Annotated in this window: 59 protein-coding genes (2 of these 59 cut by a window edge); 54 read left to right on the plus strand and 5 right to left on the minus strand. The window is 37.2% G+C overall.

What is annotated here, in order from left to right; translation table 11 throughout:
• From U8519_RS10075 to U8519_RS10125, 11 genes are all read left to right on the plus strand, one after another.
• A protein-coding gene (locus tag U8519_RS10075) for a BspA family leucine-rich repeat surface protein (RefSeq protein WP_334330182.1) crosses the window boundary here: on the plus strand, window positions 1-116 show its end. 2,353 nt of this gene lie to the left of the window's left edge; the window shows 116 of its 2,469 coding nt (coding positions 2,354-2,469); the start codon falls outside the window, past its left edge; it ends in the stop codon at window positions 114-116.
• Window positions 117-199: 83 nt separating this feature from the next.
• Complete coding sequence (locus tag U8519_RS10080; protein WP_334330316.1) at window positions 200-883, plus strand: adaptor protein MecA; 684 nt, start codon at window positions 200-202, stop codon at window positions 881-883.
• A gap of 481 nt (window positions 884-1,364) precedes the next feature.
• Window positions 1,365-2,216 carry a MetQ/NlpA family ABC transporter substrate-binding protein gene (locus U8519_RS10085; protein WP_334330183.1) on the plus strand — a complete coding sequence of 284 codons (852 nt, stop codon included), beginning with the start codon at window positions 1,365-1,367 and terminating at the stop codon, window positions 2,214-2,216.
• Window positions 2,217-2,238: 22 nt separating this feature from the next.
• Complete coding sequence (locus U8519_RS10090) at window positions 2,239-2,712, plus strand: S-ribosylhomocysteine lyase (protein WP_334330184.1); 474 nt, start codon at window positions 2,239-2,241, stop codon at window positions 2,710-2,712.
• Window positions 2,713-2,738: 26 nt separating this feature from the next.
• Window positions 2,739-3,515, plus strand: a complete 777-nt coding sequence (locus U8519_RS10095) for an SDR family NAD(P)-dependent oxidoreductase (protein ID WP_334330185.1) — start codon at window positions 2,739-2,741, stop codon at window positions 3,513-3,515.
• A gap of 286 nt (window positions 3,516-3,801) precedes the next feature.
• On the plus strand, window positions 3,802-6,114 hold the full coding sequence (locus tag U8519_RS10100; protein ID WP_334330186.1) for a hypothetical protein: 2,313 nt from the start codon (window positions 3,802-3,804) through the stop codon (window positions 6,112-6,114).
• Window positions 6,114-6,932 (plus strand): NEAT domain-containing protein, encoded by an 819-nt coding sequence (locus U8519_RS10105; RefSeq protein ID WP_334330187.1) that lies wholly within the window; start codon window positions 6,114-6,116, stop codon window positions 6,930-6,932. The genes U8519_RS10100 and U8519_RS10105 overlap by 1 nt, the downstream gene beginning before the upstream one ends.
• Window positions 6,910-7,797: an ABC transporter substrate-binding protein gene (locus U8519_RS10110; protein ID WP_334330188.1), complete on the plus strand. Its 888-nt coding sequence runs from the start codon at window positions 6,910-6,912 to the stop codon at window positions 7,795-7,797. Before U8519_RS10105 ends, U8519_RS10110 begins: the two co-directional genes overlap by 23 nt.
• Window positions 7,769-8,746, plus strand: a complete 978-nt coding sequence (locus tag U8519_RS10115; protein ID WP_334330189.1) for an iron ABC transporter permease — start codon at window positions 7,769-7,771, stop codon at window positions 8,744-8,746. Before U8519_RS10110 ends, U8519_RS10115 begins: the two co-directional genes overlap by 29 nt.
• Entirely contained in the window at window positions 8,727-9,446 is a 720-nt protein-coding gene (locus U8519_RS10120) for an ABC transporter ATP-binding protein (protein ID WP_334330190.1), read from the plus strand. Before U8519_RS10115 ends, U8519_RS10120 begins: the two co-directional genes overlap by 20 nt.
• 560 nt (window positions 9,447-10,006) lie before the next feature.
• Window positions 10,007-10,873, plus strand: coding sequence for a competence protein CoiA family protein (locus U8519_RS10125; protein ID WP_334330191.1), 867 nt, complete (start codon window positions 10,007-10,009; stop codon window positions 10,871-10,873).
• Between the two features lies 1 nt (window position 10,874).
• Here U8519_RS10125 and U8519_RS10130 read toward each other — a convergent pair whose 3' ends face one another.
• Window positions 10,875-11,525 carry a DsbA family protein gene (locus U8519_RS10130; RefSeq protein ID WP_334330192.1) on the minus strand — a complete coding sequence of 217 codons (651 nt, stop codon included), beginning with the start codon at window positions 11,523-11,525 and terminating at the stop codon, window positions 10,875-10,877.
• A gap of 158 nt (window positions 11,526-11,683) precedes the next feature.
• On the opposite strand from U8519_RS10130, the gene U8519_RS10135 reads away from it, so the two are divergent.
• The 4 genes from U8519_RS10135 to mgtE are packed head-to-tail and all read left to right on the plus strand — an operon-like array spanning window position 11,684 to window position 15,429.
• Window positions 11,684-12,340 (plus strand): GTP pyrophosphokinase, encoded by a 657-nt coding sequence (locus tag U8519_RS10135; RefSeq protein WP_334330193.1) that lies wholly within the window; start codon window positions 11,684-11,686, stop codon window positions 12,338-12,340.
• Between the two features lie 2 nt (window positions 12,341-12,342).
• Window positions 12,343-13,155, plus strand: coding sequence for an NAD kinase (locus U8519_RS10140; RefSeq protein WP_334330194.1), 813 nt, complete (start codon window positions 12,343-12,345; stop codon window positions 13,153-13,155).
• Window positions 13,142-14,050: an RluA family pseudouridine synthase gene (locus U8519_RS10145; RefSeq protein WP_334330195.1), complete on the plus strand. Its 909-nt coding sequence runs from the start codon at window positions 13,142-13,144 to the stop codon at window positions 14,048-14,050. The genes U8519_RS10140 and U8519_RS10145 overlap by 14 nt, the downstream gene beginning before the upstream one ends.
• A 5-nt stretch (window positions 14,051-14,055) precedes the next feature.
• Window positions 14,056-15,429 (plus strand): magnesium transporter, encoded by a 1,374-nt coding sequence (mgtE, locus tag U8519_RS10150; protein WP_334330196.1) that lies wholly within the window; start codon window positions 14,056-14,058, stop codon window positions 15,427-15,429.
• Window positions 15,430-15,476: 47 nt separating this feature from the next.
• Here mgtE and U8519_RS10155 read toward each other — a convergent pair whose 3' ends face one another.
• The 3 genes from U8519_RS10155 to U8519_RS10165 all read right to left on the minus strand — a co-directional run bounded on the left by U8519_RS10155 (window position 15,477) and on the right by U8519_RS10165 (window position 18,084).
• Window positions 15,477-16,115, minus strand: a complete 639-nt coding sequence (locus U8519_RS10155) for a copper homeostasis protein CutC (RefSeq protein ID WP_334330317.1) — start codon at window positions 16,113-16,115, stop codon at window positions 15,477-15,479.
• An 80-nt stretch (window positions 16,116-16,195) separates the two neighbouring features.
• Window positions 16,196-17,038 (minus strand): undecaprenyl-diphosphate phosphatase, encoded by an 843-nt coding sequence (locus U8519_RS10160; RefSeq protein ID WP_334330197.1) that lies wholly within the window; start codon window positions 17,036-17,038, stop codon window positions 16,196-16,198.
• Window positions 17,039-17,064: 26 nt separating this feature from the next.
• Window positions 17,065-18,084, minus strand: coding sequence for a lactonase family protein (locus U8519_RS10165; RefSeq protein ID WP_334330198.1), 1,020 nt, complete (start codon window positions 18,082-18,084; stop codon window positions 17,065-17,067).
• 75 nt (window positions 18,085-18,159) lie between these two features.
• Between U8519_RS10165 and U8519_RS10170 the strand changes: the two genes are divergently transcribed.
• From U8519_RS10170 to U8519_RS10235, 14 genes are all read left to right on the plus strand, one after another.
• Window positions 18,160-19,368, plus strand: a complete 1,209-nt coding sequence (locus U8519_RS10170; protein WP_334330199.1) for an AI-2E family transporter — start codon at window positions 18,160-18,162, stop codon at window positions 19,366-19,368.
• A 192-nt stretch (window positions 19,369-19,560) separates the two neighbouring features.
• On the plus strand, window positions 19,561-20,070 hold the full coding sequence (gene trmL / locus U8519_RS10175) for a tRNA (uridine(34)/cytosine(34)/5-carboxymethylaminomethyluridine(34)-2'-O)-methyltransferase TrmL (RefSeq protein WP_334330200.1): 510 nt from the start codon (window positions 19,561-19,563) through the stop codon (window positions 20,068-20,070).
• Window positions 20,071-20,097: 27 nt separating this feature from the next.
• Window positions 20,098-20,547, plus strand: coding sequence for a DUF1149 family protein (locus U8519_RS10180; RefSeq protein WP_334330201.1), 450 nt, complete (start codon window positions 20,098-20,100; stop codon window positions 20,545-20,547).
• A gap of 205 nt (window positions 20,548-20,752) precedes the next feature.
• Window positions 20,753-21,016, plus strand: coding sequence for a hypothetical protein (locus tag U8519_RS10185; protein ID WP_334330202.1), 264 nt, complete (start codon window positions 20,753-20,755; stop codon window positions 21,014-21,016).
• A 21-nt stretch (window positions 21,017-21,037) separates the two neighbouring features.
• Window positions 21,038-23,473, plus strand: coding sequence for a DNA translocase FtsK (locus tag U8519_RS10190; protein WP_334330203.1), 2,436 nt, complete (start codon window positions 21,038-21,040; stop codon window positions 23,471-23,473).
• Complete coding sequence (gene yfmF, locus U8519_RS10195; RefSeq protein WP_334330204.1) at window positions 23,470-24,747, plus strand: EF-P 5-aminopentanol modification-associated protein YfmF; 1,278 nt, start codon at window positions 23,470-23,472, stop codon at window positions 24,745-24,747. The genes U8519_RS10190 and yfmF overlap by 4 nt, the downstream gene beginning before the upstream one ends.
• Window positions 24,748-24,756: 9 nt before the next feature.
• Window positions 24,757-25,983: an EF-P 5-aminopentanol modification-associated protein YfmH gene (yfmH, locus tag U8519_RS10200; protein WP_334330205.1), complete on the plus strand. Its 1,227-nt coding sequence runs from the start codon at window positions 24,757-24,759 to the stop codon at window positions 25,981-25,983.
• A 10-nt stretch (window positions 25,984-25,993) separates the two neighbouring features.
• A complete protein-coding gene (gene ymfI / locus U8519_RS10205; protein ID WP_334330206.1) occupies window positions 25,994-26,713 on the plus strand; it encodes an elongation factor P 5-aminopentanone reductase in 720 nt (239 codons plus the stop codon).
• A gap of 65 nt (window positions 26,714-26,778) precedes the next feature.
• Entirely contained in the window at window positions 26,779-27,627 is an 849-nt protein-coding gene (locus U8519_RS10210) for a helix-turn-helix domain-containing protein (RefSeq protein ID WP_334330207.1), read from the plus strand.
• 117 nt (window positions 27,628-27,744) lie between these two features.
• Window positions 27,745-28,329: a CDP-diacylglycerol--glycerol-3-phosphate 3-phosphatidyltransferase gene (pgsA, locus tag U8519_RS10215; RefSeq protein WP_334330208.1), complete on the plus strand. Its 585-nt coding sequence runs from the start codon at window positions 27,745-27,747 to the stop codon at window positions 28,327-28,329.
• A gap of 23 nt (window positions 28,330-28,352) precedes the next feature.
• Window positions 28,353-28,907: a CinA family protein gene (locus U8519_RS10220; RefSeq protein WP_334330209.1), complete on the plus strand. Its 555-nt coding sequence runs from the start codon at window positions 28,353-28,355 to the stop codon at window positions 28,905-28,907.
• 97 nt (window positions 28,908-29,004) lie between these two features.
• Window positions 29,005-30,141 carry a recombinase RecA gene (gene recA / locus U8519_RS10225; protein WP_334330210.1) on the plus strand — a complete coding sequence of 379 codons (1,137 nt, stop codon included), beginning with the start codon at window positions 29,005-29,007 and terminating at the stop codon, window positions 30,139-30,141.
• Window positions 30,142-30,268: 127 nt separating this feature from the next.
• Entirely contained in the window at window positions 30,269-31,834 is a 1,566-nt protein-coding gene (gene rny / locus U8519_RS10230; RefSeq protein ID WP_334330211.1) for a ribonuclease Y, read from the plus strand.
• Between the two features lie 116 nt (window positions 31,835-31,950).
• Window positions 31,951-33,033, plus strand: coding sequence for a glycosyltransferase family 4 protein (locus U8519_RS10235; protein ID WP_334330212.1), 1,083 nt, complete (start codon window positions 31,951-31,953; stop codon window positions 33,031-33,033).
• A gap of 26 nt (window positions 33,034-33,059) precedes the next feature.
• Here U8519_RS10235 and U8519_RS10240 read toward each other — a convergent pair whose 3' ends face one another.
• Entirely contained in the window at window positions 33,060-33,689 is a 630-nt protein-coding gene (locus tag U8519_RS10240; protein WP_334330213.1) for a YigZ family protein, read from the minus strand.
• Between the two features lie 107 nt (window positions 33,690-33,796).
• Here U8519_RS10240 and U8519_RS10245 point away from each other — a divergent pair, with 107 nt between their 5' ends.
• From U8519_RS10245 to U8519_RS10365, 25 genes are all read left to right on the plus strand, one after another.
• Window positions 33,797-35,023, plus strand: a complete 1,227-nt coding sequence (locus tag U8519_RS10245) for a helicase-related protein (RefSeq protein ID WP_334330214.1) — start codon at window positions 33,797-33,799, stop codon at window positions 35,021-35,023.
• The gene (locus U8519_RS10250) at window positions 35,020-35,700 is read left to right on the plus strand and encodes a ComF family protein (RefSeq protein ID WP_334330215.1); all 681 of its coding nucleotides are present in this window, start codon (window positions 35,020-35,022) and stop codon (window positions 35,698-35,700) included. Before U8519_RS10245 ends, U8519_RS10250 begins: the two co-directional genes overlap by 4 nt.
• A gap of 93 nt (window positions 35,701-35,793) precedes the next feature.
• On the plus strand, window positions 35,794-36,342 hold the full coding sequence (hpf, locus tag U8519_RS10255; protein WP_334330216.1) for a ribosome hibernation-promoting factor, HPF/YfiA family: 549 nt from the start codon (window positions 35,794-35,796) through the stop codon (window positions 36,340-36,342).
• A gap of 202 nt (window positions 36,343-36,544) precedes the next feature.
• On the plus strand, window positions 36,545-38,905 hold the full coding sequence (gene secA, locus U8519_RS10260) for a preprotein translocase subunit SecA (protein ID WP_334330217.1): 2,361 nt from the start codon (window positions 36,545-36,547) through the stop codon (window positions 38,903-38,905).
• 43 nt (window positions 38,906-38,948) lie between these two features.
• Window positions 38,949-40,065 (plus strand): peptide chain release factor 2 gene (gene prfB / locus U8519_RS10265; protein WP_334330218.1). Its coding sequence is split into 2 segments (ribosomal slippage): window positions 38,949-39,020 and window positions 39,022-40,065, totalling 1,116 coding nucleotides; the frame shifts between segments, so codons are not numbered across the junction.
• 1 nt (window position 40,066) lies between these two features.
• Window positions 40,067-40,729 (plus strand): response regulator transcription factor, encoded by a 663-nt coding sequence (locus tag U8519_RS10270; RefSeq protein ID WP_334330219.1) that lies wholly within the window; start codon window positions 40,067-40,069, stop codon window positions 40,727-40,729.
• 2 nt (window positions 40,730-40,731) lie between these two features.
• Window positions 40,732-42,381: a two-component system histidine kinase PnpS gene (pnpS, locus tag U8519_RS10275; RefSeq protein WP_334330220.1), complete on the plus strand. Its 1,650-nt coding sequence runs from the start codon at window positions 40,732-40,734 to the stop codon at window positions 42,379-42,381.
• A gap of 136 nt (window positions 42,382-42,517) precedes the next feature.
• Entirely contained in the window at window positions 42,518-43,435 is a 918-nt protein-coding gene (locus U8519_RS10280) for a peptidoglycan recognition protein family protein (protein ID WP_334330221.1), read from the plus strand.
• Between the two features lie 133 nt (window positions 43,436-43,568).
• Window positions 43,569-44,579, plus strand: a complete 1,011-nt coding sequence (locus tag U8519_RS10285) for a glucosaminidase domain-containing protein (protein ID WP_334330222.1) — start codon at window positions 43,569-43,571, stop codon at window positions 44,577-44,579.
• Window positions 44,580-44,815: 236 nt separating this feature from the next.
• A complete protein-coding gene (locus U8519_RS10290) occupies window positions 44,816-45,790 on the plus strand; it encodes a glycoside hydrolase family 73 protein (protein ID WP_334330223.1) in 975 nt (324 codons plus the stop codon).
• A 145-nt stretch (window positions 45,791-45,935) separates the two neighbouring features.
• On the plus strand, window positions 45,936-46,811 hold the full coding sequence (locus U8519_RS10295; protein WP_334330224.1) for a phosphate ABC transporter substrate-binding protein PstS family protein: 876 nt from the start codon (window positions 45,936-45,938) through the stop codon (window positions 46,809-46,811).
• Between the two features lies 1 nt (window position 46,812).
• Window positions 46,813-47,733, plus strand: coding sequence for a phosphate ABC transporter permease subunit PstC (gene pstC / locus U8519_RS10300; protein WP_334330225.1), 921 nt, complete (start codon window positions 46,813-46,815; stop codon window positions 47,731-47,733).
• A complete protein-coding gene (gene pstA / locus U8519_RS10305; RefSeq protein WP_334330226.1) occupies window positions 47,733-48,620 on the plus strand; it encodes a phosphate ABC transporter permease PstA in 888 nt (295 codons plus the stop codon). The genes pstC and pstA overlap by 1 nt, the downstream gene beginning before the upstream one ends.
• A 4-nt stretch (window positions 48,621-48,624) precedes the next feature.
• Window positions 48,625-49,431 carry a phosphate ABC transporter ATP-binding protein PstB gene (gene pstB / locus U8519_RS10310; protein WP_334330227.1) on the plus strand — a complete coding sequence of 269 codons (807 nt, stop codon included), beginning with the start codon at window positions 48,625-48,627 and terminating at the stop codon, window positions 49,429-49,431.
• A gap of 12 nt (window positions 49,432-49,443) precedes the next feature.
• Window positions 49,444-50,202: a phosphate ABC transporter ATP-binding protein PstB gene (pstB, locus tag U8519_RS10315; RefSeq protein WP_125565506.1), complete on the plus strand. Its 759-nt coding sequence runs from the start codon at window positions 49,444-49,446 to the stop codon at window positions 50,200-50,202.
• A gap of 11 nt (window positions 50,203-50,213) precedes the next feature.
• Window positions 50,214-50,891, plus strand: a complete 678-nt coding sequence (gene phoU, locus U8519_RS10320; RefSeq protein WP_334330228.1) for a phosphate signaling complex protein PhoU — start codon at window positions 50,214-50,216, stop codon at window positions 50,889-50,891.
• A gap of 100 nt (window positions 50,892-50,991) precedes the next feature.
• Complete coding sequence (locus U8519_RS10325; RefSeq protein ID WP_442892150.1) at window positions 50,992-51,249, plus strand: PspC domain-containing protein; 258 nt, start codon at window positions 50,992-50,994, stop codon at window positions 51,247-51,249.
• The gene (locus tag U8519_RS10330) at window positions 51,246-51,611 is read left to right on the plus strand and encodes a phage holin family protein (RefSeq protein ID WP_334330230.1); all 366 of its coding nucleotides are present in this window, start codon (window positions 51,246-51,248) and stop codon (window positions 51,609-51,611) included. Before U8519_RS10325 ends, U8519_RS10330 begins: the two co-directional genes overlap by 4 nt.
• Window positions 51,612-51,733: 122 nt before the next feature.
• Window positions 51,734-52,684 (plus strand): HPr(Ser) kinase/phosphatase, encoded by a 951-nt coding sequence (gene hprK, locus U8519_RS10335; RefSeq protein WP_334330231.1) that lies wholly within the window; start codon window positions 51,734-51,736, stop codon window positions 52,682-52,684.
• Window positions 52,681-53,496, plus strand: a complete 816-nt coding sequence (gene lgt, locus U8519_RS10340) for a prolipoprotein diacylglyceryl transferase (RefSeq protein ID WP_334330232.1) — start codon at window positions 52,681-52,683, stop codon at window positions 53,494-53,496. Before hprK ends, lgt begins: the two co-directional genes overlap by 4 nt.
• 64 nt (window positions 53,497-53,560) lie before the next feature.
• Window positions 53,561-54,529 (plus strand): thioredoxin-disulfide reductase, encoded by a 969-nt coding sequence (gene trxB / locus U8519_RS10345; protein WP_334330318.1) that lies wholly within the window; start codon window positions 53,561-53,563, stop codon window positions 54,527-54,529.
• A 143-nt stretch (window positions 54,530-54,672) separates the two neighbouring features.
• Window positions 54,673-54,924: a helix-turn-helix domain-containing protein gene (locus U8519_RS10350; RefSeq protein ID WP_334330233.1), complete on the plus strand. Its 252-nt coding sequence runs from the start codon at window positions 54,673-54,675 to the stop codon at window positions 54,922-54,924.
• Between the two features lie 111 nt (window positions 54,925-55,035).
• On the plus strand, window positions 55,036-56,754 hold the full coding sequence (locus U8519_RS10355; protein ID WP_334330234.1) for a phospho-sugar mutase: 1,719 nt from the start codon (window positions 55,036-55,038) through the stop codon (window positions 56,752-56,754).
• A gap of 87 nt (window positions 56,755-56,841) precedes the next feature.
• Window positions 56,842-57,345, plus strand: coding sequence for a GNAT family N-acetyltransferase (locus tag U8519_RS10360; RefSeq protein WP_334330235.1), 504 nt, complete (start codon window positions 56,842-56,844; stop codon window positions 57,343-57,345).
• Between the two features lie 108 nt (window positions 57,346-57,453).
• Window positions 57,454-57,671, plus strand: partial view of an MSCRAMM family protein gene (locus U8519_RS10365; protein WP_334330236.1) — the beginning only. Its footprint extends 2,221 nt past the window's final position; 218 of the gene's 2,439 nt are visible here — the first part of the coding sequence; the start codon lies at window positions 57,454-57,456; its stop codon lies off the right edge, out of view.

Consider the following 57,671-nt stretch of genomic DNA (forward strand, 5'->3'; position numbering starts at 1 on the left):
ATAATTTCATTAAGTGGGATAGTAAGCACGGATTATTATTAGATGTCAACGATACTCAAGCCCCGTCAGGCAAGTACACCACAACGCTGGACTGCACAATGGTCAATAGCGTATAATTTTGTCTAAAATTGAAAGGTTTCTTTACTTTACAAAGATTTTGAGACTGTTAAAATGTAGATACAGAATTGAGGTGACTATGATGGAAATGGATCGACTTAATGAGAACACAATCAGAGTCATTCTTAGTACGCAGGATTTGCAAGATCGTGGAGTAACTGTGCTTGATCTCTTGGGAAACAAGAAACAGATCGAATCATTTTTCTACAGTATTTTGGATGAAGTTGACAAGGACCACGTTTTCTCTAACAATGAACCGGTAACTTTTCAGATTATGCCAAATAAACAGGGTTTGGAGTTACTTATTAGCAAGAGTGACGATGTTGATGGCGCTGGTTCATTGCCATTAAATACGTTACAAAATTCAAATGATGATAGTACTGATAATAATCAATTTGAATATGATAATGCTAAATTGGGTAATGCTGAGTACGATGAGGATACTGCACCATACTTGAATGATCCTGATACACCTACGAAGGCAATTATTGTTGAATTTAAGAATTTCGAAGACTACATTCAACTTGCTGATTTATTGCACTTGGAGAGTGGTATTTCTAATTTATGGGAATATCAAGGTAAGTACTACTTGCAATTAGTCCTGTTTACTGATGAAATGTATGATATGTCTTACAATGATGTTATGGCAATGTTGAGTGAGTATAGTTATAAGACTAAGGTCACAGCTGCCGTATTGTCAGAGTATGGTAAAAAAGTAATGAGCAATACAGCATTAGAAATGACTAGACATTATTTTAAGAATTAAGAGTCGCGATGGCGGCTCTTTTTTTGTATTAATTTAAAATTTTATTTGACAATATAAAAATAAAAGTGTAAATTAATCACCAATCAAATGATTAAAGATTATTTAATCTTATTAGACGTTGAAGAGAAGAGTAAGTTGATTAGTAGTTTGCATAGTGACCGCTAGATAGTGAAAAGGCGGAACGAAAGTTTAACCGAAGATGAGCTTGGAGTCTTACCTAGGTGAAAGCCAAAGGTACGCAAGGATGCGATATCATCCCGGACATGTTAGTGTCGTTGAGGTATTTTGTGTAACTAAAATACGAATTAGGGTGGTACCACGGTAATCGTCCCTACATTGCAGAGTAATTCTGTGTATGTAGGGACGATTTTTTTATTGCATGAGATTTTGAGGAGGCGGATATATGAGAAATTTATTAATTTATAAACCACCCATGTGGTACTCAAGCTAAAGAGTTTTTTAATTTGAGGGGGAAAAGGAAATGAAAAAGCAGTGGCACAAAGTTTTTGGAACTATCATATTAGCACTATCGATTTTTATACTAGCAGGTTGTGGCAACCAATCTTCGGCATCTGCCAATAAGACAATCACCGTTGGTTCGCAAGGTTCTGATTTAGAGATTTGGCAACACATTGCTAAGAGTTCGCAAGCCAAGGATGCAGGACTTGATATCAAAGTAAAAGAGATCACCGATGGAACACAATTGAACAAAGCAACGACTGAGGGTCAAGTTGATGTCAATGCATTCCAGTCATGGTCATACTTCTTGGCTTACAATAAGCAAAATCCAAATGGCAAGTTAGCAGCCTTAGGAACAACTTATCTTGAACCACTGGGAATTTATTCTAAAAAATTCAAAAAAGTCAGTGATATCCCTGATGGAACAACCATAGCAATTGCCAACAATCCGGCCAATACTTCCAGAGATTTGTTGCTACTACAAAAGGCAGGTTTGATCACACTTGATAAAGGCTTCGATGCTCTGAGCAACACGAAGGATATCAAGAGCAATCCTAAGAATCTGAAATTCAAAGAGATCGATGACACCACTGGACCTCGTGTTCTAAATGATGTCGATGTGGTTCTTATTTCTAACACAGTTGCTTTGGATGGTGGATTACATGTTTTGACCGATTCTATCTACCACGAAAGTGTCGATCAAAGCACGAAGGACAATGTCAATATTTTGGCAACTGCCGCAAAGAATAAGAATAATAAACAATACAAGAAATTAGTTAAGTTGTATCACAACAAAGCAATCCAAAAATATATTACAAAGAAATATTACGGAACCAAAATTGAGGTCAATAAGCCTCTATCATATTTGAAATAAAATTTTAAGGAGATATTACATTATGGCAAAAGTTGAAAGTTTTACATTGGATCACACAAAGGTTAAGGCACCATACGTTAGATTGATTACTGAAGAACACGGAACAAAGGGCGACACGATTTCAAATTATGACCTCCGTCTAGTTCAACCAAATGAGAATGCTATTCCAACTGCCGGATTACATACCATCGAACATTTACTAGCAGGATTGTTGAGAGATAGATTAGACGGTGTTATTGATTGTTCACCATTTGGTTGTCGTACGGGCTTCCATCTGATCACTTGGGGTGAACATTCAACAACTGAAGTGGCACAAGCTTTGAAAGGTGCTTTGGACGACATTGCTAATAAGATCGAATGGAAGGACGTTCAAGGAACAGACAAGTACAGCTGTGGTAACTATCGTGATCACTCATTATTCTCAGCCAAGGAATGGTCAAAGAAGATTCTTGAAGAAGGAATCAGTGACGATCCATTTAACAGAAACGTTATTTAATTTGAAGTTGTAAAGGAGTCGAGTTCATGAGTTTATTTGAAGAATTAGAGGATAAAGTAGTACTCGTTACCGGCGGGCATCAAGGCATCGGGCAAGCAGTCGCTGAAACTTTTTTGAATGAAAAATCAATTGTCATCTGTGCTGATCTAGCCTTTGACAATAAAGAATTGGTTAAGTCATCAGCGAAACTTTACAAGATCCAACTAGATGTCAGTGACGAAGAGAGTGTTAAAAACCTTACAGCTCAACTTATCGCCAATAATTTAGTACCGAATGTTTTGGTCAATGTGGCTGGAATTTCGACAATGAATTATTTGATTGAGAGTAAGACGAGTGATTTCGATAAGACGATTGCCGTGAATACGCGTGGAACATATTTGATCACTAAGCATATCGTCAGTGAAATGGTTAAGGCCAAGCGACCGAGTAAGGTTGTCTTGATAGCTTCCCAAGCAGGGAAGAATGGTTATCGAGCAATGTCTGCTTATGTCGCATCCAAGCACGCCGTGTTGGGATTAACTAAGACCTTAGCAATCGAAGTCGCTCATAACCAAATCAACGTCAATGCCGTTTGTCCTGGTATCGTGGAAACTTCAATGAAACATCGTGAACGAAAAGACGGCGCTGAGATTCGGGGATTGACACCAGATGAGATTGAACAAGAGGATAATAGCCAAGTTCCACTAGGTAGAACTGGTCAGCCTCAAGATGTCGCCAATGTTGTCTTATTCCTGTCGAGTCACTTGTCAGATTATATGACTGGGCAAGGAATCAACGTTACCGGTGGAATGACCATGAATTGAAAACATATAATAGAAGGAACTGGAAGAGAAGTTGCTGTTATGGTGACTTCTTTTTTTGTGTTTTGGTGGTTAAATTATTAAAAAACTAATACCAAAAAGAACTTCAAAAATATAAATTTGAAGTTCTTTTTTGGTATTATATATAATATAGGAATATCACAATATTCCATACTTAGGGTTGTTACTTATTGACGGAATGGAAACGCTGTTATATTCTTAAATCAAGATTTACATTTATCGAAATCAAAAAATCGATAAACTTCAATTTGATGGGGGAGATTAAATAATGAAGTATAAGGGAGTAACACTATTTAGCGCGGCTTTGATTCTATTGGGGAGCGTTGGCACTGCCACAAGTTATACTGTCGATAATCCTACTCATGTTAGCGCTGCTGGAACTGATACAACAATAAGTAAGTTACTTGGTGATAATACCAATGTTTTAAATAAAGTGTTGTCTTCAGATTCAGATAGTAAAGACGAGACTGCTACTGAGTATAAAATAAATTATGATGTTAGAAATGCTGATGACGACTCTAAGGCATCGGCAGCCGCTAACTACTTAACTAAAGTGGCTAAAGTTACTAAAAATTCTGATGGATCTTATGAAGTAAATATGCAAGCAAAAGTTGTTAAAGCAATGGATACTTCAGATACTACACCGCTTTTACAAATTACTTCTATAGATGGAGAAAAAAATATTAATGTAGATGAAGATAAAACTTCAGATGCAATCAACAATATTTACACTTTTAGTTTTAGTGTACCTGATTTGATTTCTTTGGAAAATGAAATACCTATCCTATTTGTTATAACTATTCCCGCCGATGTACTTAATCCAAAAGCTGGACCAGATGATAAGCCAATGGTAATGGAGCCATCAGCTAATTTGAAATTTGATAAATTAAGTTTGTCAGATGCTATGATATCTGAAGGTGATACTGATAATGCTAATAAAGTATTAAAAGATCAAATTGACGATTTGCAAAATCAGTTAGATTCATTGACAAAATCAAAAAATGATACTGATGCTAAAAATAAGGATCTAAGTAATACGATTAATGATTTAAATAGTCAATTGAAAAAATTAAAAGCTGATAAAGATGCTTCTGATTCTGAGGTAACATCTTTAACTAAAAAAGTTTCTGATTTAGAGAGTGATAAAAAAGATTTGCAAGATCAACAAGATAAGTTGAATAGTCAAATAACCGAACTAACGGAAAAGGTCAATAAGCTAACTGATACTGGTAGCGTATTATCAAATACCTTATCTGATGCACAAAATGAGTTGAAAAAAGCAAAAGCAGCTAAATCGGATTTAGAAGATAAATTATCTGCACTTCAAACAGTTGCTGATAGTTTAAAAGAACAATTGAATCAAGCATTAGCAGATTCTAATTCAGCAGAACCAATAGACGTTGATGATGAAACTGACACAAATTATACTTATGAAGTTTTAAAGGAAAATCCATCAGATGGTACATCTGTTTCATCTAAATACTTTACAAAAAAAGCCAAAGTAACTAAAAATTCTGATGGAACATACACAGTTCAGATGCAATTAAATTATCCCAAATCTTATGGTAAGAATGCCGTGACGTTTACAAAAATTGCCGGTAATAACATTACTGATAGCCAATATAGTATTAAGGAAGATGGGGATAATTATTCTCAAACATTTAATTTTTCTACTGATGATATAGATGACTATATTCCAGTTACTATGAAAATGGATATTGCTGAACCTAAATTCAGTGCAACGGAAAGTGCTAATTTTAAATTGAAGAAGGCTTCTGATTCAAGTGATGAGTTATCAGAATTGGAGAGTGAGTTAGAATCGTTGCAAGACCAGCTTTCAGATGCCAATAATGCAACTCAAGCGGCAAAAGATGAGTTAGCAAGTAAGATAAAGGATTACGAAGCTCAAATAAATAAATTGAAGTCTGGAGATAGTTCAGATGATGATATTAAAGACGAATACCAAGTCCCATACGTAGTAAACAAGACTGGTACAAATACAGCCTCAGCATCAGAACAATACTTCACTCAAACTGCCTTTGTAAATCCTAACGATGACGGCACTTTCTCTGTTGAAGTTCAAATGGATTATCCTTTATCATACGGTGAAGACGCGGTTAAAATCGATTCTGTAAACGGGAATGACATCGATCAAAGCACTGTTACAACAACATCTGACGACAACAGTTATCTTAAGAGTTTCAAGTTCAACATTGATAACTTATCGGATTTGAATAACGCCATTCCTGTAACTATGGATATCAATATTGCCGGTGGAATATTCAGTGGTACAGAAACAGCTGATTTGGTCTTCGATACAACTGACCTACCAATTCAAGATCCAACTAACAATGGAAACAAGCAGGTATTAGACAATGGTTCTACTGGTTCAGGTACTGCCGCAACTAGTGGAACAACTCTAGGCACAACTGGAACGACAGGTACGACTGGCAATACATCAGGTTCACTACCACAGACAGACGCTAAGGGATTACCAACATATATCATGTATGCAGGTTTCATTATGCTTGCAGTTACATTAGCTGGTGCTGGTAAAGTCAAATTTACAGGCAAAAAATAATGAAGAAGCTCGGTTATTTAATTTTTGCCAGTCTAATTTTTTCCATCGTGGCACTGTTTAATGGCCTACAACTGACGGCAGATGCTGCAACGATCAACTTCAGTGCGCTGAAGTCGGGAACTAGTGATACTAGTTATGCTGATGCCTATATGGTCAAACCTGCGGAACTTAATATCGTTAACAACAAGTACCAAGTTACTTATACGATCAAAACTCAAAAAGCGCTTGGTAAATATCCGGTCCAAGTTAAGTCAATGAATGCCAACATTACTGGAATCAAGAATTACGATGACAATGGTAATTATTATTCAGCAGTAACTTTTGAATCAGATCAATTGTCGAATATTACGGGGACGATGACGATCAATGTTGATTCATACAATATTCATGCGACGCACACGTTTACTTTGAAATTTTATAATATTCCTAGTCTAGGTGGTGGTAATCAAGCCGCTGCTTCATCGAACAATAATTCTGGACAAGGTGGCAGCAATCAAATTGCTGATACAGGACAAGCCGATGATGCTGGCAGTGGTGGAGACAATGCTGCTGACAGTAACGGTGATGATAATAATACCGCTGATACTGATGAGAAGGCGGTCAAAGTCGGTGAACCCAAGAAGTTAAGCACTAATGCAAAGAAAAAAGCCGAAGCAAAAACTCCAGCTAAGAAATCAGATAGTCAAACCAAGTCTATCGAGAAAAAAGACAAGAAAAATAAAACTAATAACATCAACATTCCAAGAATTACAGCAATCACGACCGTAGTGGCACTGGTTGCAGGCGGAGGATATTTTGCAACGAAGAAATTCTTCTAAAAAAATAATCTTCGTCTTTTTTCTTTGGTTGATAAGTTTAGTTTCGATATTTTTCTTACACACTCTGTCAGTCAATCAAGCTAAGCAGACAGGTTCAGTCGTAATGACGACCGATGCTCTGACTTGGATGGCGGATGAATTACATATGGATCTAAAGGGGATGCCTAGTTCTGAATATCCTTTGCCCAAGGACTATAAGAATGTCGCTCGAGTGGGAACGCCGAATGCTCCTAGTATGGAAAAAATCAAAAAACTGAACGCTGATTCGGTTTATTCGGTGACGACTCTAAAGGATATGCAAGGTAAGAGTTATCAGGCGAATGGTATTAATGTTAAATATGTCAATCTTCAGACGGTCGGAGATCTGAAGAAGTCAATGAAGATGTTGGCTAAGAAATATCATAAGGAAACTTATGCACAAGCATTCATTGACAAGTTAGACAAGCGTCAACGTGCGATCGAGCAGGAGAATAAGAATCGCCCACGTCAACGGGTGCTAGTCTTATTTGGAATGCCCGGCGGTAGTTACTTGCAAGCCACCAGCAATTCTTACATCGGGTCGCTTGTGGAAATTACTAACAACAAAGTGATCGAGCCGAAGAATTCCAATGGAGAATATATTTCGGTCAATATGGAAGAGATTCAAAAGGCTAAACCGGAGATCGTTATTTGTTTAGCGCATGCGATGCCAGAAACAGTAGAAAAGTCATTCAAACAGGAATTCTCCAGCAACAAAATGTGGCAGTCACTGCCAGCGTTCAAGAATAAGAAGGTTTATTACTTGAGAGAACCGACTTATTCATCAACTGCCAATATGAACGTTATCAAAGCTATGAATGGGATTGATAAAATTGTCAACAAGTAAGCAAAGTAAGTTTAATAAATTTTTGTTCTTCAATATTGTTGTTTTATTAATATTTGTCTTTTTGAATATTTTCTCAGGTGACAACAGTATGGTGAATATTTTTGATATCCAAACGAGTGACTATCCGATTTTACAATTGCGGATCAGCCGTACGATGGTAGCGGTCTTTACCGGTGGCTTGATCAGTATTGCTGGATTGTTCTTACAATTGATTTTTCGAAATAATTTAGTTGACCCGGGATTAGTAGGATTAACTTCTAGTACGAGTTTTTTTAAAAATCTTTTGGCGATATTTTTACCAGCATTCTTAGGTTCTAATATTATTTACGGCGCTGTAGGCTCATTTATTTTGATTGCCATATTAATTTGGTTGAAGTCTAAGGATATTGGTCCAACGAGATTTGTTTTATTTGGTGTCTGTTTAACAGTCTTCTTCATAAGTTTGAATCAAGTTATGAGTTATATCACACACGCCGACAATGCGATTTTTTCAGGCTTTAACTTAGTCAGTCCCAGTGTGACTTACTTAATGATCATTGTAGGTGGAATTTTATTGTCAGTTTTAGTCTTATTTGACAAGTACATCCCTTACTATTCATTCAATGATAACAAGATCACTGAATTGGGAATCGATATTAAAAAAATAAATATTTATATTCTCGTTATCATAAGTATTATTATTGCGACAGTTGTTGGTATTGTGGGCGAATTCTTATTCATTGGAATCGTCATTCCCAATATTGTTAAGTCGATCAATGGTACCAAAACTGAAAATTATTTCTTCGATACGGTATTGTTGGGAGCTAATTTAATGCTGATATCTGACTTTATTGGACGTAATTTGTTCTTCCCAGTTGAAGTACCAGCGGGACTGATCTGCAGTTTGATCTGTGCACCAATCCTATTCTATTTTGTATTGCGAGGTAGCCATGGAAGCAAGGAATATTAGTTATTCATATGATGATAATTTAATTATAAATAATCTTTCAGTAGCGCTACCCAATGCTGGTGTAACGTCACTGATCGGCCCTAATGGTAGTGGTAAGAGTACGTTATTGAAGATTATGACCGGGCAGATTCAGGATTATCAAGGACAAGTTTTGTATCGGAATACGAATTTCCTAGAGATGCCGATCAAACAACGGTCTCAAATTGTTTCATACTTTAATCAGCGTGAACGAGTTTATGGATTGATCAGTGTCCGTTCGATTCTGGACATGAGTAATCATCAGAATATCGATTACATGGAGTTTGTTAATTATTTTGGCTTGTCTGATAAGCTGGATGAATCTTTTAATAATTTGTCTGGTGGACAACAACAAGTTCTGTTAGTCCTAGCCGTTCTGATTGAGAATACTAATTATGTATTTTTGGATGAGCCTTTTAATAATCTCGACCCACTGTACAAAGCAAAGTTAGTCAATTTGATTCGGTTTAGAAAGCAATATCAGTCATTCTTTATTGTTGACCATGATATCGATACGTTAGCGATGTTGTCTGATTGGGTCTTATTGTACAAAAACGGCATGATCGTTAATGGTGGCAGCACTCAAATTTTAAATAGTCAAAATCTTGGTTATGTGTTTAATACTAATTTTCAAACGTACTACGATGGTGTGGGGAATAAGCGGTTAGTGCAGTATTTTTAAGATTGCTGTTTGTGGGTGTTAGATGCCGCTGACGGTGGAAAATAACTCCATCTGCCGTAGGACCGGTTTCAAACTTCGTTTTCAACCTCGCTTTGAAGCCTGTAGTCTTCAAAGTCGTCCAGTGTACTAAGCGATAAATCGCTAAGTACACTATCACGGCGGATTCCGTTATTTTCCACCGTCAGCTAGGTTGGATTACCACTAGAGTGGCATTCATCTGATGTTGATTAATTATTTTTTATTATTACTAATGCTATCTAAATAGGGAACATCATGACAAAACAGTCGTGATGTTCCCTATTTGTGTAGTAATCAAATTTAGCTGGAGGTCAGAAGTAATGGAATCAGTAGCGACAGTGGTGTTAATGAGGGTGAACTTCCCGAATTTACAGCACGGACGTCTTTCTTGATTTGCGGTTTATGCAAAGCAAGAAAGCGAAGTTCAAGACCGCTTTGTGGCTTGAACTGGTCCCGCTACAGATGGAATTACTTCTGACCGGAAGCGGAAGAAACATCAGAAACAAAACCTTTTACGTAATTTAATTTAAGAGGTGAAAAATATGTATGCGGCATTAAATCAAGATAAGCAATTAACCAATGCAATCGAGAGTAACTTTGATGATAAATACTATTGTGTAAAATGTGAACGACCAGTGATCTTAATAAAAAATGACAATAATGCATTCTTTCGACATGAAAATGTCAGTCATAACGATGAGAATGAACGTGATATTCACAAGAAGGGCAAGGAATTGATCATCGATTCTTTGAAGATCCTCGGTTATAAGGATATTGAGTCGGAATACTACTTGAAAACTATCAAACAACGTCCCGATATCTTAATTGATCACAAGACAGTCATTGAATATCAATGTGCCAAGATCAATGTTAATAAATTATCCGATCGTGTCGCTAGTTATCATGCGTTGAAAATCCCAAATATTTGGATATTAGGCGGAGAATATTTGTCTAACCAAATATACAGGGTCCACTTGAAATTTGTCTCATATCGCAAATCATGGGGGTTCTACCTGATTATGTTGGACTCTATGCAGGAACAAATAAACTTATTCTACGAGATCAAACTATTTGGTCCTTTTAGTAAGATCAAGTATAAACGAAAAACATTTCTGATCGAGAATATTCATGATTTATTGAACTTTAAAGCTGAATTCTCGATCGATGAATCGGTGGAGATTAATTCGTATCAGTTAGAGAAGATTCGTAAGCTGAAGAATAAAAAAGCCGATGCCTTGAAATTGAAATTTTATCAAGTTAATGATCAGACGGTGGAAGATTTTTTGAGGAATCAAAAGTTCGGTGCTATCAAACCAATTTATCAAAATCAACAATGGAGGTTAGTCTGTGGGGAGCAGGCAAATTATTTGCGACAACCGTTTTTGTGCACAAAAAAAGAAGATAACTGAATTATCTTCTAAATTGGTCAATACTTACGACAGTATTGTTATTAATATAAGCCGGTTTAACTTCCGGCATAGTTGCTTCGAGCATCATATTCAAATTGTGACTGATAGTTTCTTCGGACGTTTTACTACCAAAGTCATTGATCATCAAGCCGGGTTTTTCAGGATGTTCATTATCGAAGATGACGATTGTTGGAGCTTTTTCGATGTGCATTTCTTTTGATAATTGTTTATCGCGTTTGATACCCAATTCGACGCATTCACTGTTCTTTTCAGCCATTATGGATTTATAGTCCAGACCACTGTTGACGATAGCTGTCTTAACAGTTTCGTCATTGAACGGATTGTCCAATACGTTGATTTGTTCTTGTAAGTTCATCAAGAAGTTACGAGCTTTTTTGTTTCCTTGGCAAGAGGCTGCTTTGTATAAGCGAGCTGCTTCTTCTACTTCTTGGGTAGCTTTAGCACGTTGTTCCAAGTCACATAACTTGTAGCCTTGCAATTGAATGTAATCATTGATTGTTTCCATGTTAAAATTTGTAACAAAATGATATTGTGTTTCAATTTCGTATTTTCTTGTGAAGTCAATAATTGATTGTTCTACCTTTAGGCAATACGAACATACGGGATTTATATAAATAAATACTTCCCACATTTTGATTCCCTCCATCTCTTTAGCATAGTCATTCTAACAGCAATAATATAAAAGGTAAAATTTTTAACTCATGAGTCGATTTTTCTCGTAATTTTCTCATTATAGTGCAACTTCCTCGGAATTACGATATATTAAATAAGGAAGTAAGTGGGGTTATCATGACAGAAATCAAATGGAATGAGTTTTTGATACCATATTCACAGGCGGTGGATGAATTAAAGATCAAGTTTAGAGATCTCCGTAAGGAATTTTTAGAAAAAAACGAACACTCACCAATTGAATTTGTGACTGGTCGTGTTAAGACTATTGACAGTATCAAAGAAAAGATGCGCCGTCGTTATATTTCTGAAGATCTGCTTGAGCAAGACATGCAAGACATTGCCGGAATAAGGATCCAGTGTCAATTTGTTGAAGATATATATGACGTTGCCAGGTTACTGCATATCAGAGAAGATATGCGTGTGATCGAGGAACGTGACTATATCGCTAACAGTAAGTCCAGTGGTTATCGTTCATATCATGTAGTTATAGAGTATCCCATTCAGACAGCTAATGGCCAGAAAAACATCTTGGCTGAGATTCAAATCAGAACTTTAGCAATGAATTTTTGGTCAACAATCGAACACTCACTTAACTACAAGTACCAAGGGGATTTTCCTGAAGAGATCAATGAACGGTTGAAGCGTGCCGCAGAAGCATCGTTCATGCTGGACGAGGAAATGTCAAAGATTCGAGAAGAGATTCAAGATGCACAGCAGTATTTCACTGATCGTAAACGAGATGTAAATAATACAACGGAGCATAAGGACAAATAACAATGAAATTTTGGGTAAATAATAACAATAAAGAACAGTCGATAGCTGCCGCCAAAAAAATCAGACAGGCACTAGTTGATAATGGTATGGAACAAGACCGCCGTGATCCGTTGTTAGTGATCAGTGTTGGTGGTGATGGTACTTTGCTGAGTACTTTCCACGCTTATGCAGCACATTTGGATACGGTCAAGTTCTTGGCGTTACACACGGGACACTTAGGATTTTATTCTGATTGGACTGATAAGGAGATCGACGAGTTAGTCGACTGCATTATCAAGTGTAACGAGAAGATTCCGTCAACTAGCTATCCACTTTTGGATATCAAGGTTGAACGCTTAGAAGGTGAATCCTTCCATGAAACAGCTATTAATGAGGCTGTCATGCGTCGTTTATCAGCATTGACGATGAAGACAAAGGTCAATCTAGATGGCGAATTCTTTGAAAACTTCCGTGGTGATGGGCTTTGCTTTGCGACACCGACAGGATCGACGGCTTATTCTAAGGCTATTGGTGGGGCATTGATTCACCCAAAGATCAGTGTTTATCAAATGGTCGAAATGGCATCGATCAATAACCGTGTTTATAGAACTATTTCTTCACCGATCATTATTCCACATAATCAACAAGTAGATCTTTATCCACACAAGGCGGACGACTATGTTATTACTTGTGATGGTATTTCTACGAAGTTAAAAAATGTTAAAAAGATCTCAGTAAAATTGAATTATCAACGGGCACAATTCGCCCAATATCGTCACCGCCACTTCTGGACTAGAGTAGAAACAGCCTTTTTAGGTCAGGATGAGCCACAATAATCGTTTCTTAAAGTTCACGATCAAAGATACTGACAAGAAGATAATCCGTAAGTTCTTAGAACATCAGCGCTTCTCTTCTAGTCAATTACATAATTTGAAAAACAAAGGCGGTCAAATTTTCGTCAATCATAAGCAGCGTCATTTTAACTTCAAGATGAAGACAGGGGATTCATTGTTGATCGTGTTGAATGATGAGCAACCATCAGATCTGATCGAGCCTATGGCCGGTCAGATCGATGTTATTTATGAGGATGAGTATTTATTAGTTGTGAATAAGCCACCAGGATTAGCTAGTCTTCCCGCTAAGGCAAGGTCAAGCAAGACGATGGCAAATATAGTTAAGTATTATTTAGAACAAAAAAACGAAAATAGCTCGATCCATCTAGTTACAAGATTGGACCGAGATACTTCAGGATTAATGGTTTTTGCCAAGAATTCATATACACATTCCCTATTAGATCAAATATTACATTCGGAGGGATTCAAAAAGTATTATTTAGCATTAGTATATGGACAGATGGAGCCGGCTTCAGGGTTGATCGATCTACCGATCGGCATTGACCCTAAGGCTTTTTATTTGCGAGCAATTGATTGGCAAAAAGGCAAAGATTCGAAGACAATGTATGAGACAGTGGAGAACTTCAAAACAGCTAGTTTGCTGAAATTAAAGTTATTAACAGGTCGGACTCACCAGATTCGAGTTCACCTTAGCGCCATGGGGCATCCCATCATTGGAGACGAAATGTATAGTCACCAAAAAGATTCCCGAATCAGCCGTCAAGCACTGCATTGTTATGAGCTAGAAATAATCCATCCAGTTACGAAAAAGTTATTAAAATTAAAGGCACCAATTCCTCAAGATATGGTATTGTTAAGGGGTGCGTTAAAGGGGTGAGAGTAATGGATGAAAATGAAAAAAGACTGCAAGAAAAGTTTGCACAACTTAAAATTTATCTAGACAAGGGTGATAAGAAACGATTTCGAAAGACCTATCTAGATATGCATTTTTATGACCAGAGTACTTTTTACCTTACCTTAGATAAACCAGAACGATTGAGTCTGTATTCCTTGTTGGAACCAGATGAAATGGGTGACATGTTCGATACTATCGAAGATGACTTACCAGAAATACCTGAATTTTTAAAAGAAATGGATTTAGATTTTGCAGCAGAAATGCTGAATGATATGTACGATGATAACGCCGCCGATGTCTTGGAACATTTAGACAAGTCTGACGTTGATCGTTTCTTAGGCCAGATGCCTCGTTCGGATGCTAATAATCTTCGTGGATTATTGCATTACGACACTGAGACTGCCGGTGGTATCATGACTACGGATTACGTTCGTTTTCATGAAGAAGAAACAGCTGCTAATGCGATTCGTGACTTACGTGAATTTGCCGAGACAGCGGAGACGATTTATTACTTATACGTATTAGATAATCATGATGACTTAGTTGGAGTCATGTCACTGCGTGATTTGATCCTCTTGAATCCCGATGACACCTTAGGTGAACAGATGAATAGCGACGTTATAACGGTTAACGTTGATGCGGATCAGGCAGAAGTTGCTAAGGTCTTCAGAGATTATGAATTCCTAGCTGTTCCGGTCGTTGACCATGCCAATCAGATGGTCGGTATCGTTACGGTTGATGATGTTATTGAAGTTATCGATGATGAATCCTTGCAAGACTATTCTGGACTTGCCGGTGTTAGTGTCGATGAGACAGTTCAAGATAATCCACTGAAGGCCGCTTCAAAGCGTCTACCTTGGTTGATCACTTTGTTGCTACTTAGTATGATCACAGCGACTTTGATCAATCATTATGAAGGTTTACTTGCTGAAGCAAGTATTCTAGCAGTGTTCATTTCTACCATTACTGGTACAGCCGGTAATGCTGGTACACAGAGTTTGGCTGTGGCAGTTAGGCGTTTAGCAGTTGAAGAGATCGATCGACATGAGTTCTTTAAGTTGATCGGCAAAGAGTTATTGACCGGTTTAATAACCGGTGTGGTTACTGGAGCGTCAGTTTGGTTGCTAGTAGGATTTTGGAAGCACAACTTCATTCTGGGAATGGTTATCGGTTTAGCGATGTGTGCGGCAATTACAGTTGCTAACTTAGCTGGTAGTTTGATTCCAATGTTGATGTCAAGCTTTGGGTTTGATCCGGCCGTTGCCAGTGGACCATTTATCTCAACACTGAGTGATTTGACCAGTGTTCTGATCTACTTCAGTATTGCAGGGATATTTTTGCAATCATTCGTACGAATGTGAATAGTTATTAAAAAAACGTTGAGTGAATTTTTCACTCAACGTTTTTGTTATGCCAAATCTATTAAACGTGTACCATGCAGTTCTTTGACATCTAATTTTGAAGCCACTTCATCGCTGTTTTCATAAGTAATACCACCACCTGGTAGAATGTCGATTCTGCCATCAGCGTAATCGATAGTTTTTTTGATATTATCGATTGTTTCATTGATGCTGATATCCAAAGGTCCACCGTGAGTTAGGATACGGTCAACATCGTGATCGACTAACCAATCGATCGTCTCAGGTTGATTCTCTTCGGGAATATCATCGAAGGCCATGTGGAAGACTACTTGCATACCGGAACTGGCAGCAATCAGTTGTTCCATAGCATCTTCGTCTAATTCACCGTCTTCAGTTAAAGCACCGAAAGCCACGGCATCGACACCCAGTTTCTGTGCTTGGAAGAGGTCGGCTTCCATCATTTTTAGTTCTAAGTCGTTGTAGATAAAATTGCCACCACGGGGACGGATCATCTCGACAAGAGGGATCGATTTTTCTTGTAAGTATTTAGTTGTTTCTTGCAAAACACCAGTACTAGGAGTTGTTCCACCAACTGCCAAGTTATCATTCAATTCAATTCTGTTAGCCCCAGCTAGGACAGCTTGAGGGATAGTTGTAAAATTTTCTACAGCAATTTCTTTATAAATAAGAATCACTTCTTTCGATTTTTTTAAGCATGATAATTGTACACAAAAAAAGAACGTCTTGCGACGTTCCTGTATTAAATTTAAGCAATCATGCCTTTTATGAAGCCGAAGTACAAGATAACAACGATAGCCAAGATGATTCGATACCAACCAAAGGCCTTGAAGTCATTACTTCTAATATAGTTCAATAAGAACTTGATTGAAGCGTAGGCAACGAGGAATGATACGAAAGTACCAACCAAAAGAATTGTTAGCTCATCAGCTGAGAATGTATTACCTCCAGCAAAATACTTCACGATCTTCAACAAACTAGCACCAAACATAGTTGGGATAGCAAGGAAGAATGAAAATTCTGTGGCAACGAATCTGGATGTACCGATCGAGATACCACCAAGTATCGTTGCACCTGAACGTGAAGTACCAGGAACTAGTGATAAGACTTGGAAAAGTCCGATCTTAAAGGCTGTACCGTATGATAAGTTATCAAGATCAGTGACTTGTGGGCGCTTATTCTTGAAGTAGTTTTCAACGATAATGAATAAAATACCATAAATCAATAAGGTAGCAGCGATAACTTGCCAGCTGGTCAGATTCTTGTCCATCCAATCATTCAATGGCAGTCCAATTACGACTGAAGGGATGATGGCAACAAGAACTTTGAACCAAATATCCCAAGTCAAACGTTTCTCACGACGGTTTTTCTTAGGTGAGAAAGGATTCAACTTGTGGAAGTAAATTAAGATAACCGCCAAGATAGCCCCGAATTGAATAACAACCATGAACATGTGGATGAAGGCAGGGGATTCGTTTAGTTTAACGAATTCATCAGCTAAGTATAAATGTCCGGTCGAACTGATCGGTAGGAATTCAGTGAAACCTTCAATTATACCGAGTATGATGGTCTTTATAATTTCAATGAACATTATTATTTTCTCCTATAATTTTGAAACTAAATAAAGTGTACACATACACACTCAGAAATGGAAATATTTTCTTCAAGAAGATTCAATCTTCCCTTCTTAGAACTGCGTGTGAAGATGGTCAAATTGTCAGAATCTTGATTTGCAACTAACAAATATTTTTCTGAAGGGTCAAGCTCGAAGTCTCGAGGACCATGACCTTTTGTCTTAACTGTATCAACTTTTTTGAGACGATCACCTTCGGGTGACACTTCAAACGTAGCGATAGTGTCGGCGCCACGCGTTGATACGTATAGATATTGTCCGTCTTTAGTAATGCGGATTGCAGCGGTAGTATTTTTTTGTTCGTCCTTAGCTGCGTCCATTTCGTCTACTAGTGTAAGGCGAGAATCTTCTTCGTTATATTCCAATACGAGAACCTTAGATGATAATTCACAAGCAACATAGACATATGGCTTAGTAGGGTGGAATACCAAATGTCTAGGAGCATAGCCGGCTGGAGCAATGTAGTCGTTTAATAGTTTTGGATTTTTAGGATCATTGATGTCATAAATATAAATTCGATCAGCACCATAATCACAGATGATAAGTTTACCGTCTGGTGTTAGAGCAGCGTAGTGTGGTTTAGATTGATCTTGTTCTGGACGAGGACCAGAACCTTTGAAGTTTAGTTCTGAGTAACGTTCGATTTTGCCGTCGTTAGATAAATGGTCGATTGTAACTTTACTTAGATGAAAATAAGCGCTGAAAATAAGACTACGGCTTGCGTCAAATTTTACATAAGATGGGGAGCCTGCTTCGGAAAAGTCCTCATCTAATAATTGAGGCTGACTACCACTAATATCATAAGAGACGATACCACCTTTGTCGCCTTTTTTAGCTAGTGCAATAAGTTTTAAGTCATTAGTTACATCGATATAAGTTGGGCTATCAAGCTCAACAAGTGTTTCTGGGGTTGATAGTTTACCAGTGTCTGAATCAAATTCAGCTTGATAGACACCCTTACCGGTTTTTTTAGTGTAGCCACTAAAGAGAACTTTTTCTTTCATTACAAATTCCTCCAAACAATGTATAGTATACAGTATAATCTACAATGATATTTTTTGTACACGTAAGGAGCGAGTATGAAACAAATTCCAGAAAAAGAAAAAACTTGGTTTTACAAGTGGTTTTTGAATAATCAAGTTACAGTTGTTTTGTTGAATATTTTCATAGCTTTTCTAGTTATTTATTTGTTTTCACAGATCAGCTTTGTTTTTGATCCAATCAACAGAATCTTAGGTATCACTATGCCACCAGTGATACTGGCGTTGGTGCTATATTACTTGATCAATCCTTTGATCGATGTGCTCGAGAGTAAGTTTCATGTCAATCGTGTTATCTCGATAATCTTTGTTTTTATTATTATTGCGGCATTATTAATCTGGGGGTTAATGTCTCTGATTCCTTTCGTTCAGAGTCAAATCGATTCCTTAGTACAGAATTGGCCACATTATTGGGATGCTTTAAATAAGAGCTTGCAGGACATGTTTAAGGATCCGAAGCTGCATGTTTTCCGAGAGAATCTAGCTAATTCCAATGCTAAAATCACAAAGAACTTTGAGCAGGCTATCAACAAGATCCTACCGCAGACTTTCAGTGGAATCAGTTCAGCTGTCAGTACGGTAACTAATATAGTCGTTATTATGTTAACGGCACCGTTTATTTTGTTCTTCATGTTAAAGGATAAGAATAAGTTCAAAGAATCAGTTGTATCTTTGATGCCAACTCGACTTAAAAAGTCAACGGGTGAGATGTTGACTGAGATGAGTCAATCTCTCAGTTCTTATATTACAGGACAATTGACGGTTGCCTTTTGGGTAGCGGTGATGTTTTTTGTTGGTTATTTGATCATTGGTCAACGATATGCATTAGTGCTTGGAATCAGTGCGGGGATCCTAAACTTGATCCCGTATGTTGGTTCAACATTGGCCCTGATTCCATCATTGATAATCGGTGCTTTCATCGCTCCAACGATGGTTATTAAAATATTGATCGTTTTTGCAGTAGAGCAGACGATTGAGACACGTGTGATTTCACCGATCATTGTCGGTAATAAAATGTCGATGCACCCAGTTACGACAATTCTAGTTTTACTAGTTTCAGCTGGATTGTTCGGTTTGATCGGGATGATTGCTGGAATTCCAATTTTTGCTATTCTGAAGATTATTTGTACTAGAGTATTTAGGTGGATCAAACGTAATTCTCATTGGTATGAAGATGAGGAAGCAGAGAATCAATTGGTCGATCAAAATATGGAAAACACAGATGATTCAGATAAAATTCACAAATAATTCAAAAAATTATTGTAGTCGAAGTAGATATTGTGTATACTGTTTATAAACTTTGCGGTTACTTGTTTTTCTCAGAATTATTTTTGACAAAAGCAAGTAAAGGTAAAAGCTTAACTAACGCATGTCCTTGCTGTGGCGATCACCGAGGGTATGCGTTTTTTTAATTTAATTGTAGGTAGAGGAGAACTTGAAATGACTAACCATATAGCTTTGTATGAACCACTTATGCCCGCAAATACTGGTAATATTGCCCGTACTTGCGCAGGAACAAATACAAAATTACATTTGATCAGACCACTAGGTTTTAGCACTGACGATGCACATATGAAACGTGCTGGCTTGGATTATTGGGATAAGGTCGATATTACTTATCACGATAACTTGGATGCCTTCTTAGAATCAATTCCTGATGATCAGTATCTGTATTTGATCACTAAGTTTTCAGACAAAGTGTATAGTGATCAAGATTTCTCAGATACTTCAAAGGATCACTATTTCTTATTTGGTAAGGAAACTACAGGCTTACCAGAGGATTTCATGCGTGATAATCCTGAAAAATGTTTAAGAATCCCCATGAGTGATAATATCCGAGCATTGAACCTTTCTAACAGTTGTGCTTTAGTAATTTATGAAGCAGTTAGACAACAAAATTTTGCCGGACTTGAGTTATCTCACCATTATGAACATGATAAACTAGATTAATAGGTGAGAGTGAAAGGGGATATATTTATGAAGACACATAAGGGAGCTGTTACGGTTCAATCATTTCATTATGATGTAGAATCACCAACGGCTGACGTTAAATCAGATTTACAAATTCAAATTGAACATCCTGATTTTAAAGATGAAAAAGGTCAACTTTTAGATGAATCTGAAGGAAAGATTTTTCAAGTAATTATTCCATTCGAGATCCATCCTGAAAATGCACCATTTAAAGTTTCTGGCTTGATTGGTCAGGTGGTTCAGTTGGTTGGTTTCCAAGGAACTCAAGAAGACCTTGAGCCTAAGCAAGTTGAGCAAATTTCACGTCCGGTAGTAGAGTATATCGAAACCTTGACATATCAAGTGACTGCTGTAGCAATCAACCGTGGAGTTTCCTTGAATTTCACTGCTCATAGTAAGGTTGAACCTAACAAGGCAATGAAAGAAGCACAAGACAAGAAGAAGAAAAAGAAATAGAAATGGAATTACTGCTGGCCTCCAGCTAAATATATCAATAATTAAAAAGCCACATATCACGATAATTTGGATAATATTGTTTATTCATTTGTCGTGGTATGTGGTTTTATTTATAAGACGTAAGAGTATGATTATTGAAATGCTATATATCTAAGTATTTCTATTAAAAATAGTAGTAATACAATCTAGCTGAGGGAGGAAAACAATGGAATCCGCCGTAAAAGTGTTCTTAGCGATTTATCGCTTAGAACACTGGACGACTGGGAATACTACAGGCTTCCCAGCGAGGCCGAAGACGAAGACTGAGGCCGGTCCACGGCAGATGGATTTTTTTCCACCCTTAGCGGCATCAAACATCAAATCTAAAACTCCAAACCAAACAGCAGCCAAAAGGCTGTTTTTATTTTGGCAAATTTCCACTAGAAGTTTGTACTACCTAAGTTCTAAATGTATAATTTTCTATGATTAACAAGAATTATGTGAGGTTTATATGGCAAAAGCAAGGGCAAAGTCAACGCCTACTAAAAGAACTAGAAAAAGTACCACTAAAAGTACTAGAAAGACCACCAAAAAGAAGAATAATGATAGCAGATTGATCAGATCTGTTTTAGGCCTATTGCTGATTGTATTGTCAGTCTTAGGTTTATTTAAGTTTGGAATCATCGGCAATTTCTTTGATAATATTTATCGAATTTTTGTTGGTGACAGTTATCCCGTCATGTTGATCATCAGTATTTTTGCGGGAGCATTTTTGATCGCTACGGGTAGATTACCCGTTATGACGCCTAAGAGAAATTTCGGCTTCATATTTACGTATTTAGGAACGTTAGTGATATTACACATAATCATGTTCTCCAAGATCGAGTTGTATCACAATTACAATATGATAACCTGGAATACTTTATCAGCTGATATGGCAAACTTTACTGTCGCTAAGTCCGTTGGTGGAGGTATGATCGGTTCTTATTTGTACAGTCTATTCATGCCGCTGTTCTCAACTTGGGGAACGTACTTTATTACGGCATTGATGATTTTTGTTGGAATATTAATGCTGTTCGATGTAACGATGAAACAAGTGGCCGTGGTTACGACTAATATATTAGTTCACATCAAGCACGGCTTCATCGCAACTAAGGATGCCTTATCTGGTCACTATAACAATTATGTTGATAATCGTGAGAGCAAGAATACAACTAAAGAGTCAGCTGCTCCGCGTCAATCTCAAAAGAAGACCGAGCGTGATGATGACAGATTCGGCGATGTTAATAGTTTCGCTAAGAGTAGTAATGAGCCTAAAAAAGAAGAGTCAGATTTTCAGATCGATATGCCAACACCTGCACCATCAAAACCCGCGGCACAAGATCATTCTGACAATAATAGTTCAGCCCAAATAATGTCTAAACCATATGGAATCGATAATACTGACAAGAAGGACTTGCCAACGCCGGTTAGTGCTAGAAATGTTGATGATGACGATTATAAATTGCCATCACCAGATCTGTTGAAAGAAGTTCCGCAAGTTGATCAAAGCGGTGAAGTTCAGCTGATTGATGAGAATAAGGACAAATTGAAACAGACTTTCAAGAGTTTTGGTGTTAACGTTGAGGTTAAAAAGGCCAGTTTAGGACCAACTATTACTAAGTACGAAGTTCAACCAGCCGTTGGAGTTAAAGTAAGTAAGATCGTTAATTTAGCAGATGATTTAGCCCTAGCCTTAGCTGCCAAGGATATTCGTATTGAGGCACCGATTCCTGGTAAATCATTTGTCGGAATTGAAGTTCCTAATAAGACGATCTCGACGGTTTCATTCAAAGATATTACAGAGAATCAAAAAGACAAAACGCATCCGCTTATCGTTCCTTTAGGTAAAGATGTTTCTGGTAACATTATTGAAGTTAATATCACTAAGATGCCGCATTTGTTGATTGCTGGATCAACAGGTAGTGGTAAGTCAGTTGCTATCAATACGATCATCACGGGTATTCTGATGAAGGCTAAGCCGAGCGAGGTCAAGCTGATCTTGATCGATCCAAAGATGGTTGAATTGAATGTTTATAATGGAATTCCGCACTTACTTATTCCAGTTGTTACTGATGCCAGACGTGCTGCTGGCGCCTTGCAGAAGGCCGTAACTGAAATGGAACGCCGTTATAAGTTGTTCGCTGAAACAAATCATCGTAATATTGGTGAATACAATGCTGATGTTGATGAGTTCAATAAAACGGCGGATGATGATAAGAAGATGGAACGTTTGCCGTTCATTGTCGTTATCGTTGATGAGCTGTCAGATTTAATGATGGTTGCTGGTCATGAAGTCGAAGCAGCAATTGTGCGTTTGGCACAGATGGCACGTGCTGCTGGATTACACATTATTATCGCTACACAACGTCCATCAGTTGATGTTATTACCGGCCTGATCAAGGCTAATATTCCATCAAGAATGGCATTCGCTGTTTCCAGTGGTGTTGATTCGAGAACTATCTTAGATTCTGTCGGTGCTGAGAAGCTTCTAGGGCGAGGTGATATGTTATTCCAGCCAATTGGTAAGAGTAAGCCAGTTCGTCTGCAGGGAGCGTTTATATCCGAAAGCGAAGTAGAAAATGTCGTTAAGTTTGTCAGTGAACAGCAACAAGCTGAGTACGATGAGGATATGATTCCAACTGATATTGAAGAAAAAAATTCTAAAGATGATAAACCTAATGATGAATACTGGGATGACGCTGTTAACATGATCGTACAACAACAGTCAGCCAGTGTATCGATGTTGCAACGTCGATTCCAAATCGGCTACAATCGAGCTGCAAGAATGGTCGATGAAATGGAAGAAAAGGGGATTGTTGGTCCTTCAGAGGGCAGCAAGCCACGAAAGGTTCTATTGACTCCAGAACAATTAGATGCAATTAAAGAAAAACAGGTGAAAAATTGAGAAAGTCAATCGCAAATAATGTTGTATTAAATGTTAATTCTATAAAGAAATTTCGAACTATCAAAATTCAAATTGATTTCTTAAGGCCCTTGTCTAAAGAAGAGACGACAAAGCGTCGTTTGTTGGCAAATGTATTGTCTAATTCAACTAAGCATTATCCTACTTTCAAGGCACTGAATGACCGTGAGATGGAATTGTATGGATCAGAGATCAATGTTTATACGCGTAATCTATTGAATTTCAATGATCTAGCTTTTAGCATTGAATTCGCTGACCCTAAGTTCCTGATCGGTAATATCAATCAATTAGAAGAAAACTTGAGATTATTAGGTGAAATAGTCTTTCAACCTAATTTAAAGAATCAAGGCGAGTTTGATGATACATCCTTTGATACTGAGAAGCGTAACTTGATGTCTAACTTAGCTTCTGTTGGTGATAACCAAGATCTAGTAAGTATTTTGGGACTAACTAGTTTGTTGTATCAAAATAATCCTGACCGCCAAGTACCGATTTTCGGTGATATTGATCAATTGGAAAGTTTAACTAATGCTGATCTTTATAAGCATTATGTTGATGTCATTAAGAATGATGCCATTGTTGTCAATGTTGTTGGTGACGTAGATGAAACTGAATTTGAGAAGATATTTATGAATAGTATGTTTGCTGAGAACATGAGTGGAAGCAGACATGATCTGACGATCAAATTCGATAAGTTCGATCAATTGGTCGGTGCTCCAGCCAAAAAGGAAGAACACAAGCATTTGAATCAAAGCCGTTTGGCATTAGCGTATTTGACTAAAAAAATCGATCAAGATGTTAGTCGTTTAGCACCGCAAGCAATGAACTTGATCCTTGGTGGGGATGATCAGTCACAATTGTTCTTACAAGTACGTGAAAAGAACAGTTTAGCGTATTCGGTATCTAGTACTTATCAACCGATCAATCATTTAGTTACGATTCAGGCTGGATTAGATGCTAAGACGATCGAACAAGCGTTAGACTTGATCAATAAGCAAATCGAATTCATTAAGAATGACAAGTTTAGTGATGATCAGATCGTTCATGCCAAAAAAGTTCTTGATACACGTCGCGAGATTTCATCAGATTCGATTCAACATTATATTATGCGCAGTATTTGGGAAACGGTATATTCTAAATCATTGTTGAACGATGAACAGTTCAAACAAGAACTAGATAAGATGGATCGTAAACATATAGTTGCGGTTGCGGAAGATATGAGTGCCATTGCACAGTATCGACTGATTGGAGATTAGGAGAGTAGAATGGCCGATAAATTACAAAAATATTCTAAAAAATTAAAAAATGGTTATGAGATCGAAGTAGTTCCACTTCCCGGTTATAATCAAGTGTATGGATTAGCAATGACAGATTTCGGATCTGTGAATACTCGTAACGGCGAGTTACCAGCGGGAATTGCTCACTTCATTGAACACAAATTGTTCGCTAAGCCCGGATATGATGTATCAGAGAAGTTTGCTGAATATGGTGCTAACTCTAATGCATATACTAGTTACACTAAGACAGCGTACTTGTTCCAAACATTAGAGAATCCATACGATAACTTAAAGGTTCTATTGGACTTGATTCAAAATCCTTATTTCACTGAGGAGAATGTGGCTTCTGAACGAGGGATTATCGATCAAGAGATTCAAATGTATCTTGATATGCCTGAATGGGTGCTAGAACAAAGGATTTTGGGACAATTGTATCCTAATGATCCGATCGCCCAAGATATTGCTGGTACTAGTGAGTCGTTACAACGTATCACTAAAGATAATTTATTAGATACTTATAAACAAAATTATCGTCCCGCTAACATGGATTTGGTTATAGTAGGGGATGTTGATTTTGAAAAAATTGAAAATATAGTTGAAGATTCTGATTTTCATGATTTACCAGTAATAAAACCTTCAGTAAAGCAAGAATTCGAGCCAATCGGTGCTGGTGGACATGAATCAATGGAGATCAGTCAAGGCCGTTCGGCATATGGAATTAGAATAAATGCTGATGTATCAATGCCTGAATTAGTTAAACTTCAATTTGAATTGAATATGATCATGGAGACTTTGATTGGTGAAGCATCGGATAATTATGAAAAAATGAGTAATTTGAACATAATTGATGATAGTTTTTCTTATAATGTTGTTGCAGAAAACAACTATTGTTTTATCATTGTAAGTGGGTCAACTAATTATCCTGAGAAATTTCAAGAATATTTAAGAAAACACTTGTCATTCAATGAACTAAAAGAAGTTTTGGATGAAAAAAGATTTGAACGTATCAAACGTGATGCTATTGGATCATATTTATTCGCACAAAATTCTCCAGATGCTATTGCTAATCAGATGGCAGAGTTGTATTTTTACGATGTCGATTATTTGCAATTAGTTTCGCTGATTGATTCAATTAGTTACGATGATGTTTTGAACGTAGCTGAACAATTTATCACAGATGATAATTGTACCTACTACAATATTTTGCCAAAATAGGAAGTATTTTATGTACGCATTAGTCATGGGAAGTTCCGGAGATATTGGTACTAGTACAGCTAAGGCCTTAGCAGAAAAGGGCTGGTCGTTGTATCTACATTACAATAAGAATCGTGAACGAATTGCTGACCTGCAAACAGAGTTAGCTGAAAAATATCCGCATCAAGATTTTATTCCTGTTCAATTTGATATGGAATCAGACAAAGTTGAGTCGTTGACCAAGCAGATATTTGGCTTGGATGCGATCGTATTTGCTCAAGGCAATACCTTCTATAAGCTGCTAGTCGATATTGAAGAATCAGAGATCGATGCTTTGTGGAAGATCCATATTAAGCTACCAATTTTGATTCTCAAAGCATTACAAGACAAATTAGCGTTAACACATCATGGTAGAGTGGTTTTTATTGGCTCAATTTATGGTAAAATCGGTTCAGCCATGGAAGTTGTTTATAGTACTGTTAAGGGAGCAATGACCTCATTTGCAGATGCCTATGCCAAAGAAGTGGCATCGCTAGGCATTTCTGTGAACGTTGTAGCGCCTGGCGCTGTGAATACCAAAATGAACGCTGAATTTTCGTCAGAAGATTTGGAGAGTATCAAAGAAGAAATACCCGCAGACAGATTGGCCAATCCTGATGAAATAGCTGACTTAGTTAGTTATTTAGTTAATATCAGATCCAATTATTTGACGGGACAAACAATTTATTTTGCTGGTGGCTGGTTGTTATAACGTCGCTAGTAGTTCAGTAATAATATATGTTATACTTAGAAAAATTAGTTAATCGGTGGTAAATAATGGACGAAATTGGCCAAAAATTAAGAAATGCACGTATAAAAAAAGGATACACAATTGATGACTTGCAACAAGTCACAAAGATTCAAAAGAGATATTTGATTGCAATTGAAGAAGGACAATTTGATCATTTGCCTGGCGATTTTTACGTACGCGCATTTATCAAACAATATTCAGATGCAGTAGGTATCTCAAGCGATGATCTTTTGGAAGAGTACAAGTCAGAAATTCCTGATTCTCAACCAAAGGAACCAGTTCAAAATGAAGAAAACAATACTAGATCAATCAAGGAAGAATCAAGTTCATTCTTCTCTAATCTAGGTAATTACATTCCACAGATCATTGTAGGAATTATCGTTATTGTAATTATCGCAGTGATCGCCTTTGGTATGATTCATAAGAATCAAAATGCTTCTTCAGTAACTATTCCAAAGGACAACACGGAACAAACTGCTAAGAAGAGCTCCGATACTAAGAAGTCATCTTCATCATCTAAGAAGACAAAGACTACTGCTAAGAAGAGTTCAGATGAATTATCTGTTAAGGAATCAAGTACAAAGGGTACTTATTCTATTAAGAATCTTCCATCAAGTGGTGCTGACGTTGTTGTGACAGCTAAGAACGGTCAAGCTTGGATCCAATTCCAAGAAGGTTCTGACACTACTTGGCAACAAGCTTTGAGTTCTGGTGATAAGAAGACAACTAAGATCACAAGCAGTACTTCAACATTCTCAATTCAAACTGGTAACATCAACAATACTGAAATATCGATCGATGGCAAGTCAGTTGATTTGAGCAGTGTAAGCAATGGCAGTTCAATTGTTCAAACATTGACATTCAATGTTGAGTAATTAGTTAAGAAAAAATAAAGAGGCTTAAACAATATGTCCCAGCCTGTTAAAATAATGAGGTTGTGACATTGTGTCCAGCCTCATTTTATTTTGTAAAAAATCGGAGGAAATCTAAAAATGGAATGGAATTTACCAAATAAACTTACTATGTTCCGTATTATCTTGATCCCTATCTTTATTATCTTATTGGCGTTTAGCTGGCAAGGAATGGGTGACATTTATGTTGCTAATGATTTGATCCCAGTTAATCACGTTCTAGCAACAATCGTATTCATTGTGGCATCATTAACTGATTTAGCCGATGGCAAAATTGCCCGTGCTAATCACATTGTTACTAATTTCGGTAAGTTTGCTGATCCATTAGCTGACAAAATGCTAGTTATGACAGCTTTTGTTTTTCTAGTTGAACTTAATATGGCACCAGCTTGGGTGATTGCCATTATCGTATGTCGTGAGTTAGCAGTTACAGGTTTAAGAATGCTTGTTTTGGAACAAGGCGGAACAGTTATGGCTGCTCAAATGCCTGGTAAGATCAAGACAACAACTCAAATGCTTGCTATTATTTTCTTATTACTACATAATATTTTCTTCTCAGCAATCAATATTCCTATTGGTGAGATCTTCCTATACATCTGCTTATTCTTTACTTTGTATTCTGGAGCAGATTACTTTATTCAATCTAAGGACCTTTTCAAAAAATAAAACGTAATTTAGAAGTGAGGACAATGAAAAACGTAAAAACTTTTGCTCAATATCGTGAAATAATCGAATCCGCAGATTTTGAATCAGGAATTCCAGAAGAATATGCATCTATTCCTGAGGATACTGTGAAAGAACTTCAAAAATTAAATTTAAGTATCTCGGCTGCTGAAAGTTTGACAGCAGGGATGTTCCAATCAACGATTGCTGATGTACCGGGTGCGTCTAAGATATTTGAAGGTGGCTTTGTCACTTACTCAGATGAATCCAAGGCACAGTTGTTGAAGATCAGTTCTGATGTTATTAAAAAGTACACAGTCGTTAGTCCAACGGTCGCACAAGCTATGGCAGAAAATGCAGCTAAAATGGTCGGTGCTGATATTGGTGTTGGCTTGACGGGTGTTGCTGGACCTACTCCGCTGGAAGGCAGTCCAGTAGGCACAGTTTTCATTGGTGTCTATGACAAGATTCAAGATTCTGGTGTTGCTAGAGAATTTCATTTTGAGGGTTCTAGACAAGCAGTTCGTTTAAAATCCGTCATTACGGCATTTGTCCTCGTACAAAGACTCATTCATCAATAATTATTTTTGTATTACAAACGTTTGTTCGCTTTTTTCTTGCTTTTTTGAATAATTACTAATAAGATACTAATGATGAATGCATTAGGAGGAAAACAATTTGGCTAAAGATGAACGACAAAAAGCATTGGATGTTGCCTTGAAGAAGATCGAAAAAGACTTTGGTAAGGGTGCTATCATGCGAATGGGTGATGATTTGAATACCCAAATTTCAACTGTATCAAGTGGTTCTTTAGCATTAGATAATGCTTTAGGTGTAGGTGGATTTCCACGTGGAAGAATCGTTGAGATCTATGGACCTGAAAGTTCAGGTAAGACTACAGTTGCACTTCATGCCGTTGCTGAAGTACAAAAAGAAGGTGGTACTGCTGCCTATATCGATGCTGAAAATGCGATGGATCCTGCATATGCTACAGCATTAGGTGTTAATATCGATGATTTACTATTGTCTCAACCAGATACTGGTGAACAAGGTCTAGAGATTGCTGATGCTTTGGTATCCAGTGGTGCGGTTGATATCGTTGTTGTCGATTCAGTTGCCGCTTTGGTACCGCGTGCCGAAATCGAAGGTGACATGGGTGATGCTCACGTTGGTTTACAAGCTCGACTAATGTCACAAGCTTTGCGTAAGTTGTCTGGTTCGATCAACAAGACGAAGACGATTGCACTCTTTATCAACCAGATCCGTGAAAAAGTCGGTATTATGTTTGGTAATCCTGAAACAACACCTGGTGGTCGTGCTTTGAAGTTCTACTCAACGATTCGTCTAGAAGTTCGTCGTGCTGAACAGATTAAAGATGGCTCAGATGTTATTGGTAACAGAACTAAGATCAAAGTTGTTAAGAACAAGGTTGCGCCACCATTTAAGGTTGCTCTAGTTGATATCATGTATGGTAAGGGTATCTCACAAACTGGTGAATTAGTTGATATGGCCGTTGATAAGGATATTATCAATAAGGCAGGTTCGTGGTACTCATACAACGATGAACGTATCGGACAGGGTCGTGAGAACGCTAAGACGTACTTACAAGAGAATCCTGATAAGATGGCTGAGATCCGTCAATTAGTTCGTGACGCGTACAATATGGACGGCAAGCCTGAAGAGGATAAAGACAAAAAAGATAGTGACGAAAAAGATTCAAAAGAAAAAGATGCTAAATCTGATAAAGAAAAAACATCTAAAACAGAGAGTACAGAACTAGATTTAGGCACTTCTGAAGAAAAAGAGACCAAATAGGTCTCTTTTTTGCTTTTTATTTGGTTGACAGGGGATATTTATTCTATAATATAAACGTTGTATGTAAAAATTCTGTAATAATTGCTTTTACAAACAAATAAACAATTACCGATTTGGAGGTGATGGCATGTATCATGCTATCGTAACCTTCTCTTTCGCGTTAATAACATTAATTGTAGGTATCTTTTTCGGATATGCATTCTGTAAAGATTCCTATGAAAAAAAACTTTCACAGGCTAAACAAACAGCTGATGATATCGTTGCAGATGCTAAGAAAGCAGCTAAATCTTTGAAAAAAGAAACACTGCTTGAGGCAAAAGATGAAGTTCATAAGTATCGTGAAGAGCAAGAGAACGATTTGAAAGAACGTCGTAAGGATGTTCAGAAACAAGAGAATCGTGCCCTCGAACGTCAAGATATTTTGGACCGAAAAGACCAATCGCTAGAAAAACGTGAGGAAAATATCGAAAAGAACGAAGACCATATCGCAGCCAGTCAACGTAAGCTTGATGAAAAAGACAAACAATTGACTGCAACTCTTGAAGAACAAAAGGCGGAATTAGTTAGAGTAAGTAATTTGACCCAAGAACAAGGTAGAAAGATTATTCTAGGTAATTTGAATAAAGAGTTAACACATGAACGTGCTACGATGATCAATGATAGTAATGAACAAGCAAAGCAATATGCTGATAAAGAGGCTAAGGCTCTGATTGTTGCTGCTATCCAAAGAAGTGCCGCAGATACCGTATCTGAATCAACCGTTACAACCGTTTCATTACCAAACGAAGACATGAAGGGTAGAATTATCGGTCGCGAAGGTAGAAATATCCGTACGATCGAAGCTCTAACAGGAATAGATTTGATTATTGATGATACTCCTGAAGCAGTTGCTCTGAGTGGATATGATCCAATCAGAAGAGAAATTGCCCGTATGGCTTTGGAAAAACTAATCGAAGATGGACGTATTCATCCAGCTCGTATTGAAGAAATGGTTGATAAAGCTAGAAAAGAAATGGATGATCATATCCGTGAAATTGGTGAACAGACTATTTATAGTTTGGGAATCAGTTCTATTAATCCGGATTTGATTAAGATTATCGGTCGTATGCAGTATCGTACAAGTTATGGTCAAAATGTTTTAAGTCATTCAATCGAGGTTGCTAAATTATCCGCCGTAATGGCAGCTGAATTGGGTGAAGATGTTATGATGGCAAAACGAGCAGGTTTATTACACGATATAGGTAAAGCTATAGATCGTGAAGTGGACGGATCCCACGTAGAGATAGGTGTGGATATCGCCACTAAGTACAAGGAACCAGAAGTGGTTGTTAACACAATTGCTTCACATCACGGTGACGTAGAACCAACGTCTTTGATTGCTACTATTGTTGCTGCGGCTGATGCAATTTCAGCCGCAAGACCTGGTGCTAGATCAGAGTCGATGGAGAATTACATTCACCGTCTAGAAAAACTAGAAGAAATTGCGAATAAGCACGATGGTGTCGATCATTGTTATGCTATTCAAGCAGGTCATGAGATTCGTGTTATGGTTAAGCCAGAAGAGATCTCTGATGATCAAGCAGCAATTCTTTCACGTGATATCAAAAACGAAATTGAAGCTAATCTTGAGTATCCTGGACATATTAAAGTTACAGTCGTACGTGAGGTTAGAAAAGTTGAACTAGCTAAATAGAGGGGGATCGTGACTTTAATAAGTTGCGGTCTTTTTTTAATTAAGTTTTAGTATTTAACGCAATTATTGTATAATTGAAATATTATGAGAAAGTGAGTTTCGGGGGTAGTCCATGTATGTTTAATGTAATTGTATATTTATTTTTGACAATGATCTTGTCAGCGGTAATAACTCCCTTTGTAATTAAACTTGCTTACATTTTGGGTGCAGTTGATAATCCAAATGCTCGTCGTGTGAATAAGAAGCCAATGCCTACAATGGGTGGATTGGCGATTTTTATTGCTTTCACGTTTTCGACTTTTGTATTATTGCGGAATCAATTTCCTAGTCATGAGTTGTTCAGTGTTTTTTTAGCTGAATGTATTATTATTTTGACAGGTATTATTGATGATATCAGAGAGTTATCCCCAAAAGCTAAAATGGCAGGTATCTTTGCGGCAGCGTTAGTTATATACTTCCTTGCCGGTATTAAGATGAATGAAGTTGTATTACCGATCTTTGGATCATTTAACCTCGGTTGGTGGAGTTTTCCAATCACTATTATCTGGATCTTAGCAATCACCAATGCTGTTAATCTGATCGATGGGTTGGACGGATTAGCAACAGGAGTTTCAATTATTGCACTGTTCACGATGGGAATAGTTGGGTACTTCTTCCTAAACACGACTAATGTTTATGTATCAATTTGGATCTTCGCTTTGGTTGCTTCGCTATTAGGATTCTTGCCACATAACTTCCATCCTGCCAGTATCTTCTTGGGTGATACCGGTGCCTTATTCATTGGATTTATGATCGCGGTATTCTCACTCAAGGGTTTGAAGAATGTTACTTTCATTACGATGCTGATACCAGTGGTTATCTTGGGTGTACCTATTACTGATACTGTCTACGCAATGTTGAGAAGATTCTTGAATAAGAAGCCGATCACACAGGCTGATAAGCATCACTTGCATCACAGATTGATGCAGTTAGGACTATCACATAGACAGACAGTCTTAGTAATTTATGGTTTGGCATTAGTCTTTGCCTTTATTTCATTACTGTATCCACTATCAAGTCTTTGGGGAAGTGTTCTGCTGACAATAGGCGTCTTGATAGGATTGGAATTGTTCGTTGAATCTATCGGTTTGATAGGTGATAATCGACAACCATTATTAAAAGCTATTCAAAAATTTGTTAAAAGACTAGAAAAAAAATAAGCATGCCGATCGGCATGCTTATTTTTTTAGATAGCGACTTGTTTATATACTTGTTCGGTTTCTTCAAACTTGATTTGATTTTGAAATTGATTAACGATATCTTGAATTATTTCTGTGTGATTTTCTAAATCTAAGAAGATATTGCAGGTTACATCAGTTGAAAAAGCTTTATCTTCTAAACTGATTTTTTCGTTTTTGGCATAATTTTCAAACTTATCATATAAGTGATAGGGAATTTCTAGCTTGTATCCTTGTTGCAGTCGGTTTTCTACCAAGCCGATCTCTTTAATAGCATCGGCAGTGGCCGATGAATATGCACGGATCAAGCCACCAGCACCGAGCTTGATACCGCCAAAGTATCTAGTTACCACAGCGGTAACATTTTTTAAGTTGTTTTGTTGTAAGACGTTTAATATTGGTGATCCAGCAGTTCCACTTGGTTCACCATCATCTGACATGCGTTCGATTTCAACGTTTTCTAAAACGATGAAGGCAGTGCAACTGTGAGTGGCACTGGATTCTTGCTCTCTGATTTTTTGAATGAATTGATTGGCCTCATCTTCAGAGAAAGTTTGAGCAAGGTGTGCGATGAAGCGGGATTTTTTTATGTCTTTCTCAAAGCTGCCAGTTTGGGCAATTGTTTTATAATTTTGCAAAAAATTAACTTCCTCTCGTAATTTAGTATATGGATAATTTAAATAGATATTTAGGTGGTCGAATTTTTAATTCGGCCGAACTGTCACTTGAAGAAATAGCTTCTTTAATGAGTATCGGTAGCTTACGTAAACCAGCGATCATGAATAAGCAATGTCAACGTTGTTTAATGTTGATCGATACTCAAAATATGGACTTAGACGACTATTATTGCCGTAGTTGTATCAACTTGGGTAAAATCTCTACCAAAGACGAGTTACTGATTACGCCCTCAGACGTTCCATTACCGGCTCTTAACGATTCCTTGAAGTGGGAGGGAACATTAACTAGCATGCAGCAAAAAACTGCTGAAGAGCTAATTAGGGCATCTAATACTCATACAGATCATTTAGTTTGGGCGGTTACTGGAGCTGGTAAAACTGAAATGCTGTTTCCACTGATAGAATCGATCATATCACAAGGAAAGAGAATCGCCATCTGTTCACCTAGGATAGATGTTTGTATTGAATTGTTTCCACGTATTCAGGTTGCATTTCCCGAAGTAAGTATGGGGTTATTTCACGGCAGAAGTGAAACGCCTTATTCTTTCACACAGATAGTCTTGGCAACTGTACACCAACTAGTTAAATTTGAATCTGCTTTTGATGTACTGGTCATAGATGAAGTAGATTCGTATCCTTTAGCTGGAAATGAAATGCTCGACAAGGCCATCAATAAAGCTAAAAAGGTGAATGGTCAAATCGTTTATTTGTCCGCGACGCCACCGAAACAACTTTTGAAAAAAGTAAATTCAAAAGAAATTACCATTTCTAAATTATATCAGAGATTTCACACGCATCCATTACCTGAACCTAAGTGTCACATGTTGCTCAAAGCAAGTGATTATAAAAAAATAAATCCTAGATTACGCTTCATCATCAAAAAATTAATTAATGATAACGAAAGATTTATGATTTTCTTTCCTAAAATTCCTCAAATGTTGGAATTTGCTAACAATTTGCAGTTAATGTTTCCAAAGTTAAAATTCGTTGATGTCAGTTCACGCGATACTGAGAGATTAGAGAAAGTAAAAAAGTTCAGAGATGGTGACGTACAAGCAATTTTGACTACTACTATTTTAGAACGTGGGGTAACTTTTAAACACATTACTGTTATCGTTGTTGATGCTGATGCCAAGGAATTTTCGAAAACAGCACTGATTCAAATTGCTGGACGAGCTGGACGAGATAAGAATTATTACGATGATGATGTTCATTTTTATTATCAAAGTTATAATCGAGCGATTAAACAAGCTTGTTCAGAAATTAAATATTTGAATCGACAGGTGAAAAAATGAAATGCTTGAATTGTGGTAATCAGTTAATCAATGAATGGACGTTGAAAGAATTATTTGGATTCGAAGAGATGATCAGCGATAGGTTGTGTCAGTTGTGCCGTAGTCAATTGTCACCTTTAAGTGCTGAAGAGGGATGTATGAGGTGTTGCAAGCCAAATATTGAAAAAATCTGTCAAGATTGTTTATTGTGGGAAGAAAAATATCAAATTATCAATTGCCATCAGGCTTTGTTTGAGTATAATCAGTTCATACATAGTTATTTTAAAAACTATAAAAGGTATGGCGATATCTTATTAGCAGAGTTATTTTACAAGGATCTGTACAATTGGTCCAAGCACAACAAATTTGATTTGATTACATATATTCCTGCAAGTAATGGGCATTTACGAGCTCGAGGATTCGATCCGGTATGGAAAATGTACCACAGAGTGTTTGACTTAACGTCAATGCTGATCAAAATGGATGCGGACAAACCTCAAGCTCAAAAGAACCGCTATGAAAGACTTCAAACGCCACAAACCTTTTATTTTCATTCAGATAATGTTGATATATCAAGAGATTCTAGGATTTTGATTCTGGATGATATTTATACGACTGGACGCACGATGATGCATGCTAGACAGGCACTTGAAATAGCTGGTTTTAATAATATTTATACTTTTTCATTATCTAGGTAGTGAAACCGTTGTCACATTCTTGTAAGAACTATATAATTAAAGAGAAGAGTAGATACACTCTTTAATTTCCTATCGTCGGAAGGAGAGATTCTTATGTTAACAATTAATGTTCGTGGTGAAAATATCGAGGTAACACAATCAATTCGTGACTACGTTGAAAAAAGATTATCTAAAATGGAAAAATATTTCAGTGCAGACAGTAGCCCAATCGCTCATGTTAATTTGAAAACTTATCCATCAAAAGGTACAAAGGTTGAAGTAACTATTCCACTTTCATACATGACTCTAAGAGCTGAAGAAATGAATGATGATATGTATGCTGGTGTTGATCTAGTAACTGACAAACTTGAAAGACAAGTTAAGAAGTTTAAGACACGTGTAAATCGTAAGGGACGTGAACAAGGCAGTATCAAGGATATTCCTTTAGATGATGTTTCTGCTGAAGATGCTAAGGAAGACGAATCACAAATCGTCAGAACGAAGCGCTTATCACTAAAACCAATGGACGCAGAAGAAGCAGTTCTACAAATGGAAATGCTTGGACATGAATTCTTTATTTTCGAAGATGCTGAAACTAATGGTGCCAGCATCGTTTACAAACGTAACGACGGTAAATATGGTTTGATCGAAACAAACGAATAGGAAATTCCGATTGCTAGGGCAGAAATGTCCTAGCTTTTTTTAATTGTAAAGTTGTGTAAAGTTTATGCAAATTACAACAAAAATCTGAAATTATGGTGTATCATATTAACTCTGGAAGACTCTATAAAAATCTGAGTTTAAAACATTTAAAAAAAATGCTACTATTAAAAGTATGTTTAGTATTTAGGAGAGATTATTACATATGGCAAATCCATTAAGAAAATGGGTCGAAAGCGATAAAAGAGAAGTCAAACGTATGGGCAAAATTGCCGATAAGATTGAAAGTTATGCTGATGAATACAGCAAGCTTTCCGACGAAGAACTTCAAGCTAAGACTCCTGAATTTAAAGAAAGATTAGCAAAGGGCGAAACATTAGATGATATTTTGCCTGAAGCCTTCGCAACAGACCGTGAAGGAGCTAAGAGAGTTTTAGGACTCTATCCATTTAGAGTTCAGCTGATTGGTGGTATTACGCTTCATGAAGGTAACATCGCTGAAATGAAAACTGGTGAAGGTAAGACTTTGACTGCCACATTACCAGTTTATTTGAATGCCTTGGCTGGAAAAGGTGTCCACGTTGTTACTGTTAATGAGTACTTATCATCTCGTGATGCTAAGGAAATGGGTGAATTGTACAATTGGTTAGGACTAACTGTAGGTCTTAACGTTAATAGCATGGATTCAGAAGAGAAACGTGCTGCTTACAATTGTGACATCACTTATTCTACAAATAGTGAATTAGGTTTCGATTATTTGCGTGACAACATGGTTGTTTACAAAGAACAAATGGTACAACGTCCATTGCACTATGCAATTGTTGATGAGGTCGATTCAATTTTGATCGATGAGGCTAGAACACCGTTGATCATTTCTGGTGCTGCTGAAAAGTCAACAGCGATGTACGTTCGTGCTGATAGATTCTCTAAGACACTTGAAAAAGATGATTACAAGATCGATTGGCCTACAAAGTCGATCAGTTTGACAGAAACAGGTATCAGAAAGGCCGAAGATTATTTCGGACTAGATAACTTGTATGATATTGATAATACTGTTTTGAACCACCATTTGGATCAAGCTTTGCGTGCCAATTACATTATGACGCTTGATATTGATTATGTTGTTCAAGATGGAGAAGTTAAGATCGTTGATCAATTTACTGGTCGTGTTATGGACGGTCGTCGTTATTCAGATGGATTGCACCAGGCTATTGAAGCCAAAGAAGGTGTTGAGATCCAAGATGAAACCAAGACTATGGCTAACATAACTTATCAAAACTTCTTCCGTATGTATGACAAGTTGGCTGGTATGACTGGTACTGCTAAGACCGAAGCTGAAGAATTTAGAGAAATCTACAACATGGAAGTTATTTCTATTCCTACTAACAAGCCGGTCATTCGTGATGATAAAGAAGATGTTCTTTACCCAACATTGAAGAGTAAGTTTGCGGCCGTTGTTAAGGATATCAAGGCTCGTCACGCTAAGGGGCAACCATTACTAGTTGGTACTGTTGCGGTTGAATCTTCAGAATACCTATCTAAGTTACTTGATAAAGAAGGTATTCCACATGCTGTCTTGAATGCCAAGAACCATGCTAAGGAAGCTGAAATCGTTATGAACGCTGGACAACGTGGCGCCGTTACGATTGCTACTAATATGGCTGGTCGTGGTACTGATATCAAGCTTGGACCTGGTGTTAAAGAGGTCGGTGGTTTGTGTGTTCTAGGTACAGAACGTCACGAATCACGTCGTATTGATAATCAGCTTCGTGGTAGATCTGGTCGTCAAGGTGATCCAGGTGTTACTCAATTCTACATGTCACTTGAAGATGACTTAATGAAGCGTTTTGGTTCTGATAGAATCAAACGTGTACTTAAGGCACTGAAGATTGAAGATGACGATGCTGTTATCCAAAGTAAGATGATGACTCGTCAGGTTGAATCTGCTCAAAAACGTGTTGAAGGTAATAACTACGATACACGTAAGAATACTTTGCAATACGATGATGTTATGCGTGAACAACGTGAAGTTATCTATAAAGAGAGAATGGAAGTCATTACTGAAGATAAGGATCTTGACCGTGTTCTTATGCCGATGATCGAACGTACTATCAAGGCTCAAGTTGATGTACATACACAAGGCAAACAAGAAGATTGGGATCTTGAAGCAATTGCTGACTTTGCTAAGTCAGCCTTAGTTAATGACAAAGATTTCAGTGTAGTTGATCTTCAATTGAAGACAGCTGACGAAATCACTAAGTACCTAATGGACTTTGTTAACAAGAACTACGAAGCTAAGAAGGAACAACTCGGAGATCCAGCACAAATGCTAGAATTCGAAAAAGTTGTTATTCTTAGAGTTGTTGATGAACACTGGACAGATCATATTGATGCAATGGATCAATTGCGTCAATCAATTGGTCTACGTGGTTATGGACAATTGAACCCACTTGTTGAATATCAAGAAGAAGGTTATCGTATGTTCGAAGAAATGGTTTCAGATATCGAATACGATGTAACTAGACTATTCATGAAGGCCGAAATTAGACAAAACATGGAAAGATAAATCGGCAGGCCGCTTGGCCTGCTTTTTTTATAAAGGTGGAACTATGGAATTTGGAGAAATTAAAGCTAAGATAAGTAATATTGAGAACAAAATCAGCCAGTTCAGGGGGTCTCTTTGACTTAGATAGTTTAGAGGAATCAATCGCTGAAAATGAAGCAAAGATGGCAGAGAATGGTTTTTGGGATGATCATGAGAGCGCCCAAAAAGTTATCGATGAGACGAATGACCTCAAAGATAAGTATGATAACTTCAAGCAGTTAGCTGAAGGTCTGGAGAACCTACAAGTGCTTGCCGAATTGTATGATGATGACCCTGAGGATGACTTATTAACGCAATTGGAGAATGATACTGCTAAACTAGAGCATAAGATGCAATCTTATGAACTAACGATGCTGCTTTCGGAACCATATGATTCTCACAATGCCATTTTGGAGATCCATCCTGGTGCCGGTGGAACTGAATCGCAAGATTGGGGTTCAATGTTGTTGAGAATGTATCAACGTTGGGCGGATCAACATGGGTTCTCCGTAGAGATCGAAGATTATCAACCCGGTGATGAAGCTGGTATCAAGAGTGTTTCGATGATGATAAAGGGTAAGAATGCCTATGGATTACTTCGTTCCGAACGTGGTGTGCATAGATTGGTAAGAATTTCACCATTCGATTCAGCTGGTCGTCGCCACACGTCGTTTGCTTCAGTTGATGTTATGCCAGAATTGGATGATTCGATCAATGTTGAGATCAACGATGATGATTTACGAGTTGATGTCTTCCGCTCATCTGGTGCTGGTGGTCAACATATCAATAAGACTTCATCGGCCGTAAGAATTACTCACTTGCCAACTGGTATAGTTGTTAGTTCGCAGGCACAAAGATCGCAGCTTCAAAATAGACAAACTGCCATGAATATGTTAAAAGCTAAGTTGTACCAAAGAGAACAAGAAGAACAAGCAAAAAAGAACGCTGAAATAAAAGGTGAACAAATGGATATCGGATGGGGTTCGCAGATTCGTTCATACGTCTTCCATCCATATACAATGGTCAAGGATCACCGTTCTAATTATGAAAGTGGTAATGGGCAAGCGGTAATGGATGGAGATTTGGATCCATTTATCTATGCTTACTTACAATGGAAACTTCAAGGGGAGAATCCAGAATAAAATGCCAAAGAAAATTTTAGTTGTAGATGATGAAGCATCGATCTTAGAATTGATCGAATACAATTTGACTGCTAAAGGTTACGATGTTGACGGTTCAACAAATGGTGAAGATGCACTTAATCGGATCCTAATGGAAAAATTTGACTTAGTATTGCTAGATCAAATGCTTCCTAAAATAAGTGGCATCGAGATTTTAAAAAAAGTTCGTGCTGAAGGTAATTCCACTCCGGTAATATTTTTGACAGCAGTAGATGCCGAAGATAATAAGATCGAAGGTTTAATAAGTGGTGCGGACGACTATATTACAAAGCCATTTAGTGTCAAGGAATTGTTAGCACGTATCGAAGTTGTTTTGAGAAGAACATCTGAATCTGATAAGAACCACTTTGCTCTCAATAAAGCAGCTAAAAGTTTAATGATCAATGGAAAAGAAATACCTTTGACCCGCAAGGAATACCAATTGTTGGAATTCTTACTAGATAACAAAGGGATTGTCGTCTCCAGAGACCAGATTTTTGATAGTGTGTGGGGACTTAATTCCAACTCTCAATTAAGGATGGTTGATATTCAAATCAGCCACCTTCGTGATAAAATTGAAAAAGATACAAAAGATCCGCAAATAATCAAAACCGTACACGGATTCGGTTACGTCTTAGAGGTGTGATAATGAGGAAAAAACTAGGTCCAGTAATTGCAATCACTATTTCCGTAATAGTTTTTATTGTACTGTCTGTATTTGCCGATAATATTTTGGGTCATTCTCAAACTGATATGTTTGCGGAAGAAACAGTATCTTATCGTGAGTTAAAGAAGAATCATTCCCAAGAACAAGCAGCTAGATATTCCAGCTTATCTTACGTTGATACAACGAAACGTAGTACTAATTTGGAAAAGGGGGCTTATGATCTTATTCATCGTGGTCGTTTGACCCCAGGACAGAATTTCGTGACTAATAATACTTTTGGTACTCGTACGATGTATTATATGCACGGATCCAATCATTATGTGGTGGCTAAAAAGTACAAACGTTTATGGAGCCAAGATACATTCTCATTTGTAATGGTAGCGTTCATTTACTTCGTAGTAACTGATTCGATGATCCTATTCTTCTATCGTAAACGTTCAATGTTGAGTCAAGATATTGAGAGTGTTACTGATAACTTGAAACGTGTCCGTAAGAATAAGGATATGGCTTCGTTGATCTTATCTCCAGATGATGAATTGTATGAATTAGTTGAACAAACAAATGATATTAGTATGGATATCAACGAGTTGCGCGATAATGCCAGATTGCGTGAACGCCGCTTTAAGGGGTTGATCGGACATTTACCAATTGGGGTTATGTTGTTGAATTCTCAAGGTGAAGTATTGATGCATAATCAAGCTATGGCAGGATTGTTAGATGAGAATATTTCCAATGATATCCATCCGTTTATTGAAGATGTCAAAACTTATAGCTTGAGTAGAATGATCGAACATACTTTGCGCAAGAATAAGAACCATCATCGTGAGATTCAATTGGTTGGTAATTCTCAGAAATACGTAGACGCTAATGTAATTCGCTTAGTCCATTCGCGTGAAGATTATGACCAACAAGTTTTGGTTATCCTATACGACTTAACGGATAGTCGTCGTTTTGAACAAATGCAAGTGGACTTCGTTAATAATGTTAGTCATGAATTGAAGACGCCGATAACTTCCATCGAAGGATTCTCTGAGACCTTGTTAAATGGCGCAAAAGACGACCCTGAAAAACTTGATCATTTCTTACATATCATCAATGATGAGAGTGTGAGATTGACAGAGTTGATTCAAGATATTCTATCGCTATCCAAAGTTAAAAAGGATAACGATAATGAGCAATCCATCGATATGAAGTCTGATATTAATAAGATCCTTGATAGTTTAGCTATTCCAATTGAAAAACATGGAATCAAGGTTGAGAAGAAATTCTTTGGTAACGAAAATATTACTTTTGATAAAGAAAAAATCGATCTCATCATTAGTAATCTAATAAAAAATGCTATTTCTTATAATAAAGAGAACGGTAAAATATCAATTGAATTTCATCATGATGAAATTGAAAATAGAATTAAATTTGTAATTGAAGATACTGGTATTGGTATTGCAGAAGATGACCAAAACCGAGTATTCGAGAGATTCTATCGCGTTGATAAGTCAAGAAGTTTGGAAACAGGTGGGACTGGATTAGGTCTGGCTATTGTTAAGGAAACTGTTGATACGTTGAACGGAACGATAAATGTTGAATCTCATATGGGATTAGGATCTAAGTTTACGATTGATATTCCATTATAATTAAAATAATAAGGCAGAATTCCTCATTGGAGTTCTGCCTTATTTGTAATCAAACTGTAATGTCAAAAGGGTTCGCAAGCCACTATTTCTAAGTTATAGTGGGTAGGTAAGAATTTGATAATTATGGGAGGATTATATGTTTAAGGGGAAGAAGACTTGGTTATTGAGCGCATTGTTTGCCTTCTTTGGTATTTTTATGTTCAGTGGTAATAGTATCAATGCCGAGGCTGGGGTCAATGACTATATTATTTCAAATAAGATTCAGCCAGCTAAGATACAATATCGTGAAGGTACTTTCAGTGAGTGGTTTGGCTATGAAAATGGTGTTGGTAAGCCAGAAGGTGTCGTTGTACATGAGACAGCTACACCGGGTGTAAATGCGGAACAATTCGTTGCTAGTTTTAATAACAATTGGAAGACACAAGAGACTTACGTTCATGCCTTCACTGATGACAAACAAACCATCAACATCCACAGTGCTGATTATGGTGTTTGGGGTGCAGGTCCAGCTGCCAATTCCAAGTATATTCAGATCGAACTTTGCCGAGTAAATGGCTATGACGCCTTTGCTCATTCAATTGCTAACGATGCCTTTTATGTTGCATCGAAGTTGATTCAATACAATTTACCGGATATTCCTGGCCAAACAGTTTTATCACACCATCAAGTAAGTTTGATGTATCATCAAACAACACACGTTGATCCTGATACATACTTTGCCGCACAAGGTTATAGTATGGATGAGATGAATAGTATGATTTCTTACTATTACAACAACTTGAAGAGTTCTGGCAATGTTTACGGGGATGCCAACTCTGGATCGAATACTAATGGAAGTACAACTCCAAGCGCCAATGTACTTCACGTTAATAATCCTAACGGTAACTATGTTCCAATCATGGCTTTAAAATCAGATGGTACTTTTGCGAATGTTAGAAATCGTGCCTTGATGAATAATACTGATTGGCAAACAGATAAGACTAAAGAATCTAATGGAATTACATATCGCCGTGTTGCTACAAATGAATGGGTCGATACTACTTATGTAGTCTAATGATCAGTCGAGAGAAATCTCGACTTTTTGTTTGGAATTGTTTAATTTTTATTTATAAAATTTATAAATTATTGAATGTATATTTTTCTAATAGTAATCTGTGAAATAGATAACGTTATTTAGGGGGATATATATGAATAAAAAAATACTGTTAACTAGTGTTGCAGTCTTGAATACTGTTGCAGCTGCCGCGTCACCAACTTTGGTTTCAGCCGCAAATGCAACAGATCAACCTTCAACACAGCAGACTTCAGGAAAATCAAACGATACTAACGTTATTGCTGGACCTGATGTAAAAAAGGCAGATCCAACAATTGCTCACTCAGCTATGGTTCAAGCGGGAACGACTAATCCACTTCAACAAACTATCGTTGAATCATCTAATAATTATGTATCACCAGCACAGCAACAGGCATTCTTAGCTCAAGCTGTTCCAATGGCTCAACAAGCTGCAGCGCAATACAACGTTTATGCATCAGTTATGTTAGCTCAATCTATTATTGAAAGCGCCTGGGGTACTTCTGATCTAGCAACAATGGGTAATAATTTGTTCGGGATGAAAGGTGACTATAACGGTGCTTCGATCGATCTTCCTACTTCCGAATGGAGTGCAGATAAGGGTTATTATTACATTGATGCTTATTTTAGAAAATATCCAAGTCTATATGAATCATTTGCCGATAATGGTGACAAGATTCGTAACGGTGTTTCATGGGATTCCAGCTATTATAGTGGTGCTTGGAAAGAAAATACCTCTTCATATAAAGATGCCACAGCTTGGTTGCAAGGTAGATATGCCACTGAACCAACTTATGCTTCAATTCTTAATAATATGATTCAAATTTATAATCTTACTCAATATGATAATGGTCAAAACACTGTAACTGATACTACTAATAGTACAAATACAGATGCCGAAACAAATGGTAGTTCAAACGATGATTCTACTACTGGAACAGTTCGTGTTAAGGCGACTCCATATGCTAGAATCAATGATAATAACGGTAAGCCGATTGGTAATCGTGCTTTGATGAGCAACACTGATTGGTATTTTAACAAGAAATCGACTCATGCTGATGGATCAGTTTGGTATCACGTCGCTACAAATGAATGGGTCAATGCTAATGACGTCGTTCAAAAATAATATAATTGCGAAATAATTTAAAAAATCACTTTCTGAAAACGAAAGTGATTTTTTGTGTATTTTAAGGGAAAGGCAATAAAACCTTAATAAAATCTTAAAAAGTGTACTCATTTACTCACAATGTTGCAGAAATATTACACTATATTTAGTTTCTGTTACAGAACCGAGGATTCGTTGAAAATACGTTTTCAAGATAGTAATCTAATACGTAGATATTAATTAGGGGGATACCTTCAATGAATAAAAAAGTGCTGTTAACAAGCGTTGCCGTTCTCAACACACTAGCTGCCGTTGCTGCACCAACGGTTGCTTCCGCTGCCACGGACACTACAAGTGTTCCAGATTCTTCAGAACAAGTAAGCAATACAACTCAAGACAATAAAGATACTAATGTAATTGCCGGTTCAGATGTTAAAAAGGCCGACACAACTGTTGCACATTCTGCAGCAGTTCAAACACAATCTTCAACAAAGGCTGTTGTTCAAGCTACAAGTAGCGGCGTTACATCCGCTCAACAACAAGCATTCTTAGCTGAAGCCGTTCCAATGGCTCAACAAGCTGCTGCTAAATATAACGTTTATACTTCTGTTATGTTAGCTCAAGCAATTCTTGAAAGTGCTTGGGGCACTTCAACATTAGCAACTCAAGGCCACAATTTATTTGGTATTAAGGGTGACTATAATGGAGCTTATGTATCAATGCCAACTTCTGAATGGAGTGCATCACAAGGTTGGTACACAATCTATGCTAACTTCAGACAATATCCTAGTTACTATGAATCATTCTTAGATAATGGTAATAAATTACGTAACGGTGTTTCATGGGATTCTAGCTATTACAAGGGTACATGGAAAGAAAATACTTCTTCATACAAGGATGCCACAGCTTGGTTACAAGGTAGATACGCTACTGCACCTAACTATGCTTCATCACTTAACAGTTTGATTGCTACATACAATTTAACTCAATATGATGGAACTGCTGAAACAAACAGTGGTGCTGATAACGATGCAACTACTGGTACAGTTCGTACGAAGACCGCACCATATGCTAGAATTTATGATAACAATGGTAAGATCGTTGGAAATCGTGCCTTGATGAATAATACCGACTGGTACTATAACAGAACTAAGACTGATTCAAATGGTACTGTTTGGTATCACGTTGCTACAACAGAATGGGTAAGTGCCAACGACGTTAACGTTCTATAATAATAATAAAATTATTTATGAAATTCTAAATTAGCTATCGATTAAATCGATAGCTTTTTTTTATGATTTTTTTTGTTTTTTAAGCCATTTTTATACAAAAAATATACATTGGTATATTACTATTGAAGGGATAGAGGTGAGGACATTGAAAAAAAGACTTGTTGCATTATTTGCTATAATGCTTTCTGCAATTTTAGTACTGACTGGTTGTTCGGGGAGTAGCAATCAAAAGACTATTACAGCCGTTGGATCTTCAGCAGCACAACCGTTAGTTGAACTTGCAGGTGAAGAATTCTCAAAAGATAATCCTGATGAGTATGTAAATGTTCAGGGTGGAGGAACTGGTACAGGATTAAGCCAAATACAACAGGGTGCCGTAAATATTGGTAACTCTGATCTTTATGCTGAACAAAAAGACAATATCGATGCAAGTAAGTTGGTCGATCATCGAATTGCCGCTGTGGGCATGGTTCCGATCGTCAATAAGGATGTCAAAGTAGATTCTTTAACTATTAAACAATTACGACAAATCTTTTCGGGTCAAGTAACTAATTGGAAACAAGTTGGTGGACAAGATCTCAAAATAACAATTATCAACCGTGCTGATGGAAGTGGTACTAGATCAGCATTTGAGGATGATGTTATGGACGGAGCCCAATTTGCTAGTTCACAAGAACAAGATTCTAGTGGAATGGTGCGCCAAATTGTTTATAACACAGATGGTGCGATCAGTTATTTGGCAATGCCTTATTTGAATGACACTGTTAAAACTTTGAAGGTCAACAATGTTGAGCCAACAATTAAAAATATCGAGAATAACACTTGGAAAATTTGGGCATACGAACACTTATATACTAAGGGTGAAGCTACTGGTATGACTAAGAAGTTTTTGAATTATATTATGACCGATAAGATTCAAAATCAAGTTGTTAAGAAATTACAATATGTTCCAATCAAGAACATGCAGTATCAAAAAGATTATAAGGGTAATGTGACACCTGTTTCAAAGGGGGCAAAGTAGTATGAAAGATCCAATCAGAGAGAGTCTGACTAAAAAATCAGTTTCAGCTAAACGTGAAACTCGTGGAAAAATAATTTCGTTCAGTTTTACAGCAATTATCGTAATTTTAGTTGTAACGATTATTGGATTCGTTGCTTCCAGAGGTTTGATTATCTTCATCAAAGACGGTGTCAATCCAATTAATTTTCTGACACATTCAGTTTGGGCACCAAATAAGTTAGATAGTGCCGGTCATCCGATCGTTGGTGCAGCACCGATGATCGTAGGATCCTTTGCGGTTACTTTGATTGCGGCTTTGATCGGTACGCCGTTTGCTATTGCTGCTGCGCTGTTCATGACAGAAATTTCTCCTAAATGGGGACGCAAGGTCTTACAACCTGTAATCGAACTATTAGTTGGTATTCCTTCAGTTGTTTATGGATTTATTGGCTTGACGATCGTTGTGCCGTTTGTGAGAAAGATTGCCGGCGGAAGTGGTTTTGGTATTTTGGCTGGTTCATTTGTCCTATTCGTTATGATCTTGCCAACTATTACATCTATGTCAGTAGATGCATTGAAGGCTGTTCCTAGATATTATCGTGAAGCTTCATTAGCGTTGGGAGCTACGCGTTGGCAAACGATTCATAAAGTTATTTTACGTGCAGCTACACCAGGTATTTTGACAGCGGTAGTCTTTGGTATGTCACGTGCTTTTGGTGAGGCTTTGGCTGTACAAATGGTTATTGGTAATGCTATGTTATTGCCAAATAATTTAGTATCACCATCATCGACACTAACTAGTGTTTTAACAATGAATATGGGTAATACAATTATGGGATCAACACCTAATAATGCCTTGTGGTCATTAGCGTTACTGTTACTTCTTATGTCATTGCTATTTAATTTTGTTATTAGAAAAATCGCAAAGAGAGGTAAGATGTAATGTTCAATGAAAAAGTAAAAGATAAAATTGCTACTGGCGTTATCTACGTAATGTCAGGCATCATCGTTCTTATTCTTGCCGGTTTGCTGCTATACATTCTTGGCAGTGGCTTACGATATGTTAACTGGCACTTTTTGACTTCAGGATCCAAAGCGTTTCAAGCTGGAAGTGGTGTTGGTATTCAATTATTCAATTCATTTTTCCTATTGGTTTTGTCGATGTTGATTTCGATTCCTATTTCAATTTCAGCAGGGATCTTCTTATCTGAATATGCTGGTAAGAACAAGCTGGTCGAAATCATTAGAATTTCTATTGAAGTTTTGAGTTCTCTACCATCGATCGTTGTGGGATTGTTTGGATTCTTGATTTTTGTAATTAGTTTTAAATTTGGTTTTTCCATTTTATCTGGTGCGTTGACTCTAACAGTCTTCAATTTGCCAATTTTGACACGTAACGTTGAAGACTCATTGAGATCAGTCTCACAGTCACAACGTGAAGCTGGCTTGGCATTAGGTTTGTCAAAGTGGGAAACAGTTATTCACGTAATTATCCCCGATGGCTTGCCAGGTATTATTACTGGTATGATCATTGGTGCAGGTAGAGTGTTTGGTGAGGCTGCTGCCTTGATCTATACAGCTGGTCAAAGTGCTCCACCACTTGACTTTACCAACTTCAATGTCTTCAGTATTACCAGTCCATTGAACTTAATGCGTCCTGCTGAAACATTGGCCGTACACATTTGGAAGGTCAACTCTGAAGGCCTTATCCCTGATGCCGTGCAAGTATCAGCGGGAGCTTCAGCAGTCTTGATCATTGCCGTACTATTGTTCAATCTATTATCAAGATATATTGGTAACTTAGTTTATAAGAAAATGACAGGAGAGTAATTTTATGGATATACAAACTGATAAACAATTTATTCATCACTTAGATGAAAAAGACCATGAAATTGCCATGTCTACCAAAGACTTGCAGGTGTTCTATGGTGAAAAAGAAGCTATGCACAAAGCTAGCCTGCAATTCGAACGGTATAAGATAACTTCCTTAATTGGTGCTTCAGGTTCTGGTAAATCAACTTTCTTGCGGTCATTGAATCGGATGAACGATAATGTACCTGGAGCAACTGTTAAGGGACAGATCATGTATCGTGGTCTTGATATTAACAAGAACGATGTAGATATTTATGAAACAAGAAAGCACATTGGGATGGTGTTCCAGCGTCCCAATCCTTTTGCAAAATCGATTTATGACAATATAACTTTTGCTCTAAAACGTCATGGTTTACATGATAAGAAAAAATTAGATGAGATTGTTGAAACAACTTTGAAGCAGGCTTCACTTTGGGATCAAGTAAAAGATGATCTCAATAAGAGTGCTATGGCATTATCTGGTGGACAGCAACAACGCTTGTGTATCGCCCGAGCAATCGCCATGAAACCAGACATCCTGTTAATGGATGAACCTGCTAGTGCTCTGGATCCGATTTCGACTTCAAATATTGAAGAGACAATGCTCAACTTGAAAGATCAATTTACAATTATTATCGTTACACATAACATGCAACAAGCAGCTAGAATTAGTGATTACACAGCGTTTTTCCACATGGGACACGTTGTAGAATTCAACGAAACTAGAAAAATCTTCACTCGTCCAAAAATTAAGACGACTGAAGATTATGTTTCAGGACACTTTGGGTAGGAGGCTCCACTCTTGGCAGAAAAAATTTTAACATCTTCGGATGTACATTTGTTTTATGGTAAAAAAGAAGCACTAAAAGGCATCAACCTTGACTTCAATAAGAATGAAATCACTGCTTTAATCGGACCTTCAGGTTGCGGTAAGTCAACTTATCTTCGTTGCTTGAACCGAATGAATGATTTAATACCTAATGTAACTATCACTGGAACTATTTCATTAGACGGAAAAAATATTTACGCACCTAACATCGATACGGTAGAATTAAGAAAGCAAGTCGGAATGGTATTTCAACAACCTAATCCATTTCCATTCTCAGTTTATGATAATGTAATATATGGATTACGTTTGGCTGGTATTAAGGACAAAGCTGTTTTGGATGAAGCGGTCGAGACGAGTTTACAAAACGCTGCTGTTTGGGATGATGTAAAGGACAAGTTGCACCAAAGTGCCTTGTCATTATCCGGTGGACAACAACAGAGAGTTTGTATTGCTAGAGTTTTAGCAGTTAAACCTGATATCATCTTATTAGATGAACCAACATCAGCACTTGATCCAATTTCATCAGCTAAGGTTGAGGATACAATGCTCAACTTGCGTGAGGATTATACTATCATTACCGTTACACACAATATGCAACAAGCTTCAAGAATCTCTGATCGAACAGCATTTTTCTTGAATGGAGAATTGATTGAAGCTGACAAGACAAAGAATATTTTCTTAAATCCAAAAGAAAAACAAACTGAAGATTACATCTCAGGAAAATTCGGATAGGGGGCAAAGATATGCGTAGTACTTTTGAAGAGCAACTTAATGATTTACATTTACGATTCTCAGAAATGGGTATGATGGCAAGTGAGGCCATCATGAAATCAGTTAAGGCTTATATTAATCACGATAAAGCACTAGCTAAAGAAGTTATTGAAAAAGATGTTTATATCAATCGACGTGAAATGGATCTAGAGAAAGATTCATTTGAAATGATTGCCTTACAACAACCTGTTACTTCAGATTTACGTATGATCGTCACAGTTCTAAAAGCTAGTTCTGACTTAGAACGTATGGGTGACCATGCGGTAAGTATTGCTCAAGAAACAATTAGAGTTAAAGGTAAAACACGTATTCCTGAAATTGAAAAATTGATCAGTGAAATGGGCGATATGAGTACAAGTATCGTTGAAGATTCACTTGAGGCTTACCTAAAAAAAGATGGCGAAATGGCTGAAGAAGTTGCCAAACGTGACATTGATATTGATGGTAAGAGTAAAATGATCAATGAGTTATGTATCAAGGATATGCAAAAGACAGCTGATAATGTTTTAAGTGGATCATCTTATATGTTAGTTGCTAGTTATCTAGAACGTGTTGGAGATTATGCAACTAACATTTGTGAGTGGGTCGTTTACTTAAATAGTGGTCATGTTATCGAATTGAATCGCAAGCACATGGCAGACGAAGACTGATTCACTGGTTGAAATTCCCACAGCTATGTTGTATATTTTTCAGACAAAGTTGAGGTGAGATTTCTTGAAAAAAAAATTAACGAGATCGAGTACCAACAGAATGCTAGCTGGAGTTTGTGGCGGTTTGGGTGAATATTTTGGAGTCGACTCAACTTGGATAAGATTGGGTTTGATATTTATCACTCCCTTTACTTATTTTTTAACGATTCCAGCTTATATAGTGTGCGTCTATCTCATGCCTGAGAAGCGCAACATTCAGCGCACTGATTTTAACAAACCATACAATCCATATAACCGGATCAATAATAGAATCCGTAAGATAAACAACACGAAAGGGCGAAGTGATAAAAACAAATGAGACTACTAATTAAGATGGCGATTTATACTGTATTATTTTTGGCAATTGCGAGTCTACTGCCAGGGATGTTTTACGTTAATAGCTTGGGAACAGCAGTCTTGGCAAGTTTTGTTTTGATTGTCTTGAATTGGACAGTAAAACCCATTTTGCATATTATTTCTTTGCCGATCACATTTATCACCTTTGGTCTGTTTTCATTTGTGATCAGCGCTATAACTTTAGAAATAACATCATCGTTAATGGGACCTTCAACTTTCTATTTCAGTAGTTTTGGGTCAGCCATCGTGGTTGCTATCATTCTAGCTATTTGTAACTCGGTTATTAGTAATTACGCATCCGATAATTTCAATAAAAGAGTTTAGAACTTAATAGACGTATCTTATGATGATGCGTCTTTTTTGTTTTCTTGATTCAGCTCAATTCTTTTATCAACATTAAAATGATAGAATTAAGGTTAAGAATAAAAATTAGTGAGGGTTGCTTTATGACAAGTTTTGTTACGGTATCTGAATTAGTTAAAGAAAATAATTTAAAAATTTATGGTGGTAAGGAACTTTTAGACGGCAAAAAAGTTACGACAAGTGATATTTCTCGTCCTGGAATCGAGTTGACAGGATATTTTGACTATTATCCTAGTGAACGGATCCAATTGTTTGGTCAAACTGAGTCAGCTTATTCACATTCAATGACTTCTAATAATCGTTACAAAGTAATGTTAGAGATCTGTCGAGAAGATACACCGGCGCTACTTATTTCACGTGATATCAAACCGAGTGAAGAATTGTTGCGCGCCGCTAAAGAACATGGCGTACCAGTGATTGGTTCAGCATTACCTACAACAAGACTATCGAGTATGGTAACTGAATACTTAGATCAACGCTTGGCACCAAGAGAATCGATCCACGGTGTATTAGTTGATGTTTACGGAATTGGAATCTTATTAACTGGACATTCAGGAATTGGTAAGAGTGAAACTGCTCTTGAACTAGTCAAGAGAGGTCATCGCTTGATTGCTGACGATCGTGTTGATGTTTATCAACAGGATGAAAAAACAATTGTCGGTGAAGCTCCTAAGATTTTGAATCATTTACTTGAGATCCGTGGTATCGGAATTATTGATGTTATGAACTTATTCGGTGCTGGAGCCGTTCGTCAAGAAAGCAAGATATCATTGATAATCAATTTGGAAGATTGGTCACCGGATAAGAATTACGATCGTTTGGGATCTATGGAAGACAATCGTCCTATCTTTGACGTTGATGTGCCGCAAATTACTGTTCCTGTTAAAGTTGGACGTAATATTTCTATTATCATAGAAGTTGCTGCCATGAACTTCCGTGCTAAGAACATGGGTTATGATGCAACTAAGAAGTTTGAAGAGAATTTGGGTTCATTAATTAAGAAAAACACAGCAAATGAAGAGGGTAACAAATGAGTTTATTAGCATTAAATCCTATTGCCTTTAATCTCGGCGGTTTAGAGATTCATTGGTATGGAATAATTATCGCCCTGGGAGCTTTAGTTGGAGTCTTGATGGCGATGTCTGAAGCTAAGAAGCGTGGGATCGATCCAGATAATATTTTGGATCTAGTCTTGTGGGGTGTTCCTATTGGTCTGATCGGTGCCAGAATCTATTATGTGATTTTTGAATTGCCATTTTATCTGGCTAACCCGGGTGAAATTATTAAGATCTGGCACGGTGGGATCGCCATTTATGGTGGTTTAATCGCCGCAGGGATCGTACTGTATGTTCTGTGCAAAAAACGTGACATTTCAGTTTGGCTGATGTTAGACATTGCTGCACCCTCAGTCTTATTAGGCCAGATAGTCGGACGCTGGGGCAATTTTATGAATCAAGAAGCCTTTGGTGCAAAAACTAGTCTGAGCTTTTTACAGTCACTCCATTTACCCAATTTTGTGATTGAACAAATGTACATTAATGGTTCATATCGTCAGCCGACATTTTTGTATGAATCATTCTTCAACCTAATTGGATTGATAATTATTTTAGTGATTCGCCATCGCAAGCAATTGCTCAAACAAGGTGAGGTCTTCCTGTCATACTTGATTTGGTATCCAACAGTTAGATTCTTTGTCGAAGGGATGCGGACTGATAGTCTTTATATCATGCCTGGCATTAGAGTTTCACAAGTCTTGTCAGTGGTGCTATTCGTTGTGGCTGTTAGTCTATTCATCTATCGTAGGCGAAGTATTTTTAAGTTGCCGTGGTATGTTGAGGCAAAATAATGGAATTTTATTTTTAAAATGGTAAGCTTTTAAAAGTGATACAGATGAGTACATACGTTTGCTTATTTGTCGATTTACGCAAGAGGAGGTACTTTTAATGAAAACATATGATGTAGTCGTTATTGGCGCAGGTCCTGGTGGACTAACTGCTGCCTTATACGCATCAAGAGCAAACTTGTCAGTGATGATTCTTGACCGTGGGATTTACGGTGGTCAAATGAACAACACTGCTGAAATTGAAAACTATCCTGGATTTGAATCTATCCTAGGGCCAGACTTGAGTGAAAAGATGTATAATTCATCAATTCGTTTCGGGGCTGATTTCGGTTATGGTGCTGTTGAATCAGTTGAGGACAAGGGAACGACTAAGATCGTTCATACTGATGATGGTGATTATGAAGCCAAAGTCGTAATTATTGCTACAGGATCGCAATATAAGAAGATCGGTGTGCCTGGTGAGGAAGAACTCTCAGGACGCGGAGTTTCATACTGTGCCGTATGTGATGGTGCTTTCTTCAAAGGCAAGGACGTTGCTGTCATCGGTGGTGGAGATTCAGCTGTTGAAGAAGGAATATATCTTACACAATTAGCTAAGTCAGTTACAATTATTCACCGTCGTGATCAATTACGTGCACAAAAGATTCTTCAAGATCGTGCATTCAAGAATGATAAGATCAAGTTTGTATGGAATGCTGATGTCAAAGAAATCGTTGAAAAAGACGGAAAAGTTGGCGGAGTTCGCTACATTGATAAAGAAACTGGTAATGAACATGTAGTTCCTGCTAGTGGTGCATTTATCTATGTCGGTATTCAACCAATGACTGATTCATTCAAGAGCTTAGGAATTCTTGATGAAGATGGTTGGATCAATACAACTGAACATATGGAAACAAAAGTACCTGGCGTTTATGCAATTGGCGATGTTAGAAAGAAAGATCTACGTCAAATTGCTACAGCTGTAGGTGAAGGCGGAATTGCTGGACAAGAGGCTTTCAACTATATTCAAACTTTAGGTGATAAAGTAACAGCCTAATTCAGTATAAAAGGAGTGGATCAAATCCACTCCTTTTTTTATTCCATATTTATAAAAAAATTTTTGCTAAAAATGACTTCCATTTTAACCTGTTTAAACATATAATAGCTTATGAAATATGAAAAAAGATGGGAGTGTTTTATATGCGCGAATTCATAAACGAGAGTAATCAGGTGTATCAAGATTCTGAAACAAACATTCACACTAATTTAAAATTACTCCGTCATAAATATGGAGTGACACAAAAACAAGTTGCTGAAGTACTACATATTGATGTCACAACGTTATCACACTATGAAACAGGTATTCGTGTACCTGACATTGAAACTTTAATAAGATTAGCAGATTACTATGGCACAACGGTTAACTGCATAATAAGTTGTGAAGCTATTTAAAAAATGACTCGTTATTACAGTAACGAGTCATTTTTATTTGGATTTTAAGTTCTATTTAACTTTTATTGATATAATATAGTGTAAGTACTTACAAATTAGGAGGACAGTTTAATGTCTTGGCAAGATACAGTAGAACAATGGCTAGATTATAAGGAACTAGATCCTGAATTAAAATCTCAACTCAAAGAGTTACAAAAAGATTCTGATGCGTGTGAAGAAGCATTTTATGCCCCAATGGAATTTGGTACAGCAGGAATGCGTGGTTTGATCGGACCAGGAATCAATCGAATGAATATTTATACAGTTCGACAAGCTACTGAAGGCTTGGCATCATTCATGGATACACTGGATGAAGCTACAAAGGCTCAAGGTGTAGCAATCAGTTATGATTCACGTTATCACTCACAAGATTTCGCTTATGAATCCGCAAAAGTATTAGGTGCACATGGAATTCACAGTTATGTATTCGATAGCTTACGTCCAACACCCGAATTATCATTCGCCGTAAGAACAATTCCTACATATGCAGGAATTATGATTACTGCCAGTCATAATCCTAAACAATACAATGGCTTCAAAATTTACGGTCCTGACGGTGGTCAAATGCCACCCGCAGAATCAGACAATATTACAAGTTTTGCTCGTAAAGCTAGTGACTTGTTCGCAATTAAGACGAAGTCAGTTCAACAATTACGTGCTGAAAAATTATTAACATTGATCGGTGAAGATGTGGATCTAAAGTATTTGGATAAACTTGATACAGTTGTCGCAAATCATGACTTGATCAAAGAAGTCGGTGACAAGATGAAATTCGTTTATACACCACTTCACGGCACAGGTAAGATGATCGCACCAAGAATTTTCCAAAAACTTGGATTTGAAAACTTCTCAATGGTGACTGAACAAGCAATACTAGATCCTGAATTTGAAACAACACCTTTCCCTAATCCAGAGTTCGCCCAAACCTTTGACTTGGCAATTGAAAAAGGTAAGAAGATCGGTGCTAATATTTTGATTGCAACTGATCCAGATGCCGACAGATTGGGTGCTGCTGTTCGTCAACCAGATGGTTCATACAAGTTGATGACAGGTAATCAAATTGCATCAGTGCTATTGAATTATCTTTTGAATGCCAAAAAAGAATTAGGTGATTTACCGGCAAATGGTGCAGTCGTTAAATCAATTGTTTCATCAGAATTAGCTACAGCAATTGCTAATAAATACCAAGTTAAGATGTACAACGTCTTGACAGGATTCAAATACATTGCCGAAAAGATCCAAAACTTTGAAGATACTGGTAGCCATGAATTCTTATTCGGCTTCGAAGAGAGTTATGGATACTTGGTAAAACCTTTTGTCCGTGATAAAGATGCTATGCAATCAACTATTTTGTTAGCTGAAGCCGCTGCATACTATGAGTCAAAGGGTAAGACAATCTACGATGCCTTGGAAGACTTGTACGCTGAATTCGGATACTATCGTGAGAAGACTATTTCTAAGACTTTCGAAGGAATTTCTGGTAAAGATAGAATGAAAGCCATCATGAAACAATTCCGTGAAAAAGGTATCAGTGAAATCAACGATGTAAAGGTCGTTGAATCACTTGATTATTTGAATCAGACTGACAAGTCAGCTGACGGTGTGAAAGAAACTGGATTACCAAAGGCCGATGCTTTGAAGTTTATTCTCGAAGACGGTACATGGGTAGCCATCCGACCATCAGGTACTGAACCAAAGATGAAGTTTTACATTGGAATCACTAGTGACAGTGATGATCATGCAGCTGCCAAGCTTGACAGTTTTGCCAAAGTCATTGAAAGCTGGGAATAACAGTAAAAGTTTAGTATAGAAGGAAGTTCATCGATTATGATAAACTTCTTTTTTGTTTTACTATTATTTGTGTAAAGGAGAAATAAAATGTTAAATATCAATGATCTATCTTCAAGTTATCAAGTTAAACGATTAACACCAAGGGATGTTGATCATGCGTTACACTTAGTTCAAGGCAATTCAAATTTTTTTAGTTATTGTCCACCAGCACCAACGAGACACAGTGTTTTAGAGGATATGAAAGTAGTTCCAGCTAACAAAACTGCCGATGATAAGTATTATCTAGGATATTATGCTGATGATGAGTTAGTAGCGATAATTGATTTTATTATTGGATATCCAGCTGAAAGTGACGCTTGGATCGGTTTCTTTATGGTTGATACTAAATCGCAGAAAAGGGGGATTGGTTCAAAAATCTTGGACGAATTGTCAGCTGTACTTAGTAAAGCAGGATTGAAACGAATCGAAGTAGCATACCCCAAGGGTAATGATCAGAGCAAGCAATTTTTACTGAAGAATAGCTTTGTTTCAATGAAACGAGAGGTTCCAGTGCCGGGCTATACGATGGTGATTATGGAGAAAATCTTTTAATTGAATGATGTGCATCGGCTTATTTTATTCTTGTGGTACATGAAGAGGATTATAATTTTTATATATAATGCGATATAATAATACTCGTGAATATCAGGGGGAATTATTATGGGGCGAATTACAGATCACAAGAAATTATCAGCTGTTTTATTGTTGCTAGTGTTTGGCTTGTCATTGATCGCTAACTTTTTTGCTAGCAGTACGACAAGTTATGCACAGACAGATTTAACAGAGTATTCTACGGGATTGAAAGCAAGTGATGCCACATTAACATATGGTGTAGACAATCAAGAGATACCAAAAGACACAACTGACTTATCCAATTA

It is taken from the genome of Companilactobacillus sp. HBUAS59699, assembly GCF_036913575.1.
Classification (GTDB): Bacteria; Bacillota; Bacilli; order Lactobacillales; family Lactobacillaceae; genus Companilactobacillus.

Excerpts from the sequence above, each read along its gene's own strand:
- U8519_RS10080 (WP_334330316.1), top strand. The coding sequence starts at position 200 with ATGGAAATGGATCGACTTAATGAGAACACAATCAGAGTCATTCTTAGT.
- U8519_RS10085 (WP_334330183.1), top strand. The coding sequence starts at position 1,365 with ATGAAAAAGCAGTGGCACAAAGTTTTTGGAACTATCATATTAGCACTA.
- U8519_RS10090 (WP_334330184.1), top strand. The coding sequence starts at position 2,239 with ATGGCAAAAGTTGAAAGTTTTACATTGGATCACACAAAGGTTAAGGCA.
- U8519_RS10095 (WP_334330185.1), top strand. The coding sequence starts at position 2,739 with ATGAGTTTATTTGAAGAATTAGAGGATAAAGTAGTACTCGTTACCGGC.
- U8519_RS10100 (WP_334330186.1), top strand. The coding sequence starts at position 3,802 with ATGAAGTATAAGGGAGTAACACTATTTAGCGCGGCTTTGATTCTATTG.
- U8519_RS10105 (WP_334330187.1), top strand. The coding sequence starts at position 6,114 with ATGAAGAAGCTCGGTTATTTAATTTTTGCCAGTCTAATTTTTTCCATC.
- U8519_RS10115 (WP_334330189.1), top strand. The coding sequence starts at position 7,769 with ATGGGATTGATAAAATTGTCAACAAGTAAGCAAAGTAAGTTTAATAAA.
- U8519_RS10120 (WP_334330190.1), top strand. The coding sequence starts at position 8,727 with ATGGAAGCAAGGAATATTAGTTATTCATATGATGATAATTTAATTATA.
- U8519_RS10125 (WP_334330191.1), top strand. The coding sequence starts at position 10,007 with ATGTATGCGGCATTAAATCAAGATAAGCAATTAACCAATGCAATCGAG.
- U8519_RS10130 (WP_334330192.1), bottom strand. The coding sequence starts at position 11,525 with ATGTGGGAAGTATTTATTTATATAAATCCCGTATGTTCGTATTGCCTA.
- U8519_RS10135 (WP_334330193.1), top strand. The coding sequence starts at position 11,684 with ATGACAGAAATCAAATGGAATGAGTTTTTGATACCATATTCACAGGCG.
- U8519_RS10140 (WP_334330194.1), top strand. The coding sequence starts at position 12,343 with ATGAAATTTTGGGTAAATAATAACAATAAAGAACAGTCGATAGCTGCC.
- U8519_RS10145 (WP_334330195.1), top strand. The coding sequence starts at position 13,142 with ATGAGCCACAATAATCGTTTCTTAAAGTTCACGATCAAAGATACTGAC.
- mgtE (WP_334330196.1), top strand. The coding sequence starts at position 14,056 with ATGGATGAAAATGAAAAAAGACTGCAAGAAAAGTTTGCACAACTTAAA.
- U8519_RS10160 (WP_334330197.1), bottom strand. The coding sequence starts at position 17,038 with ATGTTCATTGAAATTATAAAGACCATCATACTCGGTATAATTGAAGGT.
- U8519_RS10165 (WP_334330198.1), bottom strand. The coding sequence starts at position 18,084 with ATGAAAGAAAAAGTTCTCTTTAGTGGCTACACTAAAAAAACCGGTAAG.
- U8519_RS10170 (WP_334330199.1), top strand. The coding sequence starts at position 18,160 with ATGAAACAAATTCCAGAAAAAGAAAAAACTTGGTTTTACAAGTGGTTT.
- trmL (WP_334330200.1), top strand. The coding sequence starts at position 19,561 with ATGACTAACCATATAGCTTTGTATGAACCACTTATGCCCGCAAATACT.
- U8519_RS10180 (WP_334330201.1), top strand. The coding sequence starts at position 20,098 with ATGAAGACACATAAGGGAGCTGTTACGGTTCAATCATTTCATTATGAT.
- U8519_RS10185 (WP_334330202.1), top strand. The coding sequence starts at position 20,753 with ATGGAATCCGCCGTAAAAGTGTTCTTAGCGATTTATCGCTTAGAACAC.
- U8519_RS10190 (WP_334330203.1), top strand. The coding sequence starts at position 21,038 with ATGGCAAAAGCAAGGGCAAAGTCAACGCCTACTAAAAGAACTAGAAAA.
- yfmH (WP_334330205.1), top strand. The coding sequence starts at position 24,757 with ATGGCCGATAAATTACAAAAATATTCTAAAAAATTAAAAAATGGTTAT.
- ymfI (WP_334330206.1), top strand. The coding sequence starts at position 25,994 with ATGTACGCATTAGTCATGGGAAGTTCCGGAGATATTGGTACTAGTACA.
- U8519_RS10210 (WP_334330207.1), top strand. The coding sequence starts at position 26,779 with ATGGACGAAATTGGCCAAAAATTAAGAAATGCACGTATAAAAAAAGGA.
- pgsA (WP_334330208.1), top strand. The coding sequence starts at position 27,745 with ATGGAATGGAATTTACCAAATAAACTTACTATGTTCCGTATTATCTTG.
- U8519_RS10220 (WP_334330209.1), top strand. The coding sequence starts at position 28,353 with ATGAAAAACGTAAAAACTTTTGCTCAATATCGTGAAATAATCGAATCC.
- rny (WP_334330211.1), top strand. The coding sequence starts at position 30,269 with ATGTATCATGCTATCGTAACCTTCTCTTTCGCGTTAATAACATTAATT.
- U8519_RS10235 (WP_334330212.1), top strand. The coding sequence starts at position 31,951 with ATGTTTAATGTAATTGTATATTTATTTTTGACAATGATCTTGTCAGCG.
- U8519_RS10245 (WP_334330214.1), top strand. The coding sequence starts at position 33,797 with ATGAGTATCGGTAGCTTACGTAAACCAGCGATCATGAATAAGCAATGT.
- U8519_RS10250 (WP_334330215.1), top strand. The coding sequence starts at position 35,020 with ATGAAATGCTTGAATTGTGGTAATCAGTTAATCAATGAATGGACGTTG.
- hpf (WP_334330216.1), top strand. The coding sequence starts at position 35,794 with ATGTTAACAATTAATGTTCGTGGTGAAAATATCGAGGTAACACAATCA.
- secA (WP_334330217.1), top strand. The coding sequence starts at position 36,545 with ATGGCAAATCCATTAAGAAAATGGGTCGAAAGCGATAAAAGAGAAGTC.
- U8519_RS10270 (WP_334330219.1), top strand. The coding sequence starts at position 40,067 with ATGCCAAAGAAAATTTTAGTTGTAGATGATGAAGCATCGATCTTAGAA.
- pnpS (WP_334330220.1), top strand. The coding sequence starts at position 40,732 with ATGAGGAAAAAACTAGGTCCAGTAATTGCAATCACTATTTCCGTAATA.
- U8519_RS10280 (WP_334330221.1), top strand. The coding sequence starts at position 42,518 with ATGTTTAAGGGGAAGAAGACTTGGTTATTGAGCGCATTGTTTGCCTTC.
- U8519_RS10285 (WP_334330222.1), top strand. The coding sequence starts at position 43,569 with ATGAATAAAAAAATACTGTTAACTAGTGTTGCAGTCTTGAATACTGTT.
- U8519_RS10290 (WP_334330223.1), top strand. The coding sequence starts at position 44,816 with ATGAATAAAAAAGTGCTGTTAACAAGCGTTGCCGTTCTCAACACACTA.
- pstC (WP_334330225.1), top strand. The coding sequence starts at position 46,813 with ATGAAAGATCCAATCAGAGAGAGTCTGACTAAAAAATCAGTTTCAGCT.
- pstA (WP_334330226.1), top strand. The coding sequence starts at position 47,733 with ATGTTCAATGAAAAAGTAAAAGATAAAATTGCTACTGGCGTTATCTAC.
- pstB (WP_334330227.1), top strand. The coding sequence starts at position 48,625 with ATGGATATACAAACTGATAAACAATTTATTCATCACTTAGATGAAAAA.
- phoU (WP_334330228.1), top strand. The coding sequence starts at position 50,214 with ATGCGTAGTACTTTTGAAGAGCAACTTAATGATTTACATTTACGATTC.
- U8519_RS10325 (WP_442892150.1), top strand. The coding sequence starts at position 50,992 with ATGCTAGCTGGAGTTTGTGGCGGTTTGGGTGAATATTTTGGAGTCGAC.
- U8519_RS10330 (WP_334330230.1), top strand. The coding sequence starts at position 51,246 with ATGAGACTACTAATTAAGATGGCGATTTATACTGTATTATTTTTGGCA.
- hprK (WP_334330231.1), top strand. The coding sequence starts at position 51,734 with ATGACAAGTTTTGTTACGGTATCTGAATTAGTTAAAGAAAATAATTTA.
- lgt (WP_334330232.1), top strand. The coding sequence starts at position 52,681 with ATGAGTTTATTAGCATTAAATCCTATTGCCTTTAATCTCGGCGGTTTA.
- U8519_RS10350 (WP_334330233.1), top strand. The coding sequence starts at position 54,673 with ATGCGCGAATTCATAAACGAGAGTAATCAGGTGTATCAAGATTCTGAA.
- U8519_RS10355 (WP_334330234.1), top strand. The coding sequence starts at position 55,036 with ATGTCTTGGCAAGATACAGTAGAACAATGGCTAGATTATAAGGAACTA.
- U8519_RS10360 (WP_334330235.1), top strand. The coding sequence starts at position 56,842 with ATGTTAAATATCAATGATCTATCTTCAAGTTATCAAGTTAAACGATTA.